56 protein-coding genes (2 of these 56 running past the window's edge) are annotated in these 56,203 nt (G+C 61.0%); 30 read left to right on the top strand and 26 right to left on the bottom strand.

Annotated elements, in window-relative coordinates:
* On the top strand, window positions 1-937 hold the 3' portion of the coding sequence (gene murB / locus AB8B33_RS14610) for a UDP-N-acetylmuramate dehydrogenase (protein WP_439015933.1). The gene continues 38 nt to the left of window position 1, outside the view; only the last 937 of its 975 coding nucleotides appear in the window; its start codon lies off the left edge, out of view; its stop codon occupies window positions 935-937.
* A gap of 3 nt (window positions 938-940) precedes the next feature.
* On the opposite strand, the gene AB8B33_RS14605 is transcribed toward murB, so the two are convergent.
* Window positions 941-1,870, bottom strand: coding sequence for a UDP-glucose 4-epimerase family protein (locus AB8B33_RS14605; RefSeq protein WP_439015932.1), 930 nt, complete (start codon window positions 1,868-1,870; stop codon window positions 941-943).
* A 114-nt stretch (window positions 1,871-1,984) separates the two neighbouring features.
* A complete protein-coding gene (locus AB8B33_RS14600) occupies window positions 1,985-3,295 on the bottom strand; it encodes an MFS transporter (protein WP_310389342.1) in 1,311 nt (436 codons plus the stop codon).
* 276 nt (window positions 3,296-3,571) lie between these two features.
* Here AB8B33_RS14600 and aqpZ point away from each other — a divergent pair, with 276 nt between their 5' ends.
* The 10 genes from aqpZ (at window position 3,572) to ligA (ending at window position 16,338) form a co-directional block, all read left to right on the top strand.
* Window positions 3,572-4,258 carry an aquaporin Z gene (aqpZ, locus tag AB8B33_RS14595; RefSeq protein ID WP_439015931.1) on the top strand — a complete coding sequence of 229 codons (687 nt, stop codon included), beginning with the start codon at window positions 3,572-3,574 and terminating at the stop codon, window positions 4,256-4,258.
* A 276-nt stretch (window positions 4,259-4,534) separates the two neighbouring features.
* Window positions 4,535-5,461, top strand: a complete 927-nt coding sequence (locus AB8B33_RS14590; RefSeq protein ID WP_439017255.1) for a D-alanine--D-alanine ligase — start codon at window positions 4,535-4,537, stop codon at window positions 5,459-5,461.
* The gene (locus tag AB8B33_RS14585) at window positions 5,449-6,381 is read left to right on the top strand and encodes a cell division protein FtsQ/DivIB (RefSeq protein WP_113324937.1); all 933 of its coding nucleotides are present in this window, start codon (window positions 5,449-5,451) and stop codon (window positions 6,379-6,381) included. Before AB8B33_RS14590 ends, AB8B33_RS14585 begins: the two co-directional genes overlap by 13 nt.
* Window positions 6,378-7,709 carry a cell division protein FtsA gene (ftsA, locus tag AB8B33_RS14580; RefSeq protein WP_113324938.1) on the top strand — a complete coding sequence of 444 codons (1,332 nt, stop codon included), beginning with the start codon at window positions 6,378-6,380 and terminating at the stop codon, window positions 7,707-7,709. The genes AB8B33_RS14585 and ftsA overlap by 4 nt, the downstream gene beginning before the upstream one ends.
* Before the next feature lie 56 nt (window positions 7,710-7,765).
* Window positions 7,766-9,478, top strand: coding sequence for a cell division protein FtsZ (gene ftsZ, locus AB8B33_RS14575; protein ID WP_113324939.1), 1,713 nt, complete (start codon window positions 7,766-7,768; stop codon window positions 9,476-9,478).
* Between the two features lie 260 nt (window positions 9,479-9,738).
* Entirely contained in the window at window positions 9,739-10,695 is a 957-nt protein-coding gene (gene lpxC, locus AB8B33_RS14570; protein ID WP_439015930.1) for a UDP-3-O-acyl-N-acetylglucosamine deacetylase, read from the top strand.
* A gap of 273 nt (window positions 10,696-10,968) precedes the next feature.
* On the top strand, window positions 10,969-11,838 hold the full coding sequence (locus AB8B33_RS14565; protein WP_310389354.1) for an outer membrane protein assembly factor BamD: 870 nt from the start codon (window positions 10,969-10,971) through the stop codon (window positions 11,836-11,838).
* 5 nt (window positions 11,839-11,843) lie between these two features.
* Window positions 11,844-13,517, top strand: coding sequence for a DNA repair protein RecN (gene recN / locus AB8B33_RS14560; protein ID WP_439015929.1), 1,674 nt, complete (start codon window positions 11,844-11,846; stop codon window positions 13,515-13,517).
* Between the two features lie 71 nt (window positions 13,518-13,588).
* On the top strand, window positions 13,589-14,107 hold the full coding sequence (locus tag AB8B33_RS14555; RefSeq protein WP_113324942.1) for a DUF6886 family protein: 519 nt from the start codon (window positions 13,589-13,591) through the stop codon (window positions 14,105-14,107).
* Window positions 14,108-14,181: 74 nt separating this feature from the next.
* A complete protein-coding gene (gene ligA, locus AB8B33_RS14550) occupies window positions 14,182-16,338 on the top strand; it encodes an NAD-dependent DNA ligase LigA (protein ID WP_439015928.1) in 2,157 nt (718 codons plus the stop codon).
* Window positions 16,339-16,371: 33 nt separating this feature from the next.
* Here ligA and AB8B33_RS14545 read toward each other — a convergent pair whose 3' ends face one another.
* A complete protein-coding gene (locus tag AB8B33_RS14545) occupies window positions 16,372-16,902 on the bottom strand; it encodes a GNAT family N-acetyltransferase (protein WP_113324944.1) in 531 nt (176 codons plus the stop codon).
* Window positions 16,903-17,174: 272 nt separating this feature from the next.
* Here AB8B33_RS14545 and AB8B33_RS14540 point away from each other — a divergent pair, with 272 nt between their 5' ends.
* Together AB8B33_RS14540 and AB8B33_RS14535 are read left to right on the top strand one after the other, a co-directional pair.
* On the top strand, window positions 17,175-17,765 hold the full coding sequence (locus tag AB8B33_RS14540; protein WP_439015927.1) for a 3'-5' exonuclease: 591 nt from the start codon (window positions 17,175-17,177) through the stop codon (window positions 17,763-17,765).
* Between the two features lie 66 nt (window positions 17,766-17,831).
* Window positions 17,832-18,323: a CreA family protein gene (locus tag AB8B33_RS14535; protein WP_310389362.1), complete on the top strand. Its 492-nt coding sequence runs from the start codon at window positions 17,832-17,834 to the stop codon at window positions 18,321-18,323.
* Between the two features lie 48 nt (window positions 18,324-18,371).
* Here the strand turns inward: AB8B33_RS14535 and AB8B33_RS14530 are convergent, their stop codons facing one another.
* Window positions 18,372-18,842, bottom strand: coding sequence for a chemotaxis protein CheW (locus AB8B33_RS14530; RefSeq protein WP_037099584.1), 471 nt, complete (start codon window positions 18,840-18,842; stop codon window positions 18,372-18,374).
* A 2-nt stretch (window positions 18,843-18,844) separates the two neighbouring features.
* Window positions 18,845-20,809, bottom strand: a complete 1,965-nt coding sequence (locus AB8B33_RS14525) for a methyl-accepting chemotaxis protein (RefSeq protein WP_310389364.1) — start codon at window positions 20,807-20,809, stop codon at window positions 18,845-18,847.
* 376 nt (window positions 20,810-21,185) lie between these two features.
* Between AB8B33_RS14525 and AB8B33_RS14520 the strand changes: the two genes are divergently transcribed.
* Together AB8B33_RS14520 and AB8B33_RS14515 are read left to right on the top strand one after the other, a co-directional pair.
* A complete protein-coding gene (locus AB8B33_RS14520; RefSeq protein ID WP_439015926.1) occupies window positions 21,186-21,788 on the top strand; it encodes an SCO family protein in 603 nt (200 codons plus the stop codon).
* 59 nt (window positions 21,789-21,847) lie between these two features.
* Window positions 21,848-22,726 (top strand): 50S ribosomal protein L11 methyltransferase, encoded by an 879-nt coding sequence (locus AB8B33_RS14515; protein WP_439015925.1) that lies wholly within the window; start codon window positions 21,848-21,850, stop codon window positions 22,724-22,726.
* Window positions 22,727-22,895: 169 nt separating this feature from the next.
* Here AB8B33_RS14515 and AB8B33_RS14510 read toward each other — a convergent pair whose 3' ends face one another.
* On the bottom strand, window positions 22,896-23,069 hold the full coding sequence (locus AB8B33_RS14510) for a hypothetical protein (protein WP_007814367.1): 174 nt from the start codon (window positions 23,067-23,069) through the stop codon (window positions 22,896-22,898).
* A 278-nt stretch (window positions 23,070-23,347) separates the two neighbouring features.
* Between AB8B33_RS14510 and AB8B33_RS14505 the strand changes: the two genes are divergently transcribed.
* On the top strand, window positions 23,348-25,183 hold the full coding sequence (locus tag AB8B33_RS14505; protein ID WP_439015924.1) for an aminopeptidase P family protein: 1,836 nt from the start codon (window positions 23,348-23,350) through the stop codon (window positions 25,181-25,183).
* A gap of 23 nt (window positions 25,184-25,206) precedes the next feature.
* Here the strand turns inward: AB8B33_RS14505 and AB8B33_RS14500 are convergent, their stop codons facing one another.
* Entirely contained in the window at window positions 25,207-25,515 is a 309-nt protein-coding gene (locus AB8B33_RS14500; RefSeq protein ID WP_439015923.1) for an AzlD family protein, read from the bottom strand.
* Between the two features lies 1 nt (window position 25,516).
* On the bottom strand, window positions 25,517-26,248 hold the full coding sequence (locus AB8B33_RS14495; protein ID WP_113324951.1) for an AzlC family ABC transporter permease: 732 nt from the start codon (window positions 26,246-26,248) through the stop codon (window positions 25,517-25,519).
* Between the two features lie 134 nt (window positions 26,249-26,382).
* On the opposite strand from AB8B33_RS14495, the gene AB8B33_RS14490 reads away from it, so the two are divergent.
* Window positions 26,383-26,634: a DUF2164 domain-containing protein gene (locus tag AB8B33_RS14490; protein ID WP_439015921.1), complete on the top strand. Its 252-nt coding sequence runs from the start codon at window positions 26,383-26,385 to the stop codon at window positions 26,632-26,634.
* Here the strand turns inward: AB8B33_RS14490 and pncA are convergent, their stop codons facing one another.
* The 5 genes from pncA to AB8B33_RS14465 all read right to left on the bottom strand — a co-directional run bounded on the left by pncA (window position 26,635) and on the right by AB8B33_RS14465 (window position 31,603).
* Complete coding sequence (gene pncA / locus AB8B33_RS14485; protein ID WP_439015920.1) at window positions 26,635-27,261, bottom strand: bifunctional nicotinamidase/pyrazinamidase; 627 nt, start codon at window positions 27,259-27,261, stop codon at window positions 26,635-26,637.
* A gap of 207 nt (window positions 27,262-27,468) precedes the next feature.
* Window positions 27,469-27,978 carry a GNAT family N-acetyltransferase gene (locus tag AB8B33_RS14480; protein WP_439015919.1) on the bottom strand — a complete coding sequence of 170 codons (510 nt, stop codon included), beginning with the start codon at window positions 27,976-27,978 and terminating at the stop codon, window positions 27,469-27,471.
* Window positions 27,975-28,316 (bottom strand): hypothetical protein, encoded by a 342-nt coding sequence (locus tag AB8B33_RS14475; RefSeq protein ID WP_439015918.1) that lies wholly within the window; start codon window positions 28,314-28,316, stop codon window positions 27,975-27,977. The genes AB8B33_RS14480 and AB8B33_RS14475 overlap by 4 nt, the downstream gene beginning before the upstream one ends.
* 120 nt (window positions 28,317-28,436) lie before the next feature.
* Window positions 28,437-28,949: a hypothetical protein gene (locus AB8B33_RS14470; protein WP_439015917.1), complete on the bottom strand. Its 513-nt coding sequence runs from the start codon at window positions 28,947-28,949 to the stop codon at window positions 28,437-28,439.
* 161 nt (window positions 28,950-29,110) lie between these two features.
* Window positions 29,111-31,603, bottom strand: a complete 2,493-nt coding sequence (locus AB8B33_RS14465) for an ATP-dependent helicase (protein ID WP_439015916.1) — start codon at window positions 31,601-31,603, stop codon at window positions 29,111-29,113.
* A 172-nt stretch (window positions 31,604-31,775) separates the two neighbouring features.
* Between AB8B33_RS14465 and AB8B33_RS14460 the strand changes: the two genes are divergently transcribed.
* Entirely contained in the window at window positions 31,776-32,045 is a 270-nt protein-coding gene (locus AB8B33_RS14460) for a hypothetical protein (protein WP_439015915.1), read from the top strand.
* Window positions 32,046-32,054: 9 nt separating this feature from the next.
* Here the strand turns inward: AB8B33_RS14460 and AB8B33_RS14455 are convergent, their stop codons facing one another.
* The 7 genes from AB8B33_RS14455 to AB8B33_RS14425 form a co-directional block, all read right to left on the bottom strand.
* Window positions 32,055-32,732 (bottom strand): YoaK family protein, encoded by a 678-nt coding sequence (locus tag AB8B33_RS14455; protein ID WP_439015914.1) that lies wholly within the window; start codon window positions 32,730-32,732, stop codon window positions 32,055-32,057.
* Window positions 32,733-32,759: 27 nt separating this feature from the next.
* The gene (locus AB8B33_RS14450) at window positions 32,760-33,641 is read right to left on the bottom strand and encodes a glyoxalase (protein WP_439015913.1); all 882 of its coding nucleotides are present in this window, start codon (window positions 33,639-33,641) and stop codon (window positions 32,760-32,762) included.
* Window positions 33,642-33,681: 40 nt separating this feature from the next.
* Window positions 33,682-34,503, bottom strand: a complete 822-nt coding sequence (locus AB8B33_RS14445; protein ID WP_439015912.1) for an alpha/beta fold hydrolase — start codon at window positions 34,501-34,503, stop codon at window positions 33,682-33,684.
* Between the two features lie 129 nt (window positions 34,504-34,632).
* Window positions 34,633-35,061 (bottom strand): DoxX family protein, encoded by a 429-nt coding sequence (locus AB8B33_RS14440; protein ID WP_439015911.1) that lies wholly within the window; start codon window positions 35,059-35,061, stop codon window positions 34,633-34,635.
* Window positions 35,062-35,072: 11 nt separating this feature from the next.
* Window positions 35,073-36,959, bottom strand: a complete 1,887-nt coding sequence (locus AB8B33_RS14435; RefSeq protein WP_439015910.1) for an amidohydrolase — start codon at window positions 36,957-36,959, stop codon at window positions 35,073-35,075.
* Between the two features lie 28 nt (window positions 36,960-36,987).
* Window positions 36,988-37,257: a XapX domain-containing protein gene (locus AB8B33_RS14430; RefSeq protein WP_007814401.1), complete on the bottom strand. Its 270-nt coding sequence runs from the start codon at window positions 37,255-37,257 to the stop codon at window positions 36,988-36,990.
* Window positions 37,258-37,326: 69 nt separating this feature from the next.
* Window positions 37,327-38,016 (bottom strand): hydrolase, encoded by a 690-nt coding sequence (locus AB8B33_RS14425; protein WP_113325517.1) that lies wholly within the window; start codon window positions 38,014-38,016, stop codon window positions 37,327-37,329.
* Between the two features lie 332 nt (window positions 38,017-38,348).
* On the opposite strand from AB8B33_RS14425, the gene AB8B33_RS14420 reads away from it, so the two are divergent.
* The 5 genes from AB8B33_RS14420 (at window position 38,349) to AB8B33_RS14400 (ending at window position 45,638) form a co-directional block, all read left to right on the top strand.
* Complete coding sequence (locus AB8B33_RS14420; protein WP_439015909.1) at window positions 38,349-38,831, top strand: VOC family protein; 483 nt, start codon at window positions 38,349-38,351, stop codon at window positions 38,829-38,831.
* A 188-nt stretch (window positions 38,832-39,019) separates the two neighbouring features.
* Window positions 39,020-39,808, top strand: coding sequence for a helix-turn-helix domain-containing protein (locus AB8B33_RS14415; protein ID WP_113325520.1), 789 nt, complete (start codon window positions 39,020-39,022; stop codon window positions 39,806-39,808).
* A gap of 193 nt (window positions 39,809-40,001) precedes the next feature.
* Window positions 40,002-41,204 carry an efflux RND transporter periplasmic adaptor subunit gene (locus AB8B33_RS14410; protein ID WP_439015908.1) on the top strand — a complete coding sequence of 401 codons (1,203 nt, stop codon included), beginning with the start codon at window positions 40,002-40,004 and terminating at the stop codon, window positions 41,202-41,204.
* Entirely contained in the window at window positions 41,201-44,356 is a 3,156-nt protein-coding gene (locus AB8B33_RS14405) for an efflux RND transporter permease subunit (RefSeq protein WP_439015906.1), read from the top strand. The genes AB8B33_RS14410 and AB8B33_RS14405 overlap by 4 nt, the downstream gene beginning before the upstream one ends.
* Window positions 44,357-44,639: 283 nt before the next feature.
* Complete coding sequence (locus AB8B33_RS14400) at window positions 44,640-45,638, top strand: flagellin N-terminal helical domain-containing protein (protein ID WP_113325513.1); 999 nt, start codon at window positions 44,640-44,642, stop codon at window positions 45,636-45,638.
* 65 nt (window positions 45,639-45,703) lie between these two features.
* On the opposite strand, the gene AB8B33_RS14395 is transcribed toward AB8B33_RS14400, so the two are convergent.
* A complete protein-coding gene (locus AB8B33_RS14395; protein ID WP_439015905.1) occupies window positions 45,704-46,297 on the bottom strand; it encodes an NADPH-dependent FMN reductase in 594 nt (197 codons plus the stop codon).
* A gap of 77 nt (window positions 46,298-46,374) precedes the next feature.
* Here AB8B33_RS14395 and AB8B33_RS14390 point away from each other — a divergent pair, with 77 nt between their 5' ends.
* Both AB8B33_RS14390 and AB8B33_RS14385 read left to right on the top strand, forming a co-directional pair.
* A complete protein-coding gene (locus AB8B33_RS14390) occupies window positions 46,375-46,785 on the top strand; it encodes a winged helix-turn-helix transcriptional regulator (protein ID WP_310389410.1) in 411 nt (136 codons plus the stop codon).
* A 164-nt stretch (window positions 46,786-46,949) separates the two neighbouring features.
* The gene (locus AB8B33_RS14385; protein WP_113325510.1) at window positions 46,950-47,615 is read left to right on the top strand and encodes an OmpA family protein; all 666 of its coding nucleotides are present in this window, start codon (window positions 46,950-46,952) and stop codon (window positions 47,613-47,615) included.
* 68 nt (window positions 47,616-47,683) lie between these two features.
* On the opposite strand, the gene AB8B33_RS14380 is transcribed toward AB8B33_RS14385, so the two are convergent.
* A complete protein-coding gene (locus AB8B33_RS14380; RefSeq protein WP_113325509.1) occupies window positions 47,684-48,091 on the bottom strand; it encodes a DUF2000 family protein in 408 nt (135 codons plus the stop codon).
* A gap of 33 nt (window positions 48,092-48,124) precedes the next feature.
* Between AB8B33_RS14380 and AB8B33_RS14375 the strand changes: the two genes are divergently transcribed.
* Window positions 48,125-49,039 (top strand): AraC family transcriptional regulator, encoded by a 915-nt coding sequence (locus tag AB8B33_RS14375; RefSeq protein WP_439015903.1) that lies wholly within the window; start codon window positions 48,125-48,127, stop codon window positions 49,037-49,039.
* On the opposite strand, the gene AB8B33_RS14370 is transcribed toward AB8B33_RS14375, so the two are convergent.
* Entirely contained in the window at window positions 49,034-49,741 is a 708-nt protein-coding gene (locus AB8B33_RS14370) for a helix-turn-helix transcriptional regulator (protein WP_439017254.1), read from the bottom strand. The two genes, AB8B33_RS14375 and AB8B33_RS14370, sit on opposite strands and share 6 nt — an antisense overlap.
* A gap of 87 nt (window positions 49,742-49,828) precedes the next feature.
* Here AB8B33_RS14370 and AB8B33_RS14365 point away from each other — a divergent pair, with 87 nt between their 5' ends.
* Together AB8B33_RS14365 and AB8B33_RS14360 are read left to right on the top strand one after the other, a co-directional pair.
* A complete protein-coding gene (locus AB8B33_RS14365; protein ID WP_310389447.1) occupies window positions 49,829-50,227 on the top strand; it encodes a VOC family protein in 399 nt (132 codons plus the stop codon).
* A gap of 453 nt (window positions 50,228-50,680) precedes the next feature.
* Complete coding sequence (locus tag AB8B33_RS14360; protein ID WP_439015902.1) at window positions 50,681-51,634, top strand: NmrA/HSCARG family protein; 954 nt, start codon at window positions 50,681-50,683, stop codon at window positions 51,632-51,634.
* Window position 51,635: 1 nt separating this feature from the next.
* On the opposite strand, the gene AB8B33_RS14355 is transcribed toward AB8B33_RS14360, so the two are convergent.
* The 3 genes from AB8B33_RS14355 to AB8B33_RS14345 all read right to left on the bottom strand — a co-directional run bounded on the left by AB8B33_RS14355 (window position 51,636) and on the right by AB8B33_RS14345 (window position 54,823).
* On the bottom strand, window positions 51,636-52,556 hold the full coding sequence (locus tag AB8B33_RS14355) for a LysR family transcriptional regulator (RefSeq protein WP_439015901.1): 921 nt from the start codon (window positions 52,554-52,556) through the stop codon (window positions 51,636-51,638).
* A 117-nt stretch (window positions 52,557-52,673) separates the two neighbouring features.
* Window positions 52,674-53,768: an AbrB family transcriptional regulator gene (locus tag AB8B33_RS14350; RefSeq protein WP_439017253.1), complete on the bottom strand. Its 1,095-nt coding sequence runs from the start codon at window positions 53,766-53,768 to the stop codon at window positions 52,674-52,676.
* Between the two features lie 152 nt (window positions 53,769-53,920).
* A complete protein-coding gene (locus AB8B33_RS14345) occupies window positions 53,921-54,823 on the bottom strand; it encodes a LysR family transcriptional regulator (RefSeq protein WP_439015900.1) in 903 nt (300 codons plus the stop codon).
* A 91-nt stretch (window positions 54,824-54,914) separates the two neighbouring features.
* Between AB8B33_RS14345 and AB8B33_RS14340 the strand changes: the two genes are divergently transcribed.
* Together AB8B33_RS14340 and AB8B33_RS14335 are read left to right on the top strand one after the other, a co-directional pair.
* Window positions 54,915-55,967 (top strand): aldo/keto reductase, encoded by a 1,053-nt coding sequence (locus AB8B33_RS14340; RefSeq protein ID WP_439015899.1) that lies wholly within the window; start codon window positions 54,915-54,917, stop codon window positions 55,965-55,967.
* 100 nt (window positions 55,968-56,067) lie between these two features.
* Window positions 56,068-56,203 carry the beginning of an FAD-binding oxidoreductase gene (locus tag AB8B33_RS14335; RefSeq protein WP_439015898.1) on the top strand. The gene runs 1,277 nt beyond the window's last position, so the window shows 136 of its 1,413 coding nt (coding positions 1-136); it begins with the start codon at window positions 56,068-56,070; its stop codon lies off the right edge, out of view.

Genomic DNA, 56,203 nt, shown 5'->3' with positions numbered 1-56,203 from the left:
CGGAGAGGGCGTAAAGGACATTCGCGGCCGACTGACGCCGGATGCCCCCATGGATCGCGTCACCTGGTTCCACGCCGGCGGTCTGGCCGAGCTGATGTTCCAGCCGCATGACGAGGACGACCTTATCGCCTTCCTGAAGATCCTGCCGGATGAAGTGCCGCTGACGGTGGTCGGCGTCGGCTCGAACATCCTGGTGCGCGATGGCGGAATTCCGGGCGTCGTTTTGCGCCTGTCGGCCAAGGGCTTCGGCTTTGTCGAACTCGCTGGCGAAAACCGCATTCACGCTGGCGCCATCTGCCCGGACAAGCATGTGGCCGCGATGGCGATGGATAATGGCATCGGTGGTTTCGCCTTCTATTACGGCATTCCGGGTGGCATCGGTGGTGCTGCCCGCATGAATGCCGGCGCCAATGGCTCCGAGACGAAGGATCGCGTCGTCGAGGTGCGGGCAATCGACCGCAAGGGCAACAAGCATGTGCTGTCGAATGCCGAGATGGGCTATTCCTATCGCCACTCTGACGCCGCCGAAGATCTGATCTTCACCTCGGTGCTGTTCGAGGGCTATCCCGACGACCGCGCCAAGATCCGTGCCGAAATGGATGCCGTGCGCAACCACCGCGAGACGGTCCAGCCGATTCGCGAAAAGACTGGTGGTTCGACCTTCAAGAATCCCGAGGGCCATTCGGCCTGGAAGCTGATCGACGAGGCGGACTGCCGCGGTCTCGTCATCGGCAGCGCGCAGATGTCATCGCTCCACTGCAACTTCATGATCAACATGGGGCAGGCGACGGGCTACGATCTCGAATATCTGGGCGAAGAAGTGCGCCGCAAGGTTTTCGAGACGGCCGGCATCAAGCTCGAATGGGAAATCAAGCGGCTCGGCCTCTTCATGCCCGGCCGCGAGGTTCGCCCCTTCCAGGGCGTCACGACAGAGTAAGCGCTATTTTACCGCAAGCTTCAAACCTTCGCGCGGCGTGACGACGGGCGACCAGCCCAGCATGTCGCGCGCATGGGATATATCGACCTGCAGCGAGCCGCAGAGGCGCTGATAGACGGCTTCCTTTCCTGTGATCCTGGCTGCCATGTGCATCAGGGACGGCGGGAAAGGGAGGAGCATCGGTTTGACGCAGAGGCCCGCAGCGATGCCCTCGATCAATCCCGGCGTCGACAGGTCCTCACCATCTCCTGCAAGGAATGTTTCGCCAGATGCCGCCGGATGCTGCATGCAGGTGATGATCAGGTCGACGAGGTTCTGTACCGCGACCAGCGTGCGGCGGTTTTTCAGTGACGCGAAGGGCAGGGGCAGCTTCTTGCGGACAAGGCCGACCAGCAGGGCGAAGTTGCCGCGCGCGCCGGGGCCATAAACCAGCGGCGGTCGGACGATGACGACGTCCATGCCGGTGCGGGCGGCGATCTCCCGAAGGCCGATTTCGCTTTCCATTTTCGAAAGGCCGTAGGGATCGATCGGCTTCGGCTGATCGTCGTGCCGGAACGGCCGATCGTTTTCTTCGCCGTTGACCTTGATGGTGCTGATGAAGACGAAACGCTTCACGCCGGCGCGCGCCGCCTGTTCGGCAAGGTTGAGCGTCGAGGCTGTGTTGACCCGGCGGAAATCCGCCAGCGGATCGGCCGAGCGATCGTTCATGATGTGAACGCGGGCGGCGAGATGGACGATGACATCGACGCCTTCGAGTGCTGTCGTCCAATCAGTCTTCTCGGTGATCTCGATTGGGAAATGCCTGATATCCGGCGGGAAGGCTGATGTCGGGGATCGTGTCGTGACCGCTACGTCGCAAATCTGCTCCCTGTACAGCCGTTCGACAAGAGGAGCGCCGACGAAGCCGGCTGCACCGGTGACGAGGCATCGCATGATCTTCTCCCTGTTCCGACCGTAGAGGTCTTCGCTAGCCGGAACTGCCGATCGCATCAATAAAAAAAGCCGCGACGGTGAGCGTCGCGGCTTCTTGTTCAGGAAGTATGAGGTTCAGACTTCTTCGCGGCCCGACAGCCGGATGCAGATCAGCGAAATCGCAGCCGAGGCGGCGAGGTAATAGCCGACATAGTTGAGGCTGTAGTTGGTTGCGAGCCAGGTGGCGATATAGGGGGCGAGCGAAGCCCCGAAGATGCCGCCGAGGTTGAAGGTCATTGAGGCGCCGGTGTAGCGCACCATGGTCGGGAAGGGAGCTGCCAGGGCAGCGCCGATCGGACCGTAGGTGAAGCCCATCAGGCCGAGGCCGATGATCGAGCAAAGGAAGGCGCCGGTCAGGCCCGCCGTCAGCAGGCTCGCGTAGAAGAAGCCGAAGATCGCAATGGCGATCGTCGTCAGGGTCAGGATCAGGCGACGCGAGTAGCGGTCCGACAGCCAGCCGGAGAGTGGGATCGTCAGGCCGAAGAAGACGACGCCGACGAGCTGGACGACCAGGAACTGCTCACGCGAATAGCCAAGTCCGCCCTTTTCCAGAGGTGTGGTGCCCCAGGACAGCGTGAAGACCGTCATCAGGTAGAAGAGCACGAAGGTGGCAACGGCGATGAAGGTGCCGAGAATCAGGCTACGCAGATGGCCGCGGAAGACGGTCGCGACCGGAACGGCGACGCGCTCGTGCTTCTCGACGGCCTTCTGGAATTCCGGCGTTTCGGCGATCTTCAGGCGGACGTAGAGACCGACGGCGACCAGCGCGAGGCTGGCGATGAAGGGAATGCGCCAGCCATAGGCAAGGAAGTCCTCGTTGCTCATGGTTTCCGCGAGAATCAGGAAGAAGCCGGACGAAAGGATGAAGCCGATCGGCGCGCCGAGCTGCGGGAACATGGCGTACCAGCTGCGCTTGCCGGGAGGTGCGTTTTCGGTGGCGAGCAGCACGGCACCACCCCATTCGCCGCCGAGGCCAAGGCCCTGGCCGAAGCGGCACAGCGCAAGCAGCAGCGGCGCGGCGATGCCGATCGAGTCGTAGCCGGGCAGAATGCCGATCACCACGGTCGACAGGCCCATGGTCATCAGGGCTGCCACCAGCGTCGCCTTGCGGCCGACCTTGTCGCCGAAATGGCCGAAGACCACGGCGCCGAAGGGGCGGGCGAAGAAGGCGATCGAGAAAGTCACCAGCGACTGCAGCAGTGCAGAGGTCGGATCGCTCGACGGGAAGAAGAGGTGCGGGAAGACGAGGACGGCTGCCGTCGCGTAAACGTAGAAGTCGAAGAATTCGATCGTGGTGCCGATGAGGCTGGCGATCAGGACGCGTGCGGGGGAATTGACTTGCGTGCTGCTCGAAGGGCTCGGCGATACGGAGATCGCTTCTGTCATGTTCATTCCAATCAGTATTTTTATCGATTTGCTTGGGAGGTGTCGCTCTTAACGCAATTTTAAGGCTGAGAAAATGCCCGGGCACGCAAGAATATGACGCAAGCGACATTATGCGCTGGTGTGACTGGGCTGCGCCGATGTCGGGTATTCGTCTCCCAGCCTCAGCGGTTCTCAACCTTGCGCCAAGCTTGCCGGGAGGTGGCCCCGAACTTGACCGGAATCAAATTGCAATTGATTGATAAAGTGTTCTCTGGTTGAGGGAATGGAGGGGCATACATGCAAAAAAGTCTTGCTGCCGAGTTTCTCGGCACGTTCTGGTTGGTCTTCGGCGGATGCGGTAGTGCCGTGCTCGCGGCCGCCTATCCCGAACTTGGAATCGGTTTTGCCGGCGTGGCGCTGGCGTTTGGTTTGACCGTTGTCACTATGGCCTATGCCGTGGGCGGTATTTCCGGCGGTCATTTCAATCCCGCCGTTTCTCTTGGTCTTGTTGTTGCGGGACGGTTTCCTGCGGCGCGTCTCATTCCCTATATCGTCGCACAGGTGATCGGCGCCATTGTTGCTGCTGCAGCGCTCTATCTCATCGCCAGCGGCAAGGCGGGTTTCGAGCTGGGCGGGTTTGCCGCCAACGGATATGGCGAACATTCTCCCGGTGGTTATTCGCTGCTTTCGGCGCTGCTGATCGAAATTCTGCTGACCATGTTTTTCCTGATCATCATCCTCGGATCGACAAGCAGCAGGGTGCCTGCCGGCTTTGCACCGCTTGCGATCGGCCTGGGACTGACGCTGATTCACCTTGTCGCGATCCCCGTAACGAACACCTCCGTCAATCCGGCGCGTTCGACGGGGCAGGCGCTTTTCGTCGGCGGCTGGGCGCTGCAGCAACTCTGGCTGTTCTGGATCGCGCCGCTTGCCGGAGGTGCGATTGGCGGCCTCGTCTGGAGGTTCTTCGGCGATAAGGACTGACTGCAGAACATCTGTGCATGCCATTGAACCCGCGTGGTTTTTCCGCGCGGGTTTTTCGTTCTTCATCGTGCTTGCGGCTTATTCGCTGTGATATTCGAGCGATCATAGTCGCAGAAAAATGAAGTATGCGGCAAGGCGGAGTTAACGAAAGTAAACGATTCGTTAACCATAATGATGCTCTAATGCACCCAAGTCAGACAAAGGACACGAACCGCGCAGACCAGCTCCGCGCAAGCCTCGGTTCGGCAAAGTGGAAGTTATTTTTTGGGGGTGTTGATGAGTCGCGAGCACGTAGCTGTCCTGATGGGCGGATTTTCTTCGGAGAGGCCTGTCAGCCTTTCTTCGGGGAAGGCGTGTGGCGATGCTCTCGAAAGCGAAGGCTTCAAGGTGACGCGCATCGATGTCGAGCGCGACATTTCCGAAAAGCTCTCCGCCCTGAAGCCCGATGTTGTCTTCAATGCCTTGCATGGGCCTTTCGGCGAGGACGGCACCATCCAGGGCATTCTCGAATATCTGCAGATCCCCTATACGCATTCGGGCGTGCTTGCGTCTGCGCTTGCCATGGATAAGGCCCGGGCGAAGCGTGTGGCTGCCGCCGCCGGTGTTCCGGTTGCCGAATCGCAGGTGCTGAATCGCTTCTCGTTTCCGTCGGAGCATCCGATGAAAGCGCCCTATGTGGTCAAGCCGGTGCGCGAAGGCTCCAGCTTCGGCGTCGTCATCGTCGGTGAGGATCAGGCGCACCCGCCGCAGGTCATCGGCTCGGCCGAGTGGCGTTATGGCGAGGAAGTCATTGTCGAGCGCTACATCCATGGTCGCGAGCTGACCTGCGGTGTGATGGGTGATCAACCCATGGATGTCATTGAGGTGGTGCCGCAGGGCCACAATTTCTATGATTACGACTCCAAGTACGCGTCGGGTGGCTCAAAACATGTCTTGCCGGCTAAAATTTCACCGAAAATTTACCAAAAAATACAAACATTGGCATTAAGGGCGCATCAAGCAATCGGTTGCCGCGGCGTCAGTCGGTCCGACTTTCGTTACGACGATCGTTTTTCCGAAGACGGCGAGATCATCTGGCTGGAGGTCAATACCCAGCCAGGCATGACTCCAACCTCCCTTGTGCCCGAAATGGCCGGCCATGCCGGATATTCCTTTGGTGCATTTCTCCGGTGGATGGTGGAGGACGCGTCTTGTTTGCGTTGACGGTCAAAAGGATAGGGCGCCCCAGCCGTTATGCCGAGCTTCCCGTTATGGAAGCCGACGAACGCCGCGTGCTGCCGCGTCCGCTGCGCCGCGTCGTGCGCTTCCTCGTAAGCCTCGGTAGCGGCCGCATCCATATCCCTGTCCACACGGGTACGGTTTCCGCGCTTGGCTTCCTGGCTGCGACCGGCCTCTATGGCATGTCGCTTGGCGGTCATACGGAAGCCGTCGCGCAAGCGACGACCAGCGCTGTCGGCTTTGCCATCGAGGACGTGAAGGTTTCCGGCAACAATCAGACCTCCGAAATCGAGATTCTGCAGCTTCTCGGCCTCGATGGCGCGACATCACTCGTCGCCCTTGATGTCGATGCTGCGCGCCAGAAGATCGCGCGCCTTCCCTGGGTCGAAAATGTCGAAGTCCGCAAGGTCTATCCAAAGACGATCGAGGTGAAGCTCTCTGAGCGCGCCGCCTATGCCATCTGGCAGCACGGCCAGGAGCTTTCGTTGATCGAGAAGAGCGGCAGCGTGATCGCGCCGCTTCGCGATAACAAGTTTTCGGCTCTGCCGCTGGTCGTCGGCCGTGACGCCGAAACGGCTGCGGCTTCCATCGAGGATGCCTTCGCCAAGTGGCCTGATGTGAAGGCTCGCGTGAAGGCTTACGTCTGGGTTTCCGGCCGTCGCTGGGACCTGCACATGGATAATGGCGTCGTCGTTAAGCTGCCGGAAGATGATCTCGACCAGGCGCTGGCGACGCTTTCGAAATTTGACAAGGAACAGCAGCTTCTGGAGCGCGATATCGCTGCAGTCGATCTCAGGCTGCCGGATCGCACGACGATCCAGCTAACGCCCGAGGCGGCAGCACGCCGTCAGGCGGCGGTTACGGCGCGCACCAAGGATTTGAAGAAGGCGGGGCAAAATATATGAGCTTGTTCGGTTCATCCCATTTCGGATTGCCGCGCCTGAAGCCGCTTTCGTCGAAGCGGTCGCATATCGTTTCGGTGCTGGATATCGGCTCGACCAAGGTCGTCTGCATGATCGGTCGGCTGACGCCGCGCGAGGAAAGCCAGATCCTGCCGGGCCGCACGCACAATATCGAGATCATCGGCATCGGCCATCAGCGTTCGCGCGGGATCAAGACCGGCGTCATCGCCGATCTTGACGCGCTGGAAAGCGTCATCCGTCTCGCCGTGGATGCGGCAGAGCGTATGGCGGGCCTGACCGTAGAAAGCCTGATCGTCAACCTGACGGCTGGCCGTCTCGGCAGCGATATTTACACCGCGACCATCGATCTCGGCGGCCAGGAAGTCGAGCTGAACGACCTGAAGAAGGTGCTCTCGGCCGCCTGCCAGCAGTCGCTGCGCCAGGATCGCGCCGTGCTGCATTCGCTGGCAACCGGCTTCTCTCTCGATGGCGAACGCGGCATCCGCGATCCGCTGGCAATGTATGGCGATGCACTCGGCGTCGATATGCATGTGGTGACGGCGGAGCGCTCGGCGCTCAAAAATCTCGAGCTCAGCGTCAACAGAGCGCATCTTTCGGTGGAAGGAATCGTTGCAACACCGTATGCATCCGGTCTTGCCGCACTCGTCGACGATGAAGTCGAACTTGGCTGTGCGGCCATCGACATGGGCGGCGGCACGACGACGATTTCGGTCTTTGCCGAAGGCAAGCTTGTCCATACCGATGCTGTCGGCCTCGGCGGTCATCATGTGACGACCGACCTCGCACGCGGCCTTTCCACACGGATCGAGGATGCTGAACGTTTGAAGGTGGTCCACGCTTCGGCGCTGACCAATTCTTCCGACGAGCGTGAGCTGATCTCCATTCCGCCGATCGGCGAGGATGATCGTGATCAGCCGAGCCAGGTGCCGCGGGCTCTGGTGTCGCGCATCGTTTCAGCGCGCATCGAAGAGACGATGGAGCTCATCCGCGACCGGATCCAGCGTTCGGGCTTCAGCCCGATCGTCGGAAAGCGTGTCGTGCTGACGGGTGGCGCCAGCCAGCTGACGGGGCTTGCCGAAGTGGCGCGCCGCATCCTGGCCCGCAACGTCCGTATCGGCCGTCCGATGGGTGTCTCGGGTCTGCCGACGGCAGCCAAGGGTCCGGCTTTTTCGACGGCCGTCGGTCTGATGATCTATCCGCAGGTCGCGGACATGGAGACACATGCGTCGCAGAGCAGTCTGCTCTTGTCGCTTGGGGGTAATAACAGCCGCATCGCCCGCATGGGCCAGTGGCTGAAGGAAAGCTTTTGAAATTGAGTGAATTGGCCGGCGTGGCGATGCGGCCAGAGAGAGAAGGAACTGGTACCATGACTATCAAGCTGCAAAAGCCTGACATCACCGAGCTGAAGCCGCGCATCACCGTGTTCGGCGTCGGCGGCGGCGGCGGCAATGCCGTCAACAACATGATTTCTGCAGGCCTCCAGGGCGTCGACTTCGTCGTTGCCAACACGGATGCCCAGGCACTGACGATGACGAAGGCCGAACGGATCATCCAGCTCGGCGCCAGCGTCACGGAAGGTCTCGGCGCCGGCTCGCAGCCGGAAGTCGGGCGTGCAGCCGCCGAAGAGTGCATCGACGAGATCGTCGATCACCTGAACGGCACGCATATGTGCTTCGTCACCGCCGGCATGGGCGGCGGCACCGGTACGGGCGCTGCCCCGGTCGTCGCACAGGCGGCCCGCAACAAGGGCATCCTGACCGTCGGCGTCGTCACCAAGCCGTTCCACTTCGAAGGCGGACGCCGCATGCGTCTGGCCGAATCCGGTATTCAGGAACTGCAGAAGTCTGTCGATACGCTTATCGTCATTCCGAACCAGAACCTCTTCCGGATCGCCAACGACAAGACGACCTTCGCCGACGCCTTTGCCATGGCCGACCAGGTTCTCTACTCGGGCGTTGCCTGCATCACCGACCTGATGGTGAAGGAAGGTCTCATCAACCTCGACTTCGCCGACGTCCGCTCGGTCATGCGTGAAATGGGCCGCGCAATGATGGGTACGGGTGAAGCTTCCGGTTCGGGCCGCGCCATGCAGGCCGCCGAAGCGGCGATTGCCAACCCGCTGCTCGACGAAACCTCGATGAAGGGCGCACAGGGCCTGCTGATCTCTATCACTGGCGGTCGCGACCTCACGCTCTTCGAAGTCGACGAAGCTGCAACCCGCATCCGCGAAGAAGTCGATCCGGACGCCAACATCATCCTCGGCGCAACCTTCGACGAATCGCTCGAAGGCATCATCCGCGTCTCGGTCGTCGCCACCGGTATCGACCGCGCGATGAACCAGGCTGCCGACCGTTCGTTCCAGCCGGTCGCAAAGCCGGTTATCCGTCCCTCCGCGGCCGTTGCTCCGGCACCGGCCGCAGTTCAGCCTGCTCCGGTAATGCAGGCACCGAAGGCCGACCAGATTGCACAGACCATCCGTATGGCTGAAGCCGAGATGGAACGTGAACTGGAAATCCCGGCTCCGCGTGCCGCTGCTCCGATCCAGCAGCAGCCGGTGATGCAGGAGACCTTCCGTCCGCAGAGCAAGATTTTTGCTTCTGCGCCTGAAGCAGCCCCGGTCATGCGCCAGGCTCCTGTGCAGTCGGCTCCCGTCATGCAGCAGCCGGCTCCGCAGCCGGTCATGCAGCAGCAGCCGGTCCGTCATGAGCCGGTGATCCGCCAGGCTCCTGAGCAGGTCCGCATGCCGAAGGTCGAGGACTTCCCGCCGGTGGTCCAGGCCGAGATCGACCATCGCTCGCAGCCTGCTGCTTCGCACGTCCAGGAAGAGCGCGGCCCGATGGGTCTGCTCAAGCGAATCACCAATTCGCTCGGCCGCCGCGAAGAGGAAGTCGCTCCGGAAATGACCTCCGCACCGGCTGCATCCTCGCAGCAGCGCCGTCCGCTGTCGCCGGAAGCAAGCCTCTACGCACCGCGTCGCGGCAATCTCGACGACCAGGGCCGTGCCGTGCCGCAGGCCCGCATGATGCAGGAAGACGACCAGCTGGAAATCCCGGCCTTCCTGCGTCGCCAGTCGAACTGAGAAGAGCACTTCTCCACAGAAAACGCCCGGGGCAGAAATCCCGGGCGTTTGCGTTTCTACATGCTTGAATTCTAAATGTTTTTCGCGTGGTAGATTTCGTAACAAAGCGAAAGAAACAGTGATTTGGATTGCAGCGCGCGTCCACGTAAGTATGAAGCAAGCGAACTGCCCTTAGAGTCCGCTTCGAACGGTTCGGGCAGTGTAGAAGAACGATCCGGTCGGTTGGCAACAACGGGTACGGAAGAATAAAGGCAGATTTTATGGGACTTGGCTTGCTGGGCTTTCAGACGACGGTATCACGTCCGGTGACTCTTTCGGGCATCGGCGTTCATTCTGGTGCCGACGTTTCGATCACCTTCAATCCGGCCGAAGCCGGCACCGGCGTTATTTTCCAGCGCATCCATGACAATGGTGACGTCACCGAACTGAAGGCTGTTTCCTCGCAGGTCGGCAATACCGATCTCTGCACCGTTCTCGGCTTCTCGCCTGCCCATTCCGTCGCGACGATCGAGCACGTGATGGCAGCCGTTTACGCTCTCGGCCTCGACAATGTCGTGATCGAAGTCAGCGGCGCCGAAATGCCGATCATGGATGGCAGTTCGGTCCCCTTCGTCGAAGCCATCGAACAGGTCGGCCTCGTTTCCCTCGGCGTCAAACGTCGCTACATCCGCATCACCAAGCCGGTTCGTATCGAGCATGGCGGTTCCTGGAGCGAGTTCCGCCCCTATGACGGCACGCGCTTCGAAGTCGAGATCGATTTCGAATGCTCGCTGATCGGCCGCCAGAAGTGGGAAGGCGATCTCACCGCCGCCGTCTTCAAGACCGAGCTGTCGCGTGCGCGCACCTTCGGCTTCATGCGTGATGTCGAGCGTCTCTGGGCTTCGGGCCATGCTCTCGGCTCCTCGCTTGAAAACTCGGTCGTCATCTCCGACGACAACACCGTCATCAATGTCGAAGGCCTGCGCTATGCCAAGGACGAGTTCGTGCGTCACAAGACGCTCGATGCCGTCGGCGATCTGGCGCTCGCCGGCGCACAGTTCATCGGCTGCTACCGTTCCTATCGCGGCGGCCACAAGATGAACGCCAACGCTCTCAAGGCACTGCTCAGCGATGCCTCGGCCTATGAAGTGGTCGAGACTTCGACGCCGCGCCAGCGCGTTGCCGTTCGCGAATTCATTGCAGTCAGCGCTCCGGAATTCGCCCCCTGGTCGGCATGACCTCCAGTATACCAATTAAGGCCAGGGCCGCCTCCTAACGGGGGCGGTTTTTTTGTGGGAAGGGGCGCACAAGCGCGTCGATAGATGTTTTGCGGCATATATTTAGCCGCTGCCGCTTCGAATGCCGGTGAAAAGCCCGACATTCTCGGCGGTGCTGCCACAAAAATGCGTTAATGCGTGATCATTGCGTTGCTCTTGACAGGTATTTGTGGCTAGAAACGCCAGCTAGGCGTGGCTGCTGTGGAGTGGACGGCAGCGGTGGGATTCTTTCGAATGGCTTATGCAAGGTCTGACATGATGATGAAGACAGCGCGCGCTTTGCTCGCATCCGTGATGGTGCTGAGCGCAGGTGCCTTGATTTCCGGCTGCCAGTCGGACCCTGATATCGACATCACCAAGCTCGGCCTCGAAACCGATCCGCCAGATGTGCTTTACACCCAGGGCCTCGCCAACATGAAGGCAGGCAACATGGCCGAGGCGGGGCGCAAGTTCGACGCGATCGATGCGCAGAACCCCTTCTCGGAATGGGCGCGCAAGGCGCTCGTCATGAGCACCTTCGTCAAATACCGCCAGGGCCGCTTCGACGACGCGCTTGCATCGGGCAACCGTTACATGGCGCAATATCCGAAGTCCAAGGATGCCGCTTACGTGCAGTATCTCGTGGGCCTGACCTATTCCAAGCAGATCGTCGACGTGACGCAGGACCAGCGCGCCTCGCAGAAGACGATCGAGGCGATGCAGGCCGTCGTCGACAACTATCCTGACTCCGAATATGTGGATGACGCGCAGGCCAAGATGCGCTTTGCGCGCGACCAGCTGGCCGGTAAGGAAATGCAGGTCGGCCGCTATTACATGGAGCGCAAGGAATATCTTGCCGCGATCTCGCGCTTCCGCATCGTCGTCGAGAAATACCCGAACACGAATCAGGTGGAGGAGGCGCTCGCCCGTCTCGTCGAAGCCTATTATGCGTTGGGCGTCGTCGAGGAGGCGCAGACTGCCGCTGCCGTTCTCGGTCACAATTATCCCGACAGCCAGTGGTATGCTGATTCTTACAAGCTGCTGCAGTCGGGCGGCGCGGAACCGCGTGAAAACAAGGGTTCGTGGATCGCTGCAGCGGGCAAGAAACTCCTTCTCGGTTCCTGAGGCCAATGCTGATCCAGCTTTCGATCCGCGATATCGTTCTGATCGAGCGGCTGGATCTTGCCTTCGAGACCGGCCTCTCCGTGCTGACGGGTGAGACCGGTGCGGGCAAATCCATCCTGCTCGACAGCCTGTCGCTGGCTCTTGGCGGGCGCGGCGATGGCGGTCTTGTGCGCCATGGCGAGGACAAGGGCCAGGTGACCGCCGTCTTCGATGTCGGCTTGGATCATGGTGCCCGCAGGCTCTTGCGCGAAAACGGCATCGATGACGAAGGTGACTTGATCTTTCGTCGCCAGCAATCCTCCGACGGGCGCACCAAGGCCTATGTCAACGACCAGCCTGTCAGCGTTCAACTGATGCGCCAGGCTGGCCAGATGCTGGTCGAGATCCATGGCCAGCACGACGACCGCGCGCTTGTCGATACCAACGCCCACAGAACGCTGCTTGACGCCTTTGCGGGCATCAGCGAGGACGTGCAGGGCGTGGCCACGCTTTACCGCCAGTGGCGCGATAGCGAGCGCACGCTGAAGAAACACCGCGAGAAGGTCGAGGTAGCTGCCCGTGAGGCGGATTATCTGCGCTCCTCCGTCGAAGAGCTCGAAAAGCTCTCGCCACGCGATGGCGAAGAGGATGAACTTGCCGACCGTCGCCAGAAGATGATGAAGGCGGAGCGTATTGCCGGCGATATCGCCGAGGCCTCCGAATTCCTCAACGGCAATGCCTCTCCCGTGCCGCATATCGCCTCGCTGGTGCGCCGTCTCGAGCGCAAGAGCCATGAGGCGCCCGGCCTGCTGGAAGACACCGTAGCCCTACTTGACGCCGCGCTGGACCAGCTTTCCAACGCGCAGATGGAAGTCGAGGCGGCACTGCGCAAGACGGAATATGATCCGAAGGAACTGGAGCGCGTCGAAGAGCGGTTGTTTGCGTTGCGCGCTGCCTCCCGCAAATATTCTGTTCCCGTCACCGAGCTTCCGGCGCTCGCCGTGCGCATGATCAACGATCTTGCCGATCTCGATGCCGGCGAGGAGCGTCTCTCCAAGCTCGAGGCGGAAGTTGGGGTCGCCAAGGCGAATTACGATGCGGCCGCCCGCTCGCTTTCGGAGAAGCGTCACCATGCCGGCGATGCGCTGGCGCAGGCCGTCATGGCTGAGCTGCCGGCGCTGAAGCTCGAGCGCGCCCGCTTCATGGTGGAGATTACCACCGATGCGGAAGAGGCGACGGCCGAGGGCATCGATGTCGTGGAATTCCACGTCCAGACCAATCCGGGCACGCGTCCCGGCTCGATCATGAAGGTCGCCTCGGGCGGCGAACTCTCGCGCTTTCTGCTGGCGCTCAAGGTGGCGCTTGCCGACCGCGGCTCGGCGCCGACGCTCGTCTTTGACGAAATCGACACAGGCGTCGGCGGGGCAGTGGCGGATGCGATCGGCCAGCGGCTGAAGCGGCTTTCCGAGCGCGTGCAGGTTCTCTCCGTCACCCATGCGCCGCAGGTGGCAGCCCGTGCCGCCACACATCTCCTGATCTCCAAGGGACCGTCCGGCGAAGGCTCCGACAAGATCGCCACACGCGTTGCCACCATGGCCCAGAAGGACCGCACGGAAGAGATTGCCCGCATGCTTGCCGGCGCGTCCGTGACGGAAGAGGCGAGGGCGGCTGCGGCACGGTTGCTGGCGGGTAACGGCTAGCATAAGCCGCCAGTGACAAATCTCGGCGGCCAGGCTATGGGACGTCACCCACCGGTGAGGTTCAGCCATTCATGCGGCTTTTCCATTTCAGTGATGATCCCACTATTGCGGTCTTTGAGCCGCGCCCCGTGCGCGCTCCCTCGGAGCGTCTGGCGGGAATGGAATGGCTGAACGGCCCGCTCGTCTGGGCGATCGATGACATCCACGACTTCATGTATCTCTTCCCGCGCGATTGCCCGCGTATTCTGATCTGGGCGACGCCCGAGACATCAGACGAAGATCGCCGCTTGCTCGGCGACTGGCGGGGTGCCGCCTATATCGAGCGTGGCTGGCTGGCGCGGCTGCAGGCCGAAAGCATCCACCGCTACGAGATGCCGGCCGATGGTTTCGAGGACCTGCAGGACGCGGGAATGTGGGTGTCGCGCAGGACGGTTCTGCCGCTCGCACTCACCGCAATGTCCGGCCTCGATCGCGAATTTGCGCCGCGCGGCATCGAGCTGCGGGTCGTTGACAGCCTCGTGCCGCTGAAGGCCCTGCGGGACAGCACGCTACACGTCAGCGCCATCAGACTGCGCAACGCGCAGCCATAATTCAAAACATTGGTGCTATTTCAATCGCGGAATTTTGCTCTAAAACCATTGCAGATTCTCTGGAGTGAAGCTGCATGTCGACCGAATCCGTCGCTGTTGAGGACCTGACCCTTGAAGACGCTGCCATCGAACTCGAACGGCTGGCCAAGGAGGTTGCGCGTAACGATGCGCTCTATCATGGCAAGGACCAGCCGGAGATTTCCGATGCGGATTATGACGCGCTAAAGCGCCGCAACGATGCGATCGAGGCACGCTTCCCCGAGCTCATCCGCGAAGACAGCCCGTCGCGCCGGGTCGGTGCAGCCCCTTCAGTGACTTTTGCGCCGGTCGTTCATTCCCGGCCGATGCTGTCGCTCGACAACACCTTCTCGCAGGAGGACGTGCGCGATTTTGTCGCCAGCGTCTATCGCTTCCTCGGCCGCCTGCCTGACAATTCCATCGCCTTTACGGCCGAACCGAAGATCGACGGGCTTTCCATGTCGATCCGTTACGAGAACGGCAAGCTTATAACGGCTGCCACGCGCGGCGACGGCACGACGGGCGAAAACGTCACGGCCAATATCCGCACTATCAAGGAAATCCCGAACGAGCTGCCGAAGGGCGTTCCATCCGTCGTGGAAGTGCGCGGCGAGGTTTATATGGCCAAGAGCGATTTCATGGCGCTCAACGCCCAGATGGAGGCCGAAGGCAAGCAGACCTATGTCAATCCGCGCAACACGGCGGCAGGATCGCTGCGTCAGCTCGATGCGAAGGTGACGGCGAGCCGCAAGTTGAAGTTCTTTGCCTATGCATGGGGCGAGATGTCGGACATGCCTGCCAATACGCAGATGGGCATGGTCGAAAAGTTCAGGGAGTGGGGCTTCCCGGTCAATCCGCTGATGAAGCGGCTGAACTCGGTTGACGATATCCTTGCCCACTACAGCGAGATCGGCCTCGAGCGGCCGGACCTCGATTACGATATCGATGGCGTCGTCTACAAGGTCGACAGCCTCGAGCTGCAGCAGCGTCTCGGCTTCCGCTCGCGCAGCCCGCGCTGGGCGACGGCGCACAAGTTCCCTGCCGAGCAGGCTTTCACCGTCGTCGAGAATATCGACATCCAGGTCGGTCGCACCGGCGCGCTGACGCCGGTGGCGCGGCTGACGCCGATCACCGTCGGCGGCGTCGTTGTCACCAATGCGACCCTGCACAATGAGGACTATATCAAGGGCATCGGCAATAATGGCGAGCGCATCCGTGAGGAGGAGCATGATATCCGCATCGGCGACACCGTCATCGTGCAGCGTGCCGGTGACGTGATCCCGCAGGTGCTCGATGTCGTTATGGAAAAGCGTCCTGCTGAGGCGCAGCCCTATCAGTTTCCGAAAGTGTGCCCGGTCTGCGGTTCGCATGCGGTGCGTGAGCGGCATGAGAAGACCGGCAAGCTCGATTCCGTCACGCGCTGCACCGGCGGCTTCATCTGCCGCTCGCAGGCGACGGAAGAGCTGAAGCATTTCGTTTCGCGCAATGCCTTCGATATTGAAGGACTTGGCTCCAAGCAGATCGACTTCTTCTTCGAGAGCGAGGATCCTGCGCTGCAGATCCGCACGGCGCCCGATATCTTCACGCTGGAGAAGCGTCAGCAACAGTCGATCACCAAGCTGGAGAATATCGACGGTTTCGGCAAGGTCAGCGTCGGCAAGCTTTATGCTGCAATCAATGAGCGGCGCAGTATCGCCCTTCACCGCTTCATCTACGCGCTCGGTATCCGCCACGTGGGCGAGACGACGGCGAAGCTCCTGTCGCGCTCCTATAATACCTACGAGGCCTTTGCGGCGGCAATGAAGGAGGCGGCAACGCTTTCGGGTGATGCCTGGAACGACCTCAACGCCATCGAAGGCATTGGTGAGGTCGTGGCGCGTGCCATCGTGGAATTCTACAAGGAGCCGCGCAATATCGAGGTGATCGGCCGCCTGCTCGACGAGGTAACGCCGCAGGAGGCCGAACAGCCGGTGACAGCGGGCAGCCCGGTCGCCGGCAAGACCGTGGTCTTCACCGGTTCGCTGGAGAAATTCACGCGCGAAGAGGCGAAGGCGAGGGCTGAAGGCCTCGGGGCAAAGGTGGCAGGTTCCGTCTCCAAGAAGACCGATATCGTCGTTGCCGGCCCCGGCGCCGGCTCGAAGCTCGACAAGGCTCGCGAACTCGGCGTTCAGACCATGGACGAAGACGAGTGGCTGGCCCTGATTGGGGGGTAACGGAGAGCCGCCAACAACGCCAGCCTCTTTGTTTCAGGCCCTCAGCCGCGCCATCGTATAGGCATCGACATATTGCCCGTCGCGATAGCCGAATGATCGGAGGAGCCCTTCCTTTTCGAAGCCGAATTTTTCGTAGAGGCGGATAGCTGCCGCGTTATCGGTATAGACAGTCAGTTCCATCCGCTTGATATCCTGCCAATTGTCGGCGGTATCGACAAACGCGGCCATCAGGGTGGTTCCGACGCCGCGACCGGTGAAATCGTCGTGCACACCCATGCCGAGGCTCGCGGCGTGCTGGCGCCGTCCTTCGAAGCGGTTCATGCCGCCATTGGCGACGATCCGGCCGTCGAGTTCGACAACGAGGTTGAGGGCGTTGGGTGAGGGGGATTCCATACGCTTGCGCACCGCATCGATGCTTTGAAAAGGCGGGCGCAGCGTGCCGGCGCGATAGCCCGGCAGGTTCATCAGTTCGGTAACGGCTTCGACATCGCTCATGCGCAAAGCGCGAACATTGAGGCCTTTCAACGAAGGCTTTTCGGGTGGGGTATCCTGATTGGCTGACATCATGCTCTCCTTGGGTTTCTACAAGAGGAGAGCGGAGTTTCGGAAAACCCTGCTCGCCTCGGCAGGGTTTTCGGGGATGATCGGCTGCTAGTGGCGCACCATCTCTCCCGCGTACCCTGCATGGGTCGTGGTGATAAGATGAAGGGTGTGGGCCACTGAGTTGATCATGGACGGAAGTTTCGCCATTTGCGTGCAGATGTCAACAGGTGAGAATTTGCCTTCGGATACGGCTAAGATTATTCCGGAAGAGCAGACGATTCGGATAATTGCCCGTGAAGACTATCGCCATCGATTTCGAGACAGCCAACGAACAGCGCGGCAGCGCCTGCTCCGTCGGCCTTGCTTGGATCGAGGACGGGCAGGTGACGCGGGTCGAGGAGCGGCTGATCCGGCCACGCGACATGCGCTTCTCCGGCATGAATATCGCGATCCACGGCATTCGCCCTGAGCATGTCGAGGATGCGCCGGAATTTCCTGAAGTCATGGACGAGTTCCTTGAGGATTTCCGGGGCGCGACGATGATCGCTCACAATGCCGCCTTCGATTTCAGCGTCTGGCGGGCGAGCCTCGATCTTTACCGGCAGTCCTATCCGGAGCTCAGCTATCTCTGCAGCCTGAAGATGGCGCAGTGCATCTGGCCGCATTTCCTGTCGCACCGGCTGAACCTGATTGCCGAACATCTCGGCCTGCGTTTCGTCCACCACAATGCGGCTGAGGATGCTGCCGTCTGCGCGGCAGCGGCAATCGAGATGGCGAAGGCTGTCAAGGCTGCGACGGTTGCCGCCATTCCGGCGCTGATCGGCATGACACCAGGTAAGCTGATGGCCGCCGGCTACGCGCCCTGCACCTGCCGCAAGGGCTGAGCCTCGCTTTCTTGCAAAGGGTTTGGCCATTCTTATCTTAGCTTCCGGATCAACACGGGAGTTGCCATGTCCGCTTTCCGCAATCTTTTCCTCTCTGCAGCATTCCTCGCCGTTTCCGCAGGCGCGACATCTGCGGAAGTCGTCGGCAAGGTCGGGGTCGACTGGATCGGCAACGACATCATTATCGAGGCGGTCTCCGACCCTGAGGTGAAGGGCGTGACCTGCCATGTCACCTATTTCGACCGCAGCCTCATCGACCGTTTCAAGAACGGCAACTGGTTCGAAGATCCCTCGAACAACTCCATCGCCTGCCGCCAGACGGGGCCGATCGAGATCGGCAATATCGATCTTTCCAAGGATGGCAGCGAGGTGTTCCGGCAGGGCATGTCGCTGATCTGGAAGACGCTGGCGGTCAACCGTATCTACGACAAGGCCAACAATACGCTGATCTATCTCGCCCATTCGCGGGAGCTTACGGATGGCTCGGCGAAGATGTCGATCTCGACCATTCCGCTCTACGGGCAGGATGTGGTGTGGAAGAACGGGAAACCGCAATGAAAAAGGCCCGGACAAGCCGGGCCTTTGAATTCCGAATATGAAGAGCGATCAGGCGGCTTCGCGGGACAGTTCGTCGGCGATGACGGTGTCGAGGTTGAGGAAGCAGACCATGGTCTTTTCGAGCGCGACGATACCGCGGCAGAAGGCGCGCTGGGCTTCCGGGATGATTTCCGGCGGCGGCTGAAGGTCTTCGCTCTTGATGGTCATCATGTCGGAGACCTGTTCGACCAGCAGGCCGACGAGTTTGCCGGCGATGTCGGTGACGATGATGGCGGAACGCTCCGACGGTTCCGTCATCTTCATGCCGAGGCGGCAGGCCATGTCGATAACCGGGATCACGGCACCGCGCAGGTTGATGAGGCCGAGGACGTAGGGCGGGGTGTGCGGCATGGGGGTGACCGGCGCCCAGCCACGGATTTCGCGGATCGCCATGATATCGATGCAGAACTCCTGGTCGCCCAGGTGGAACGAGACGATTTCGAGGTAGGCGCCCGACTGCTTGATGGCATTGTTGTTCATGGTCAGAATTCTTCCCAGTTGTCTCCGGCCGGAGAGGCGAGTGTCCTGGCGGCGCCGCCGCCTGTGAATGCGCCCGCGACCTTGCCCATGAGGCGCCGTGCGGGTGAAGGTTTCGGATGCGAGGCTGCGGGGGCTTCTCGCGGCGTTTGACGGGCGCTCATGCCCTCGCCGATATTGAACTGCCGAACCAGCTGCGTCAGGTTTTCCGCATCGGTTGCGAGAGTGTGGCTGGCGGCGTTCGTTTCTTCCACCATGGCCGCATTCTTCTGCGTCACCTGATCCATCTGGCTGATGGCTGTATTGATCTCGTTCAGTCCGACTGATTGTTCGCGCGCAGAGGTTACGATTGATTTAACATGACCGTCGATACGCAGAACATCTTCGCCGATCTGGCGCAAAGCCTCGCCGGCAGCCGTCACTAATTCGCCGCCGATCTTAACTTCGGCGCCGGATTTTCCGATCAAGGTCTTGATATCCTTGGCTGCTCCTGCTGCGCGGCCGGCAAGTTCGCGAACTTCCTGTGCAACGACCGCAAAGCCCTTGCCGGCTTCGCCGGCACGCGCGGCCTCGACGCCGGCGTTGAGTGCCAGCAGATTCGTCTGGAAGGCAATCTCGTCAATGACGTTGATGATCGTGCCGATCTCGCGGGAGGCGCCTTCGATTCGCTCCATCGCGGCCATCGCATCGCCGACGATGGCGTCGGATTTCTCGGTATTCTGGCGAGTATGAGCGACCATGTTGCCGACTTCCTCGGCGCGGCTGGTGGCGTTACGGACGGTAGCGGTGATCTCGTCCAGCGCCGCTGAGGTCTCTTCCAGCGAGGCGGCCTGTTGCTCTGTGCGCTTGGCAAGGTCGTCGGCGGCGGCGCGCATCTGGTGGCTGTTGGCCTGGATGGACGTGCTGTTCAGGGCTATATCGCCCATCGCCTGACGCAGGCGTAGGGCCGTCTGGTTGAAATCCTGACGCAGCCTTTCCAGCTCGTCGCGGAAGGGCTGGTCGATGCTCGCTGTCAGGTCGCCGTTGGCAAGGCGGGTGAGGCCCTGAGCGAGCGCCGTGACGGTGGTGTTCAGCGCTTCCGTATCGGCAAGCTTGGCAGATTCGCGCTCGCGGCGTTCGGCATCGCTGCGCTGGCGGTCGGTCTCGGTGCGGGCTTCCAGATCGATCTTTTCGATGGCTGCAAGGCGGAAGCTTTCGGCGGCACGGGCCATTTCGCCGATCTCGTCGCCGCGTTCCTTGCCGGCGACGTTGCTTGCCAGGTCGCCGTTCAAGATGCGCAGCATGCTTTCGCGCACGGTGACGATGCCGCGGCGGATGGAGCCACCATGGATATATTGCAGCGCAGCCATTGTGAGGATGGCGATGACGCCAAGCGCGATCTGGATGACAAGCGAGCTGCGGGAGGTCTCGTTGGCGCTTTCGATGCGCTTGCGGGCAACGACGGTGCCGTCACTGGCGAACTTGTCGAGGGTGGCGGCGAGCTTTTCGCCTTCAGAGTCGATGCGATCGTCGATCTTGTCGAATTCGGCATCGGACGCGCCTTGTTCGACGAGCGCCTTGAGATCCACCTGAATGGCCTGGCGAAGTGCGCCGACATCGGAATCGTAGCTCTTCAGCAGGTCGCCGGCCTTTAGCTCCTCGGCGATCATGCCTATTTCCTTCGAGCCGCTGGAGAGGGTTGCCAGCGAATCGGCAACGATCTTCAGGCGGTCGGGCTGGATGATCTTCTCTTCCCGGTCGACGATCGAGTCCATGGCGGCGAGAACCAGCGTCAGATTGGCGACGCGCATGTCGTTGATGATGTCGATGCTCTGCTGGATCTCGTCGGCGCGGCGCAGGCCGGTATCGACCTGCGTGTTCTCGTACCAGCCGATGCCGAGCATCGAGCCGAAGCCGATGAGAGCAGCCCCGCCGAGCGTCCAGAGCCGCTGGCCGACCGAAAGGTTTCTGCGAACCGTCGAATTTGTCATAAAGCCACCCTCCGCCCCAGGCGGTTTTTAGTTCCCTCGATTTTATGCTGATCCGGTTCATGCTCCGGCCGACATCATGTCGGAACAGCGCCGAAGCACTGTGTGCATTACTAAATATAGATATCCGCAATTAAGCCTTTCCTAACGATGTATTTCTTCGGGTTGCTTCGAGGCCTCCGCGGCAAGCCGTTAGAAAGGTGCGATAATTCGTCTTTGTACGACTATTTCGCAGGACGTTTGCCCGCATCTGGCATTCATCAAGGTGGGGCAATTAATCACGGGTGAGAAAACGCATTCTTGAATTGCGCGCTTGCGATCGCGACTATAATCACACGGGCGAGACGGATGGGGGCATCCGCGCATCGAGGAAAGTACCATGAAGAATTTCCGTATCGCCGTCTGGATCGCAGTGCTGCTGCTTGCCGGCGTGCTCGGCTGGTTCACGCTAGACCAGAGCCGGACGAGGGAAGTGGTGGCCGAGGGGCCATTCGGCGTTCCGTTCACGCTGGTATCGCAGAGTGGCCAGCCGATCACGGAGCAGGCCCTGCGCGGTAGGCCGACGGCCCTGTTCTTCGGCTTTACGCATTGCCCCGAAGTCTGCCCGACGACGCTCTTCGAGCTCAACGGCTGGATGGAGAAGGTCGATCCGGAGGGTAACAAGCTGCAGGCCTATTTCGTGACCGTCGATCCCGAGCGCGATACGCCCGAGATCATGAACGAGTACGTCTCCAACGTTTCCAAGCGCATTACGGGCATTTCTGGCCCGCCGGACAAGATCGCCGACGTCATCAAGGGCTTCCGCGTCTATGCCAAGAAGGTGCCTGTGGACGAGAACAATCCTGACGGAGATTACACGATGGACCATACGGCCTCGGTCTTCCTGCTCGATTCGGAAGGGCGTTTTTCGGGAACGATCTCCTATGGCGAAAACCCCGATACGGCGATAAAGAAGCTTGAGAATCTCGTCGCCAAGGGATGACCGGCAGCTGAAAGCATCGCAACCGGTGGCGGGCGACGCAACCGGAAAGATTGCCTATCGTGAGTGAAATCCGCCTTTACGTGTCGACGACTGAAAAGCAGGCCGAGGAAATCCTCGACCTTCTGAGCGAGGTCTTCGGCGAAGAAGATTTTGCCATCGGCACGACCGAGATCGACGAGAAGAAAGATATCTGGGAAGCCTCCGTCTACATGATGGCGGAGGACGAGGCCGATGTACGCTCCCGCGTCGAAGAGGCGTTGGCGCAGGCATTTCCCGATGCGGCGCTGTCGCGTGAGGTCATTCCTGACGTGGACTGGGTGACGAAATCGCTTGAAGGGCTGAAGCCCGTCCGGGCAGGGCGCTTCCTCGTGCATGGCTCGCATGACCGCGACAAGGTGCGCATGGGGGACATTGCCATCGAGATCGATGCCGGCCAGGCTTTCGGCACCGGCCATCACGGCACGACGGCCGGCTGCCTGGAGGTGATCGACCGGGTGGTTCGGGCACGCAAGGTGCGCAATGCGCTGGACCTTGGTACCGGCAGCGGCGTGCTGGCGATTGCGGTGCGCAAGCTGCGCAACATTCCGGTGCTCGCAACCGATATCGACCCGATCGCCGTTCGTGTCGCGGCTGAAAATGTCCGTCGCAACGGCATTGCCAGCGGCATCAGAACGGTGACTGCACCGGGCTTCCACTCGACTGCCTTTTCCGAGAACGGACCTTTCGACCTCATCATCGCCAATATTCTGGCGCGGCCGCTGATCAGAATGGCGCCGCAGCTCGTCACCAATCTGGCGCCGGGTGGATCGGTGATCCTGTCCGGCATCCTTGCCAGCCAGCGCTGGAAGGTGATTGCCGCCTATAATGGCGCGAAGCTTCGCCACGTGCGCACGATCTGGCGCAATGGCTGGGTGACGATCCATCTCGATCGTCCGTAATCTCGGGGAATTCCGAACAAGAAAAAGGCGGTGCCAGAGGCACCGCCTTGGACCGGCATTTAAATCCGGTCTTGCCCGCGAGCTCGAAGGAGGAGGATGCTCAAGCGGGCACTACTGCATTCCGATAGGCCTGTCCGGTGGAGGGAGGAGGATCGGAAGGGCTTTAAGCTCAGAATGCGTAGCTCGGTGCGCCCTTGTGGCGCGTGGAACGCTGGCCTGCTGCGAGCACCTTGAGGCTATCCTCATTCTGCGGGCGGCGGGCGCCAATGACGTGACGCACAGTCTGGCGTTCGCCAGCCTGTACCGGGCTGCTGTAAGCGAAGCGCGAGAGAGAGGCGGTCATTTCAAAAAATCCTTTGTTGATGGTTCGTCGTGAACCGTTCGATGCGCTCTATATAGCTATTCCGTCATGCGGTGGCAGAGGGTTTGTTTCATTGCAGCCATGCGCGTAATGCATGAAGCGTGCCAGTTTCCCACATCGAGACACATTTCTGCCAAATTATTGGGCTGCCGCTACCTTCCAGGCGCTTCGCGTCGCTTTTTCTCCCCAATGACTGAAAATTCGCTAACATGGCCGCTATCCCATTAACCGGATTCGTTTCATTCATTCGGGTTTCCAGCATGTTCCAGTCTTTCGAAGTCACCTCCACGCCGCAGTTCGGCAGGGAACGGGTTTCCGCACTGCGCGCCAGTTTCGATGCGCTCGGCATCGATGCTTTCCTCGTGCCGCGCGCCGATGAATATAACGGCGAGTACGTGCCTGCCTGTGCGGAGCGGCTCTCCTGGCTGACGGGCTTCACCGGCTCTGCGGGCATTGCGCTGATCACCCGGACGGAAGCGATCGTCTATGTCGACGGGCGCTACGTGACGCAGCTTGCCGAGCAGGTGGACGGTTCCGTCTTTACCGGCGGCGATCTGGTCAACGAGCCGCCGCATGTCTGGCTGCCTGCGCATGGCAAGAAAGGGCTGAAGCTCGGCATCGATCCGTGGCTGCATTCGGGTGCCGACGTGCGCAAGCTCGAAAAGGCGCTGTCGGAGATCGGTGGCGTACTGGTTTTCCTGCCGCACAATCCGCTCGACAAGCTCTGGGCAGACCGGCCGGCGGAACCGCTTGGGTCGGTCACCATCCAGAACGTGGCGCAGGCCGGTATTCTCGCTAAGGACAAGATCGCCACCATTGCCACCGATCTCGCCAAGAAGAACCTGAGGGCGGTACTGATCGCCGATCCGTCTTCCATTGCTTGGATCTTCAACATCCGCGGCGCCGACGTGCCGCACACGCCGCATCCGCTGGCGCGCGCCATCATCCATGCCGACGGCAAGGCGGAGATCTTCCTCGACAAGCGCAAGACCGGCATCGAGCCGGAAGCCTATCTCGCGCAGATCGCCACCCAGCTTGCGCCCTCGCTCCTGGATGAAAAGCTTGCTGCGGTTGCCAAGGATGGCGGCCGCATTCTCATCGATCCCGATATCGCCTCCTATGCGCTCGCCGAGATCATCCGCAAGGCTGGCGGCGAGGTGGTTGAGGGCGTCGATCCGGCAAAGCTGCCGCGAGCTGTGAAGAACAGCGTCGAGATCAATGGCTCGGCCGCCGCCCATCTGCAGGATGGTGCAGCCATGGCGGAATTCCTCTACTGGCTGTCGCAGAGCAAGCCAGGCACGATCACCGAAATTGGCGCCGCCGAACGGCTGGAAGCGGCTCGCGCAAAGCTGGGTCAGAGCATGCAGAACCCGCTGAAGGATATTTCCTTCGACACGATCTCGGGTGCCGGCGAACATGCGGCCATCATGCACTACCGGGTGACGACGGCGACCGACCGGCATATCCAGCCGGGCGAACTCTTCCTGATCGATTCCGGCGCGCAATATATCAACGGCACGACCGATATCACCCGCACTGTCGGCATCGGTGCTGTCGGCGAAGAGCACAAGCGCTTCTTCACACTGGTGCTGAAGGGCATGATCCAGATCAGCACGGCGCGTTTCCCGAAGGGCACGCGCGGCTGCGATCTCGATCCGCTGGCGCGTATCGCGCTATGGCGGGCAGGGGCCGATTTTGCGCATGGCACGGGCCATGGTGTGGGCTCCTATCTCTCGGTTCACGAGGGGCCGCAGCGCATTTCGCGGCTTTCGACGCAGGAACTGCTGCCGGGCATGATCCTGTCCAACGAGCCGGGTTACTATCGGCCTGGCCATTTCGGCATCCGCATCGAGAACCTGATCTATGTGCGGGAAGCCGAAGCGATCGACGGCGGCGACCTGCCGATGCTCGGCTTCGAGACGCTGACCTTCTGCCCGATCGATCGCAACATCGTCATCCCCGAATTGCTGACGCATGACGAGCTGCACTGGTTCAACGAATACCACCGCCAGACGCGCGAGGCGCTGATGCCGCTGATCCACGACCATGACGTCAAGGCATGGCTGGAGAATGCGACGTTGCCGTTGGAATACTGAGCGGCCGGATATCCGGCCCTCGGTTAGAAACCGATCGTGTGCCGCCAGATCATCACGATGATCCAGGCGGCCACGAGCATCCAGGTGTGCGAGAAGCGCAGACCGATGATGAGGGCGATTACGAGCGCCAGTTTCGAACCCCAACCACCGATGAAGAAGGCGGGGGCGACTAGCGTCGTCAGGACCGCGGCCGGCACGGCATTCAATGCCGCTTCCATGCGCGGCGGAATACGCTTCATCTTGGTGATCATGATGTAGCCGCCGATGCGGGTCGCGAAGGTCGCGGCTGCTGCGGCGAGGATCACGAGAGCCATGTGGAGATCGAATTCCATCTCAGACCTCGTGGTTTTCGGTGTTGAGGGCGTCGGCTTCGAGATCCGGCTCCTCCGCGGGAAGGGGCAAGAGGGCGGCAAGCAGGATGCCGGCTGCAGCACCGAGGCTCACATGCCAGGGGGAACCCACGAAATGATAGGCGATGACCGAGGCGACGGCGCTCGTCAGCGCCACAGCCAGGAAGTTGTCACGCTTGCGGAAGCCGAGCACGATAGCGAGGAAATAGGCCGGCAGCAGGATATCGAGGCCGATCGTCTTCGGATCGCCAATGAGGGATCCGAGCATGCCGCCGATCAGGCTGATCATGACCCAGGGAATGTAAATGATGATGCCGAAGCCGAGATACCAGGTGAAGGTAACGGGCTGACCTGCCTCACCGCGTCTGACGGTCTCGGCAAATTGCGGATCGACCAGCAGGAAGAAGGTGAAGAACTTCTGGATCGCCGTGAAATGCCTGATGTAGCGGGCAATCGCTGCCGAATAGAGCACGTGGCGGAAGTTGACCGCGAGGATCGACAGCACGATCACCCAAGCCTGCACATTGTGGCCGAAAAGCTCGATGCCGACCAGCTGACTGGCGCCGGCATAGACGGTGGCGCTCATGAAGGTGAGTTCGGAGAGCGACATGCCCTGCTCGGCGGCAAGCGCGCCGAACAGTGCTCCGAAGGGGGCAGAAGCGAGCGCCACGGCAAAGCCGCCCCGCAAACCTTCGACAAAGTCGGCGCGATTCATGGGATTAGGTCCTGTTGGAATTGAAATTTCCCTCTATGGTGTCTCACCTGCTGCGGCAATTGAATTTCCTTGATTCACCAATCGATTTTGCTGAAGCGTTACCGGTTTACGTCACCGGCAAGGCGAGGGAGACAATGAAAAAGATCGAATTTACAAAAGAGGAAAAAGCGGAAATCGTTTCGCGCATCCGGCAATATTTCGACCGCGAACTCGATCCGATCGGCGCGCTGCCGGCGGAATTCCTGCTCGACTTCTTCTCCGAGCATATCGGACCCTATTTCTATAACCGCGGCTTGAGGGATGCCCACGCCGCCTTCCTGAAGAAGATGGAGGATTTCGGAGAGGAGATCTATCTCTTGGAGCGCGAGGGCGAGAAAAACGGCTAATTAGGCAGCCAGAATATCGGCGCTGTTGGCGATCTCAATGCCGTTCTGGCGCATCTCGTCGATGGCTGCGGCGACACCTTCGGGCGTTATGCCCCGGCTCGCGTCCTCGATGAAGCGGACCTTGACGCCAGGGATCAGCTCCAGCGCATCGAGCGCAGAGAATTTTACGCAATAATCCGTCGCAAGCCCGCAGACGTCGAGTTCGGTGACGCCCTGATCCACCAGGAAATCGGCAAGGCCGGTCACGGCATACTGATCGTTGTCGCGGAAGGCGGAGTAGCTGTCGACGTTCTTGTTTTCGCCCTTCTGCTGGATGAGATCGATTTGGGCAGCGTGGAGCTCGGGGTGCAGCTCGGCGTCGCGCGTATATTGCACGCAGTGATCCGGCCACAACATCTGCGGCTTGCCGGAGAGTTCGCCCATTTCGAAGGGGTTCTTGTCGGGATGGGAGGAGGCGAAGCTTCCGTGGTCCGCCGGGTGCCAGTCCTGTGAGGCGACTATGAGATCGTATTTGCCGCTGTCGATGAGGCTGTTGGCGACGGGAACGACTTCATGGCCATCCAGAACCGGCAGGTTGCCTCCGGGACAGAAGCCATTCTGAATATCGACCAGCAGCAACGCCTTCATCAAGCTATCCCTTACGCATTCCGCGTCGCAAAATGCCGACCAGTGCCAGCACAATCAACTAGTGGATTTCCGGGGGGCAGGGCGCAAGTGCTATTTCTCGTATCGAGAGTGGCAAATGGCTGCATCAACGTATTTTTCTGTTGCCGTTCGCGTTATACGCGAAAGCGGCAAGTATTTCGCGTTTTATATTAGGACTTATGCATGCAGCTATGGAGCCGGATGCCTGAAGACCAGATCATCGGCATCACCCTCCTGGCGCGCCGCCTTTATATCCGGCACGGCGCCCAGCCGCTCGGCGAGCCGGATCGACCTCACATTGGGAGGAGCAATATAGCTCACCAGGGTCTTCAGGCCACGCACCGTAAAGGCCCAGTGGCGCAAGGCAACGGCTGCCTCATAGGCGTAACCCTTGCCCTCGGCTTGCGAATAGACCAGCCAGCCTAGTTCCTTCTCGGGAAAAAGCGGACCGTGATTGATGCCGACCTGGCCGAGGCATTGTCCCGTGGCGCGATCCTCCATCATCAGGGCGCCGTGGCCCATCAGCTCCCATAAGGCGACGTCATGGCAGAACATGCCCCAGGCAGCCTTAGTCGAATGCGGACCGCCCATATAGAGCGCGCGATCGGAGATCATCAGCGCATGATAATCCGGCCAGTCTTCCATCACGGGAGGTCGAAGGATCAGGCGCTCGGTTTGAAGTGTTGGTATAACCGTCATCGGATGTCTCTTGTGTCGCTGGATCTGGCGTCGTTGGATCTGGTTCGAAGATATGCGGCTATCGCATCGGCGGTTCGAACCGACGCCTTGTGAATTGCACCGTTAACAGGTCCCAGCCCCATGTTTATGACGGTGATTTCGTCCAGATAAGCCGCGACGGCCTCCTGTGAGGCGCTCTGAAGAATGATGCCAGCGGCGTGGAGGAGATAGGAATCATATTCATCGGCTGCAGCAGTACGCCAGGCCGGATCGTCCGTTTGCCTGATACCAACAGGATCCCAATGATCCCACCCGATCTGGCGCAAGACGTTCATTTCGATTGTTGAATGATCAGTCATGCCGGCAACCTCTCCGATAAATCAAGCCAGCACAAGCGGCTAGCGAAGGGAGGTTGTCTCTGCGATTGAGGAAAGCGCATTGCCTGTTCAGCGAGGCTCCCCCGGCGGAGCCTCATTGCATCAGGCCGTCTGGTCGCTGTCGCCGGTGGCGACGGGCGAGGTGCCATAGGTCGTCTGGTATGCGCGAAGTGCGGTCTGCATGTCGGTGAGGACCTTGGCCATCAGGCCGCTGTCATCATCGTCACCGCCGGCCGCGGCAATTTTCTGCGGATCGGCGGCAAGAATTTCCGACGTTGTGAGCTTGCCATCGCCATTCGTATCAAGGGCAGAGAGTGCGCCCTTGGAGCCGTCACCCTTGGCATCGGTGCCAGACTGGCTGTCACTGTCATCGGTCTTCTGAAGCGAGAGCATGAGCGCCAGAATATCGGCTGCGATCTTCTGGACGACATCGGAGCCGGAGGAATCGTCATCGCCGGCGGACGTGGTACTGGCGGTCGAGGCGCTGGCTGTTGAGGATTGGGAAGCGGCGGCGAGCTCGTCTGCCGAGACGACGCCGTCACCGTTCTTGTCGAGTGGGTTGAGGGGGGCTTGATACTGGGTCAGCGTGCTGCCCAGGGCTGAAACACTGGTCACTTGAACCTCCTTTGAAGGTCTTGTGAAGCCTGCCTTTCATGGGCGGGCAATGACCGGGCTAGGCTGATTTGCGAGTCAGGTCAAAGCGGCGTTTTGTCATCTGGAGAAGCGCGTGCGGCTGGGCCTGTGATTCCTGGCGAAGCGCCAAGGCAGTGGAGCGGTCAGACCCGCTCCACAAACCCGTCGAGCACACGCTTCTGGCCGGCGCGGTCGAAGTCGATCGTCAGCTTGTTGCCTTCGATGCCTGATATGGAGCCGTTGCCGAACTTGATGTGGAAGACGCGGTCGCCGAGTGCGAAGCGCGAGGGTTCCGTAGAGGTGGATTTCGCCACCAGTTCGCCTTCGATGGTGCGGCCGCGCGGGCCGCTTTCACCGTAGCCGATGCGCTCCACGGCATGGCCGGAGCGGCTGCCCCAGTTGTCGCGGGTGGCGTCGGTCTTGTTTTGCTGGGCGCGTTTCCAGCCGGGCGTGGAATAGGAATTGGAGAAGGGATCGGCCTTGTCGAAGCGCGACTGGCCATAACCGCCGCCGCGGCCGTAGCCACCGTAATTCTGCTCCATCTCGGCGACTTCCACATGGGTCTCCGGCAGTTCGTCGAGGAAGCGCGAGGGAATGGTCGATTGCCAGAGACCGTGGATGCGGCGGTTGGAGACGAACCAGATGTGGCAGCGGTGTTTGGCGCGGGTGATGCCGACATAGGCAAGGCGACGTTCTTCTTCGAGGCCGGCGCGGCCGGATTCATCGAGGGAGCGCTGATGCGGGAAGAGGCCTTCCTCCCAGCCGGGCAGGAAGACGGTGTCGAACTCCAGGCCCTTGGCCGAATGCAGCGTCATGATGGAGACGGCATCGAGATTTTCGTTCGTCTCGGCATCCATGACAAGCGAGACGTGCTCCAGGAACCCCCGCAAGGATTCGAAGCTATCCATGGAGCGGATGAGTTCCTTGAGGTTTTCGAGGCGACCCGGCGCTTCCGCGCTCTTGTCGTTCTTCCACATATCGGTATAGCCGGACTCTTCGAGGATCTGCTCGGCAAGCTCGGTATGTGGTGTGTTTTCAAGCAGTTCCTGCCAGCGGCGGAAAGATTGAATCACATCGAAGAGGGCCTTGCGGGCCTTGGGCTTAAGTTCGTCCGTCTCGATCATATCGGCGGCGGCCGCGAGCATCGGGATGTCGCGGGCGCGGGCATAATCGTGGAGTGCGCGCACCGTCGTATCACCGAGGCCGCGCTTCGGCGTGTTGATGATGCGCTCGAAGGCGAGATCGTCGGCCGGCTGGGCGACGAGACGGAAATAGGCCATGGCATCGCGGATTTCGAGGCGCTCGTAGAAGCGCGGGCCGCCGATGACGCGGTAGTTCAGGCCGAGTGTCACGAACCGATCTTCGAATTCGCGCATCTGGAAGGAGGCGCGCACGAGGATCGCCATGTCGTTCAGCAGATGCTTCTTTCCGTCGGCATCGCCGCGCTGCAGGCGCTCGATCTCCTCGCCGATGGCACGCGCCTCTTCCTCCGAATCCCAGGAAGCGTGGACCTGCACCTTGACGTCGTCAGGATCGGAGCGATCGGTGAAAAGCGTCTTGCCGAGGCGGCCTTCATTGTGGGTGATGAGATGGGCGGCAGCACCGAGGATATGGGCCGTCGAGCGGTAATTGCGCTCAAGCTTGATGACCTTGGCGCCTGGAAAATCCTTTTCGAAGCGCAGGATATTGTCTACTTCCGCACCACGCCAGCCATAGATCGACTGGTCGTCGTCGCCGACGCAGCAGACATTCTGCGGCTCGCCCTTGGGGCGCTGGGCGAGAAGCCGCAGCCACATATATTGGGCGGTGTTGGTGTCCTGATACTCGTCTACGAGGATGAAGCGGAACTTCTGGTGATATTCCTTGAGCAGGTCCGGCTGTTTGCGGAATATCGCGATCGGATGCATCAGGAGATCGCCGAAGTCGCAGGCGTTCAGCGTCGAGAGGCGGTTCTGATAGGCGAAGTAGAGATCGCGGCCGCGGCCATTGGCGAAGGCGCGAGCGTCTCCCTCCGGAATATCGGCGGGGCCGAGACCTTTGTTCTTCCAGGTATCGATCATGCCGGCGAATTGCTTGGCCGGCCAGCGCTTGTCATCAAGGCCTTCGGCCTGGATGATCTGCTTGATGAGGCGGATCACATCGTCGGTATCGAGGATGGTGAAATCGGAACGCAGGCCGACGAGTTCGGCGTGGCGGCGCAGGAGCTTGACGCCGATCGAGTGGAAAGTGCCGAGCCAGGGCATGCCTTCGACGGCGCCGCCGACGAGAAGCGCGATACGCTCCTTCATCTCGCGGGCGGCCTTGTTGGTGAAGGTCACGGCGAGGATCTGCGAGGGGAAGGCGCGGCCGGTCTGAAGGATATGGGCAATGCGGGTGGTGAGTACGCGCGTCTTGCCCGTGCCTGCGCCCGCGAGCACGAGGACGGGGCCTTCGAGTGTCTCGACGGCTTCGCGCTGTTCCGGGTTGAGACCGCTGAGATAATCGGGGCGACCGCCATCGCGGGCCGCCATGGCGCGGGCAGCAATGCCGCCGCCGGCAGCGGGCGCCCTTGCGGGAGCAGCGGGCTGTTGCGGCTTGCGCGGCGCATCGCCCGGTTCTTCGTCGAAGAAGGGCATATCGTCGAAACTATTGCTCATGGCGCGTAATGTAGTGATTCGGGAAGGAAAGACCAGAAAAGATGTTCTGCTTTCATTCCCAGCGGCTGCGCTATCCTCAGCCGGTTTATTTGCCTGGTCGGGAAGCCTGCCCAGGAGTTGTGGTCCTCCTGGAGCTCAACTATGGTCTCGCGCCAACCATTGGGAGAGCCATATGCACGTCATCGCCATTCTTGCCAATCTGATCCTGCTGATCATCGTTGCTGCGCTGATCGCGGGGAATGGTTTGCCGGACAGTGGCGAGGGCCTCGGATTCTTTGTCGCTGCCATTGTGGCTCCCGTGTTGAGCACGATTGCCTTGCTGCGCCGCAATGGGTCGATTTCCGAACTCGTTTCGCTTGAGATCCGGGCGCGCAAGGCCACGCTGAGGCAACGTATTGCCGAGGCAGAGGCAAAGGCGGCCGGCAACGGCATCGGCCGCTAAGGGCTGCTCTCAAGCGGCCTGCGGGCCGGCAAAAGCCAAGCAGACCGAAACCAGCGCAAAGAGCGGCGGCAGGGCCAAGCACCAGACGCCAATGGTCGCAAAGAGCAAGGCGGCAAGGCCGCAGCCGAGGGCGAAGGCGAAAACGGCGACCGTCAAGCGCGACAGGCGCCCTTTCACGGTCTTTGTCTGATCGCCGAGGCTGCCATGGGCGAGGTCGCCGAGATCGATCATGATCTGCGTCGTCGTGCCGGTCATCAGCGTGCTCGGCGGTGAGGCGCCGAGATGGATGCGGTGAGCGGCGTTCTGGATCGCCATGGCGATGACGAGCAGCATGCCGGTCGCGACCAGCGGCAGGCCATCCGGATTGGTAAAGGGCGCAAGCCAGATGGCGCAGGCGCCGCCGGCAATCAGGAAGAGAAGCTTGATCACGAGCAGGATGCGCAAGCCCTTCTCATCGCCTGGCGGCACATTGTGGGTGAGGTAGCGCAGCAGAAGGATCGTCAGGCAGAACACCGGCAGCGCCAGCAACTTGGCGATGATGCCAGACGTGCCGTGAGTGAGCGCTGCGCCAAGCGTCACGAAGTTGCCGGTGACATGGGCGGGGAAGAGGCCGCCAAGCGCCAGGAAGCCGGCTGTATCAACATAGCCGCCGGTCAGGCTCAGGAGCACGGGCAGGGCTGGGCGCATTGTTTTTTCCTCTATGAATTCGTTTGCCTAGTGTGCCGCGACGGCGTGGATTTCGGCAATATAGCCGCCCGGGAATTCCACCATGGCGGCGCGGCGATCGCCGGACTGGTAGGGTTCGACGAGAATTTCAGCGCCGCTCTCCTTGGCTTTTTGAAGCGTCGCGTCAAGATCGGCGGTCTCGTAGCCAGTCATTTCGCGACCATAGGGGAAAGGCAGCTGGCCATCGGTGACGAGCACGGTCATGCGGCCGAAGACGGATTCGATGCGCAGGCGGTGAAAGGCCTTGTCCGGCAGGCCAATCTCGGTGCCGGGCGCCTTCTCATCGTCGGAGACGACCTTGCCATGCGAGAAGGCGAGAAAGGCATGGGTGAAGGCGGCCACGCGGTCGACGGACACGTAGACGCGGTTTTCCGGGATGGTCGTGAAGGCCGGATAGTTTGGCGTGGTCGTGTGCCAATAGAGCTGCATGTTGACACCGCCCGGCCACTGGATGACGGCATCGCGGCCGATCGGATCCGGGAAGGCGGAGACAATGACGTCGGCGCCGGCAGCCTTTGCCGCGGCTATGGCCTTGTCGAGATCGGTGACGAGATAGCCTGATCGTTCGGCGCCGAAGGGGTAGGGGATCGGCGTCTCGAAGCCGAAGAGCGAGATAGTACCGACGGGCGTCTGCAGAAGCTGCGACGTCGTGCTGCTCGGCGTCGGCGTAACGGTTGCCGTTACCTGCTTGGTGCTGGTGCCGCCGAAAGTGGCGAGGAAGCTTTTGGCGAAGGCGTCCACGTCGCCAGGAGCGACATAGACATGGGTCGTATCATATTGCGCGCCGACGCCGAATTGCGGCGAGGCGGCATAGGCCGGGGCACCGGCTAGGCCGAGAAGGGCAACAAGGGCTAACGATAGACGAAGCATTGCGTGATCTCCTTCGGCCTGGCCGGCCGCTACTCCCGGTTTACGCCTTGATGAAGGCGAGAACGTCGGCGTTGAACTTGTCGGCTTCGGTCTGGGCGAGGCCATGCGGGGCGCCCGGATAGACCTTCAGCGTGCCGTTCTTCAGAAGCTTGATGCCCTTTTCGGCGGCAGCCTGGATCGGCACGATCTGGTCGGCATCGCCATGGATGAGGAGCGCCGGAACGTCGATCTTCTTCAGGTCGTCGCTGTAATCGACCTCGGAGAATTCGCGGATGCAATCGTAGTGGCCTTTGATGCCTCCGGCCATGCCCATCAGCCAGAAGGTTTCGCGCAGGCCTTCATTGACCGTGGCGCCATCGCGGTTGAAGCCGTAGAAGGGCATGGTGAGGTCGCGGTAGAACTGCGAGCGGTCGCCGGCCGTGCCCTTGCGGATGCCGTCGAAGACTTCGATCGGCAAGCCTTCGGGATTGGCAGGCGTCTTCAGCATCAGCGGCGGAACGGCGCCGACGAGCACGACCTTGGCGACGCGGCTGGTGCCATGGCGGCCGATATAATGGGCGACTTCGCCGCCGCCGGTGGAATGGCCGATCATGATGAGGTTCTTCAGATCGAGCTTCTCGATGAGCTCGGCGAGGTCATCGGCATACTGGTCCATATTGTTGCCGTTCCACGGCTGCGAGGACTTGCCGTGGCCGCGGCGGTCGTGGGCGATGACGCGGTAGCCCTGCTGGGCGAAATAGAGCATCTGCACTTCCCATGCGTCGCCCGAGAGCGGCCAACCGTGGGAGAAGAGGATCGGCTGGCCGTTGCCCCAATCCTGATAGTAAATCGTCGTTCCGTCTTTGGTTGTGATCGTCGGCATTGAACTTGTCCTATGCTGAGGTTGGCAGGATCTACGCCCTGGGGGCGGATGGTTTGCACCGCGGTGCTGACAGGGTCAGGAAGCATTTTTGCAATGGTCAGCGGAAGTGATGCTTAGGTGCAGGTTGCCCTATGCTTTTTCCCTGAGATCGAGCCAGGCGACGAGCAGAAAACCGCCGACGAGGCCCAGATGTTCGAAGAAGGAATTGGCGGCCATGAAGCGTTCCATTCCATCAGGCAATTCCCAGAAACGCAGGGCGAGGAAGGTGGCCATCAGTGTGAAGCCACCGAGGGCGAGTGCGCCCAGCCAACGGAAAAAGCCGGTAAGAATCATGAGTGAGGCGACAAGCTCCAGGATGATGACGAATACCGCAAAGAGCGGGGCAGGCGAGAGACCGAAATGCGTCATCTCACCGATCGCGGCCGGAAAGTCCGTGAGCTTGTTGAGGCCGCCCTGCAGATAGGCGGCGCAGAGGCCGAGGTAGGCGATGAAGCGCATGAAGGCGGCGCCGAAAAGAGGGCGGGCGAGGGACGCAAATTGGATTTCAAGGGCATGCATGGCATCGATCCTCAGACGGCCCAGCAGGCGCAGCCGAGCGCACCCCAGAAGCTCTTGAGATCGGAGACCGGTGCCTTCGAACCCCAGGCATTGGCGTGGGCATGGCCGTGGACATTGCAATCATTGGCGCAGCCGCAGGCGGAAATCAGGTGGCGGCGCAACGAGTTCTTGCCGGCGCCCTCAGGCTCACCCCAGGCGGCATATCCACCGAAGGCGCGTACCGGCGACCAGTCCGGCATGGCGGGCGGAACCGGGTTATCATCGAGCTCGGCGAAGTGGCCCGCGCCATAGACGATCTTGCCGCCGACCATGGTCAGCTCCGACGTAAGGAAGGATATTTCCTCTTCGGCGCAGGCAAAGAAATCCTTGTCCGGCACGATGAGATCGGCGAACTGGCCTTTCTCGATGCGGCCCTTCTTGCCTTCCTCGTTGGAGAACCAGGTGACGTTTTCGGTCCACATGCGCAGCGCCGTTTCGCGGTCCAGGCAGTTCCGGCGCGGATAGATCGCCATGCCGCCGACGGTGCGGCCCGTGATCATCCAGGAGAGCGACACCCAGGGATTATAGGAGGCAACGCGGGTGGCATCGGTGCCGGCGGAAACCTTGACGCCTTTTTCCAGCATGCGGGCGACGGGTGGGGTGGCCTCGGCAGCCCCCACGCCGTAGCGCTCGACGAAATATTCGCCCTGATAGGCCATGCGGTGCTGCACGGCGATGCCGCCGCCGAGTGCGGCGATACGGTCGATCGACTGTTCGGAAATCGTCTCTGCATGGTCGAAGAACCAGTTAAGGCCTTCGAGCGGGATATCCTGATTGACTTTCTCGAAGACGTCGAGCGCGCGGCTGATCGTCTCGTCATAGGTGGCGTGCAGGCGCCAGGGCCAGCGGTTTTCGGCGAGTACGCGCACGACCTCTTCCAGCTCGCCTTCCATTTCCGGCGGCATATCGGGGCGCGGCTGGCGGAAATCCTCGAAATCGGCAGCGGAAAAGACCAGCATTTCGCCGGCGCCGTTGTGGCGGAAGTAATCTGTGCCCTGCTTGTATTTCACCGAAGCCGTCCAGTTCAGGAAGTCTTCCTTCTCCTGCTTGGGCTTCTGGGTGAAGAGATTATAGGCGAGGCGGACGGTCATCTGGCCGTCATCGGCAAGCTTCTGGATGACGGCATAGTCATCTGGATAGTTCTGGAAGCCGCCGCCGGCATCGATGACGCCTGTTACGCCGAGGCGGTTCAGCTCGCGCATGAAGTGGCGGGTGGAATTGACCTGATAGTCGAAGGGCAGTTTCGGACCCTTGGCGAGCGTCGAATAGAGAATACCGGCATTCGGTTTGGCAAGCAGCAGGCCGGTCGGGTTGCCTTGGGCATCGCGGGTGATCTCGCCACCGGGCGGGTTTGGCGTGTCCTTGGTATAGCCGACGGCGCGAAGGGCTGCGCCATTCAGCAGGGCACGATCATAGAGATGCAGGATGAAGACCGGGGTGTCGGGCGCAACCGCGTTGATCTCGTCGATGGTCGGCAGGCGCTTCTCGGTGAACTGATGCTCGGTGAAACCGCCGACGATTCGCACCCATTGCGGTGCAGGTGTGATCGCCACCTGGCGCTTCAGCATGTTCATCGCGTCTGCGAGCGAGCGCACGCCATCCCAGCGCAGCTCCATGTTGAAGTTCAGACCGCCCCTGACGACGTGCGTGTGGTTATCGATGAGGCCGGGAAGGACACGTTTGCCCTTGAGATCGACCACCTTGGTGTCCGGCCCCTTGAGCGCCATGATCTCGGCATCGTGGCCGACGGCGAGGAACCTGCCGTCCTTGACGGCAACGGCGCTGGCGGTCGGATTGGAGCGGTCGAGCGTGGTGATCAGCCCGTGATGCAGGATGAGGTCGGCGGTTGCGTTTTCCATAATCTTCGTCCTCGAGCGAGAGCAGGTATCAGACCTTGTCGGAAGGCTTGATGTCGGCGGGATTTGTGCCCTTGGGCAAATGGCCGAACATGTGTGGCTTGATCTGATGCAGCCACGAGACTGCGGCCGGCTCTTTGTTGATAATCGTCTTGGCGAAGGGAATGATCTGTTCGCCGACAAGGATGCCCAGCAGACCGACAAGCGCGATCACAGGAGGAGCCGGCGAACGAACGTTCAGGAGGCTGTAGACGATGCCAACGAGAAGGCCGGCGCCGAGGGAGAGGAGATAGATTTTCATTTGAGGCCTCGATTTATTTCGGCATGCAGCAACGGGGAAGCGGCGATGAAGCCGCTCCCTCGAGAGAACTCACTTGGCCGGGTTCGGGCCAATGCGCTTGCCATGCGTGACGCGCTCGGGTGCCTTGTGGACATGGGTATAGGCGTAATCGACGCCCATGCCGTAAGCGCCGGAATGTTCCTTCACGATGGTGGTGACGGCCTCATAGGTTTCGCGGCGGGCCCAGTCGCGCTGCCATTCCAGCAGCACCTGCTGCCAGGTGACGGGAACGCAGCCAGCCTGGACCATGCGGTCCATGGCGTATTTGTGGGCATCGGCGGATGTGCCGCCCGAGGCATCGGCGACCATGTAGATCTCGTAATCGGTGTCGTGCATGCAGGAGAGTGCAAAGGTGGTGTTGCAGACTTCGGTCCAGAGGCCTGACACGACGACCTTCTTGCGGCCGTTGGCGGCGTTCTTCGCTAGCGCGTCGCGAACGTTCTGATCGTCCCAGGAGTTCATCGAGGAGCGTTCGAGAATTGTGTTTTCGGGGAAGACAGCGAGCAGTTCCGGATAGGTGTGGCCCGAGAAGGCTTCGGTCTCGACCGTGGTGATGGTGGTCGGCACCTTGAAGGTTTTGGCAGCCTTGGCGAGGCCGACGACGTTGTTCTTCAGCGTCTGGCGGTCGATGGACTGGACACCGAAGGCCATCTGCGGCTGCTGGTCGATGAAGATCAGCTGGCTGTTCTGCGGCGTGAGGACTTCAAGATATCTGGACATTGGTCGTTCTCCCTGGTCATGAGGCCTTAAAGGCAAGAAACGTGTTGCCGACATGCGTCCATGGAGGGCGTCGGTCGGCATCGCTTCCCCGCAAGAGCGAGGCCGCGTATTGCCGCGAACCTACTTGGCAAAAACCAATTCCGATTGTTTGTTCTCACCCTCTTTTGTCGAAAATTGCCCTGACCTGCAGGGCCGTGTTGAGGCTTCGGAAAACCGAAAAACGGGAGGCCGAAAAAGAAGGCCGATAAAATTCTCGTACTCGCTGTCGGGACGGGCACGGCTCACACGTCTTAGCCATGAACGGAGACCAACAGACCAAAGGAGGACGTTTCATGGTCAAGGTCATTTCACATCTCTGGTTTGCAGAAAGCGCTCGCGAGGCGGTCGAATTCTATGTCTCGCTGGTGCCCAATTCCGCTATCGGCGAGATCACCACCGTGCCGGCGGAGACACCGAGCGGCCCTCCGGGCAGCGTCGAGATCGTCCAGTTTACGCTCGGCGGCCAGAATTTCGTCGCCATGCGGGCCGGACCATTCGAACCGTTCAACCATGCCTACTCCGTGCAGGTCATCTGCGAAGATCAGGCGGAGGTCGACCGCATTTGGGATGGCTTCCTTGCCAACGGGGGCACGGCAGAACAATGCGGCTGGCTCAGGGATCGCTGGGGTCTTTCCTGGCAGATCGTGCCCAAGGCGCTGACCGAGATGATGAGCGGTACGCGCAAGGGTAATGCCAAGAAGATGACCGAGGCGATGCTGCAGATGGTCAAGCTCGATATCGCCACGCTTGAGAAGGCGTTTCAGGAAGCCGCCTGATCTTTCGGGAAACGGTATGACGGACGGCAGTCTCGGGAAGGAGGCTGCCGTTTCGATTCCGTCAGTGGTTTTTGAGGGGAAATCATGTAATTGTGATGGCGGGAGGCAATTCGAAAACGGGGGTGATTGAATTGGCGTCTCGGCCAAAGATTTCATTGCTTCAAGCCGGTGCGGTCTCGATCGTGCGCATGCGCAGCAATAGCGTCGACCATGACGAAAGCGGGCCGATTCCCCAGGCGGAGGCTTTCAGCGTCATCGCCCAGTTGAAACCTTTCGACAATCATCGCCTCTGGCGCAGCGGCAAGCTCGTCCATGACGGCGGCCATCCGGCAGGCGCGCTGGCGATCACCGATCTTGGGGAAGAATGGCGCTGCCATCATCGCTCCTCCTTCGATAATATGCGCTTCAATATATCCCGGCAGGGGCTTTCCGATTTCAGCTACGAGGCAGGACGCTCGGGGTTTGACGGGCTCGATTGCGGGCAGGGGCAGCTCGATCCTGTTGTGCAGGGGCTTGCCATGGCGCTGCTGCCGGCACTCAGCCAGCCGGCATATGCGAGCGCGCTCTTCATCGATCACATTCTCCTGGCGCTGCAGGCGCACCTGGTGACGCGTTACGGCAAGGTCAATCTGCCTGCAGAGCGTAGCGGCGGACTTTCAGGGCGCCAGCTCAACATGGCGACGGCGTTCCTCGCATCGCTGACGGCGCGGGAGGCGACGATATCGGATGTCGCGGCGCAATGCGGGCTTTCGACCAGCTATTTCATCCGCGCCTTCAAGAAATCGACGGGCCGCACGCCGCATCGCTGGCTGATGGAATATCGGGCGGAGAAGGCGCGGCAGATGCTGCTGGGCACGGCTTCCATCGCCGAGATCGCCGTCGCCTGCGGCTTTGCCGACCAGAGCCATCTCACGCGTATCTTCACCGCACTCAACGGAGTTTCGCCCGGAACATGGCGGCGGGAGCGGCGTATTTAGCTTCGCTCAAGTAAAAGTGAGTGGACGGGTTATTTTCAAAGTTTGCTGACATTACAAATCCGTAATGACGGGTGGTTACGCTTGCTGCTGGCCGGGGGAAGGTGCGATATTGTCGCACCAGGCGGGACTTGTCGTCCCGTACGCCTCTTTCGACCGACCCTGGACGTAACCTCGAGTCCCTCCGGAGACGTGAATGCCCTTTTGGAAGCAGTTTGCACTTTGCATCGTCGTCATTTTGGCCGGCTTTGCCGCGTGGGTTTACTTTGTGCCCGGCGCCGGCGAGACGATGCGCAATGCTGGTGTTCCCGACAACATCGTTTCCAGGATCGCGCCGAAGGGCGAGGAGGCAGCCGAAGCCGGCGCGCAGCAGGCTCAAGGTGGTCAGGGTCAGGGGCAGAACCGCCGCAACGGCGGTGGTGGCGGCGGACGCAATACTGCCGTGCTCGTTGTCACCCAGGCCGTGGTACAGGGCGTCGTCAATGATCGGCTAAATGCGATCGGCACAGGTGATGCGATCCGCTCCGTTGCGGTTACGCCGCAGGCGACGGGTACGATCCGCGAAATCCTCATCAAATCAGGCGATATGGTCAAGCAGGGCCAGGTTCTCGCCAAGCTCGACAGCGAAGAGCAGGTGATTGCCCAGGGGCAGGCACAGGTGGCGCTGAACAGTGCGCTTGAGAAGTCCAACCTCTACCACAGCATCAAGTCCAGCGTTTCGCGCATGGACGTCTTCGATTCCGAGATCGCCGAGCAGAATGCGCGGCTGCAGCTGCAGGCTGCCGAGCTCAATCTTACGCGCCGCAACATCGTGGCGCCGATCGACGGTATCGTCGGCATCGTGCCCGTCAATATCGGCGACAATGTCACGACCTCGACGCCGATCGTGACGCTGGACGACCGCACTGAAATCCTCGTCGACTACTGGGTGCCGGAGCGTTTCGCCAATACCGTTTCCGTCGGCCAGACGGTCGAGGCAACGTCTGTGGCGCGGCCGGGCAAGGTCTTCTCTGGCGTGCTGGAAGCGGTCGACAACCGCATCGATTCGGCAAGCCGCACGCTGCGTCTGCGGGGGCGGATCGACAACGGCTCGGACGAACTGCGCGCCGGTATGTCCTTCGCCGTCAGCATGAAGTTTGCCGGTGATAAATATCCGGCCGTCAACCCGCTCTCTGTGCAGTGGGATGCTCAGGGCTCCTTCGTCTGGCAGGTGACCGACGACAAGTCGCACAAGGTGCGGGTCACGGTCGTGCAGCGCAATCCAGATTATGTGCTTGTTAAGGGCGAGCTGAAGGACGGCGATCTGATCGTCACACAGGGCCTGCAGCGCGCGCGCGAGAACGGCGCGGTGCGGGTGGCAACCGATGTCGCCTCGAACGACAAGGTCGCCGCCCAATGAGCGTGACCGAGATCCACCACGGCAAACCGGAATCCAACAAGGCGACCTTCACCGCGCTTTTCGTGCGGCGGCCGATCCTGGCGCTGGTCTTCAATACGCTGATGGTGGTGGCGGGCCTTGCGGCCTATGTCGGCGTCGAAGTGCGCGAGCTGCCCGATGTCGACCGGCCGGTCGTGACCGTGCGCACCACCTTCGACGGCGCTTCGCCGCAGACGATCGACCAGGAACTGACCAAGGTCATCGAAGGTGCGGTCGCGCGCGTCAGCGGCCTCAAATCCATCTCCTCCAGTTCCCAGTTCGGCCAGAGCCGCGTGACGCTGGAATTTTCCGACTCCATCGATCTCGCCGTTGCCGCCAACGACGTGCGCGACGCGATCGGCCGTATTGCCCAGAACCTGCCCGACGAGGCGGATGCGCCGCAGATCGTCAAGGCGGATTCGGATTCTTCGGCGATCATGCGCCTTGCGGTGACGTCGGATACGCTCAACATGGACGACCTGACGTTACTTGTCGAAAACGAGGTGGTCGACCGGCTGGCCTCCGTCGATGGCGTTGCCGATGTCGAAGAATACGGCGATCAGGAAAAGGTCTTCCGCGTCGACGTCGATCAGGGCGCGCTTGCAAGCCGCGGGCTGACCATCGGCGATCTCACCAAGGCGCTCGACAATGCCGCGCTCGACGTGCCGGCCGGTTCGCTGAAGAGCCCGATGCAGGATATCGTGGTGCGCGCCACCGCCAGCCTGCAGACACCCGAGGACTTCCAGAACGTCATCCTGCAACACAATGTGCGCCTGGGTGACGTTGCGACCGTGACACTCGGGCCGCGCGACGGCGAGACAGCACTGCGTTCCAACGGCAAGCCGGGCATCGGTCTCGGCATCATCCGCCAGGCGCAGTCGAATACGCTGAATATTTCCACCGGCATTCACGCTGCTGTCGACCAACTTTCGAAGACGCTGCCGAAGGGCACGACGATCGCGATCACCAGCGACGACGCCGTCTTCATCGATGGCGCGATCCACGAAGTGGTGCTGGCGCTGCTGCTCTCGGCCGTCATCGTCACCGTCGTCATCTATCTCTTCCTGCGCGACTGGCGCGCGACGCTCATCCCCTCCGTTTCGATGCCGGTGGCGCTGATCGGCACGCTGGCAGCGATCTATATGGTCGGTTTCTCGATCAACATCCTGACGCTGCTGGCGATCGTTCTGGCGACCGGTCTCGTGGTCGACGACGCCATCGTCGTGCTCGAAAACATCGTGCGCCGCCGCTCCGAGGGCATGGGGCCGCGCGCGGCCGCCGTGCTCGGCACGCGCGAGGTGTTCTTCGCCGTCATCGCGACGACGGCTACACTTGCCGCCGTCTTCATTCCGCTATCCTTCCTGCCGGGGCAGGTGGGCGGCCTGTTCCGTGAGTTCGGTTTCGTGCTGGCCTTCTCGGTCGGCCTATCGTCGATCGTGGCGCTGACGCTGTGTCCGATGCTCGCCTCGCGCATGCTGACCAAGCCGATGATCGAGGACCACGGGTTGCTCGGCCGTTTCGGCGAGGCTTTCGCCCGCGTCTATAAATGGGCGCTGCATGCCTGCCTGAATGCGCCTGTCGTCGTCATCGTCTTCTCGCTCATCTTCGGCGCTGCAGCCGTTGTCGCTTTCGGCACGGTCAAAAGCGAGCTGACGCCGGAAGAAGACCGCGCCATGGTGCAGATGCGGCTGACGACGCCGCAGGGCTCCAGCCTCGAATATACGCGCGACAAGATGCAGCTCGTGGAGGAATACCTCCAGCCGCTCGTCGATAGCGGTGACATCAGGAACGTCTTCTCGATTTCCGGCCAGGGCGGCTCTTCCAACAGCGGCTTCATGGTGCTGACGCTGGCGCCCTGGGGCGAGCGCCACCGCACGCAGGCCGATATCGTCCGCGATATCAACCAGGCGGCCTTCAAGGTGCCGGCGCTGCGCGGCAACGCGATCTCGTCGAACAGCCTGCGTATCCGCGGCGCCGGCAGCGGGTTGCAGATGGCGCTGATTGGCAATGATCACGAGGCGCTGACGGCGGCTGCCGCCAAGCTGGTGCAGCAGCTCGATGCGAGCGGCCAGTACGACACGCCACGCCTGACCAACGAACCGTCGCAGGCACAGGTCTCCGTCGCCATCGACCGCGAGCGGGCCTCCGATCTTGGTATCGACATCACCGGGCTTTCGACCGCCATCCAGTCACTGCTCGAGGGACGTTCAGTGGTCGACGTCTTCGTCGGCGGCGAATCCTATCCGGTGCTCCTGACATCGACGATGCGGCCGATCGACGATCCGACCGATCTCGAAAACGTCTTCCTGAAGACCGGCGACGGCAAGATCGTGCCGATGTCGGTCATCGCCACGCTGAAGGAAGGCTCGGTCGCCCCGCAGCTCAGCCGTGAACAGCAGCTCGCCTCCGTGGCGATCACCGCCGGCCTGAAGGACGGCATGTCGCTCGGCGACGCTGTGAAGAACGTCACGCAAATGGCAGCACCGCTCCTGCCGCCCGGCGCGCGCCTGCTGCCGCTCGCTGAAGCCGCGACACTGGAAGAGAATTCCAGCGGCATGGCGCTGACCTTCGGCTTTGCGATCGTCATCATTTTCCTGGTGCTCGCGGCCCAGTTCGAAAGCGTGCTGTCGTCGCTGATCATCATGTCGACGGTGCCGCTCGGTCTCGCCTGCGCCGTCTTCGCGCTTGTTGTCACCGGCTCCAGCCTCAATATCTACAGCCAGATCGGCCTCGTGCTGCTTGTCGGCGTGATGGCGAAGAACGGCATCCTGATCGTGGAATTCGCCAATCAGCTGCGCGATCGCGGCGAGGATGTGCGCTCCTCCATCGAGAAGGCCTGTGCGCTTCGCCTGCGCCCGGTCATGATGACGATGATCGCGACCATTCTTGGGGGTGTTCCCTTGGTCTTTGCCCATGGCGCCGGTGCGGAAGCGCGCGTGGCGCTCGGCTGGGTCATCGTCGGCGGCCTTGGCTTTGCAACGCTGGTGACGCTGTTCATCACGCCCGTCGCCTATCTCCTGATTGCCCGCTTCGCCAAGCCGCATGCCCATGAGGAAGCGCGCCTGCACGAGGAGATGACGCATGCGACGCGTCCGAAGCCGAGCCCGGAAGAACAGCTTCAGGCTGCTGAGTAAGAGCGCGAACAAGCCTTTTTTAATACTTTCGGAAACGCCCGCCGGGTCTCTTCGGCGGGCGTTTTTATGGTGTATGAAGTCTTGTGAAATAAGATAAATTACTTCTGAACTTTAGCCGTTTTTTAAGCATAACCGGCAATGATTGCGATCAGTACCGGTCGGCCTTCCCCAGTTTTCCCGAGGGCCATTGCGCTGATTTTCCAGCGACGGCGGACATGAATGTTCGCTTGATTTCGGTACATCCTGTTCTGTTGCGTTCTGTTGTGTTTTTGGAGTTCGTACCGTGAGTATTTATCAGCGCACCTCCGTGGATGCGGCGCTTTATGTGCTGCGTGATATCAATCGAAATATGACGGTGACGCAGAACCATATCACGACGGGTCTGCGTGTTGAAAAATCCAGAGATAATGCCGCCTATTGGTCGGTCGCGACGACTGCGCGCCACGACAACAAGGCACTTTCCGCCGTTCAGGATGCTCTCGGCATGGCGGCTGCCACCATGGGAACGGCATCAGCCGGCGTCGACAGCGTCATCGACGTCGTCACCGAGATCAAGGCAAAGCTTGTCGCCGCAACCGAGCAGGGCGTCGACAAGACCAAGGTCGGCGAAGAACTCGAGCAGCTGAAGGCGCAGCTGCGCAGCGTTTCCGAGGGCGCAGGCTTCAACAACGACAACTGGATCATTCTCGACAATACCACGACGCCGACGCAGCCGCGTCAGATCCCGGCCTCCTTCATCCGTAATTCTGACGGTACGGTATCGGTCGGCATGTTGAGCTACCATATCGATATCCCGCCGAGCGGCGCGACCTCCTCCAAGGATGCACGCTATGTGATCGACGATCGGGCGGGCGGCACCGGCGAATATGGCGTGCTGACCTCCGCCTTCTTCGCAACCGAACTCGGCACCGCGCAGACCTGGGTGCTGACGAAAAGCAAGAACGGCAACACGGCCGGCCAGGTGGAAATCGGCCTGACGGCGAATACCAGCAAGCAGGACCTGAACGAAATGATCAGCGTCGTCGATGCGGCGCTCGGACAGTTGACGACCGTCGGCTCGGCCTTCGGCGCACTGGAAAAGCGCATCAGCTTGCAGGACGAATTCGCCAAGAACCTGTCCGACAACATCACCGAAGGCATTGGTCGCCTTGTCGATGCCAATATGGAGGAGGAATCGAGCAAGCTCAGGGCGCTGCAGACCCAGCAGCAGCTCGGTCTGCAATCACTGAATATTGCAAACGCGTCCTACGATAAGGTTCGTCAGCTCTTCCAGAACTTCTAAGTCCCGAAGCAGCAACATAGCCGCGCGCCAAGCATGCTTGCCGCGCGGTTTTCTTTTCGGAAAGCTCAGGCTTCGGCTGCCTTTGCGGCCATCGTCGCCTTGGCCCACCAGACCAGTTCGTCGAGGGCCATCTTTGCTGTAGGCAGCAGGCTCGTCTCGATTTCCTCGATCGGCTTGTTGCCGAAAGCCGGATGAACAGCCATGAAATCGCCGCCGCCAATATGGACGGCAGCATGTGTGGATACCATCTGCAGTTCCACGCCGATTCCCCTGAGGTGTTCGACCGCACGCGTGGCGCCCGTGCCACCATAGCCGATGGCGGTGAATGGCTTGCGGTTCCATTCCTTATAGGCCTGATCGAGCGCGTTCTTCAGAGTCGCTGTTATCGAATGGTTGTATTCGGCGACCACGAAGATGTAGCCGTCGAAACGGCCGACGGTTTCCTGCCAGCGGACCGCTTCGGGATTCTGGCTCGGCATCCACAGGTTTGACGCCATCTCGTCGAAGAAGGGGAGAGGATGATCGCGAAGGTCGATCAGTTCCACGTCGAAGTCATCACGTGCCTGAGCTTGTTTCAATATCCATTGTGCCGGGGCGTCGGCGAAACGGGTGGGGCGGGTGGAGCCGATAATAACGGCGATACGGGGCTTAGAATTCAAAGTAACCTCCTGTATGCTGGTTTCTTGCGGTAACCAGATTACGAATGGTTTGCGTGACCGCACAAGGAGGCACTTTGTTGAAACCAGATAACCATCAGGAAACCGCCCCCTGCGAGGAAGTCGATGGCTGCCAGCAAGTTCGCGCTTGCGATCACATCAGCCGCATGCTGGCGCGCATCAGCGACAAGTGGAGCCTGCTGGTGGTGCGCGTGCTGGGTCACGGGCCGCTGCGTTTCAACGCCTTGCGCCGCGAAGTCGGCGAGATCAGCCAGAAGGTCCTGGCATCGACATTGCGGGAGCTGGAGGAGAACGGCTTCGTTTCCCGGACCGTGACGCCCACCACGCCGCCGCAGGTCGAATATGCGCTGACGGATCTCGGCCGAGAGTTCCTGGATCCGGTTCGAGGGCTTGCCGAGTGGGTCGTCGCAAACTCCGCGCGCATGGACGAGGCGCGGGCGGCCTATGCCAGACGCCGCGGGCTCGACTGAGGCAAGCGCTGCGGTTTGTCAAGAAAGCTGGTGATATCGGCGCACGGCTGCAACAGGCCGATGTTTTCCATGGGAAATTTAGCTTATCAGATTGGCATCTTCATCTTGTTGCCGCATTCCCTAATATCTGCTCGCACCAGCTTCGAACGGAGAACCTCCTGTCCATGATCAAGAAATTCATCCTTCTGGCCGTTGCGGCGAGTTACCTCTCAGCTTGCACGACGACCGATCCGTATACTGGTGAGCAGAAGGTATCCAATACTGCCGGCGGTGCTGCCCTTGGCGCGCTCGGCGGTGCTCTCGTCGGTGTCGCCGTCGGTGGCGGCGGCCATGGCAAGCGCAATGCGGCGCTGATCGGCGCCGGCATCGGCGCGCTCGCCGGCGGCGCGATTGGCAACTACATGGACCAGCAGGAAGCCGAGTTGCGCGCCCAGCTCGAAGGCACCGGCATCTCCGTTACCCGCCAGGGCGACAACATCATCCTCAACATGCCGTCGAACATCACCTTCGATATCGACCAGGATGCGGTGAAGCCTGGTTTCTATCCGACGCTGAATTCTGTCGCGATCGTGTTGCGCAAGTTCAACCGCACGCTCATCGACATTAACGGCCATACGGATTCCACCGGCAGCCTGCAGCATAACCAGGACCTGTCGCAGCGCCGCGCGCTGTCCGTTGCCGATTATCTCGGCGGCCAGGGCATCGACCAGCGCCGCGTTTCGGCCGTCGGCTACGGTCCGTCGCAGCCGGTCGCTTCCAATGCGACCGAAGCCGGCCGCGCCCAGAACCGCCGTGTCGAAATCCAGATCGCGCCGATCACCCAGGGCTGATCGGTTGCATTCAGACGACAAAAAGGCCAGGTCATTGCCCGGCCTTTTTTCGTTTCCGGCCGTTTGCCTCAATGCTGCATCGTCGCGCCCTTGGTGATCTTGTCGACGATCTTCTTGTCGGCGCGCAGCGCAATGCCAACGACCTTGGCATCATCGGGAGTGTATTCGGCGAAGACGGCGCGATTGGCGGCATCATGGCCGGTTGCAAACATCTCCTCGATGAAGATCGAGGAGGTCACCTCGCGCTCCAGCGCGCGGCGGTGGATCGTCGATATCGTCGCTTCGTCGGCCGACAAGACGATGATCGGCTGGATGGATAGCGGGTTGTAGAGATTGCCGGCACGATCCTTGTAGGGCTCGCCGATGATTTCAGGATATTGCCCGGCGATGCCTGTCGAAAGGAAGGCTGTGACATTCAGCTTCTGCCAGCCGGCAAGATTGTTTCGCAGGACGATCGCAATTTTGGTATCAAACATTCCAGTCTCTTTCATCAGGGTATCGGAAACGCATTGAGCCAGGATCTAACGCCGCAGGTCTTCGAGGGTCTTGAACGTTTGTGCGAGCCGCGGGGGGGCAGCGGCATACTGGCCGCGCCCGCCGGCAGCGGCATCCTGACTGCGCCGGCCTTTCCGGGCATCGAGCGTATCGAAGCGCAATTCTCAGGCAATGTCTTCGAGCCGCACCGGCACGATACCTATGCGCTCGGCGTGACGCTGCATGGCGTGCAGACCTTCACCTATCGCGGCGAGCGGCGCTTCAGCATGCCGGGGCAGGTAATCGTACTGCATCCCGACGAGGAGCATGACGGCGGAGCGGCGACGGAGGCGGGCTTGCATTACCGCATGCTCTACATGGAGCCAGCGCTCCTGATGGAATGCCTGGAGGCGGAAAAGATCGGCCTTCCCTTCGTCGATCAGCCCGTGATTGCCGACGGCGCGCTGGCGCAATTGCTCCTCGCTGCACTCGGCGAACTCGACCGGGAGCTGGACGAACTTTTCGTCGACGATTTCGTGAGCCGCGTGGCGGGCGGGTTGTCGCGTCATTCGCAGGTACGCCGCCGGGCTCTCGGCGCAGTTGCCTGGAGGCAGGTGCGGGCGGCGCGCGATTATCTGGAGGCGCATGCTCTGAGGCCAGTGCGCTCCGGCGAGCTGGAGAACGTTACCGGCCTCGATCGTTTCACTCTGTCACGGCATTTCCGCACGGCTTTTGCCACCAGCCCGCACCGCTACATGCTGATGCGGCGGCTGCAGCAGGCAAAGGCGCTGATGGGCGAGGGCGAAGGTTTCGCCGATGTGGCGGCCGCCACGGGCTTTGCCGATCAGGCGCATTTCATCCGGCACTTCAAGAAGGCCTATGGGGTGACGCCTGGACGATGGGTGGGGCTTCAGCGGACAGCGCAGGTCAGCAATGGCGGCGTATCATAGCGCTTGGCGCGAACGGGAAAGTTCGGCTTCACGCCATTGCAGCCATTGCTGTCTCAATTTGCCTCTAGATAGGCCGATGGTTTCTTCGAGAACCTTGAGATCGAGAATGCGTTCGGTGCGAAAATGGCGAAAGGCCTGTTTCGATTCGCACCACGCAATCAAAAGACAGCGCGCATCCTCATAGCCTAGGAGCACCGGCCACACGATACGGCTGGTTACCGCTCCATTCGCGGCGCGATATTCAAGCTCAATCTTTCGCCCCTCCCTGATCGCCCGCCGGACTGGACGGCTGTCGAGCGTCAGGCTGTCCATGACCTCGCCAGGTTTCAGGCTGACCGAAGGTTCGGCAATGAAGGGAAGAAGGTGGTCCGGTACGGTTGATGCAATCTTTGCGATGACATCTCTGGCCGCAGCGTTGATGGCCGGGTCACCCAGCTTCGCCACCATCTGAACGCCCAGTAGAACAGCCTCGATTTCCTCTGCAGTCAGCATCAGCGGCGGCATATCGTATCGTGGGTCGAGGACGTAGCCAAAACCAGCTTCCCCTTCGATAGGAACGCGCTGGCCAATCAGGTGGGCAATGTCACGATAGACGGTTCGTCGCGCGACCTCGAGTTCGTCCGCAAGCTGCGCCGAGGTGACCGGGCGGTTTGACCTTCGAAGAATCTGAATGATCTGAAAAAGCCGTTCCGCTTTTCGCATGGCTGGTGACTCCTGCTGCCACAACGCTGGCAGGACGACTATGTCACAAGAGCAGGCAAAGAGATCATTACGCTGAAGGAGAAAATGATGAAACTCGCATCCACCCGTCTCATCGCTTCGGATATCGAAAGCATGGTGGCCTTTTATGAGCTCGTGACGGGCTATCGCGCGGACTGGCTTGCTCCCGTCTTTGCCGAGATCGTCACACCCGGTGCCGTCGTGGCAATAGGGAGCGCGGAAACGGTCGCGCTCTTCAAGGAGGGCAGCGCGGAGCCACGCGCCAATAAAACCGCCATTCTTGAATTCATGGTATCGGACGTCGATGCTGAATTCGCTCGGCTCAAGGATCATGTCGAGGTGGTGCATGAACCCAAGGATTTGCCGTGGGGAAATCGCACGGTTCAGTTCTCCGACCCGGAGGGCACCCGCGTGGCGCTTTATACACCCGTTACCGAGGCTGCGAGACAACGCTTCAGCGGTCGTTAACTCGCCTGCGGGCAGTGGCAGCGGCAACCGGCTTTGCCGATCAGGCGCATTCATCCGGCATTTCAAGAAGGTCTATGGGGTCACGCTAGAGCGCTGGGTGGGGCTTCAGCGGTTTTCTGCGGCAACGGTCAGCAATGGTAGTTTGTCACAGTCTTTTTTCGTGGCGCAGACCTGAAAATAAGGGCCGGATCCGTTGGCCTGATATGATCTCGTCTCCTGCGTGGATTTCGAAATCCTGCCTCGTCCAGCGGACGACAGGCGCGGCCGGCCACCGTATTTATCCGTAAAGTGGCATTATCATATGCATTGCGCATGCCTACAGTAAGAAAGCTTGATGACATAACTTGCCTCCCGGATCCGAGCTATCGGCATGAGCCGAAAGCTCTCTCCAGTATGACGCCTGGCTGTGCAATCAGCAGCCGGTGAGACAGGGAAAAGGTTCAAGGCGCAACTATGTCTTCAAATGATAAACCACTTATCGCAATTGTCGGTGCAACCAGCAAACAGGGCCGTAGCGTCGCAGCGACGCTCCTTCGCAGCGAACGTTTCCGCGTACGCGCCTTAACCCGAAAAAAGGATTCACCCGAGGCTTTAAGTCTGGAGAAACTTGGAGCTGAAATTGTAACAGTCCCTCTCCAGCTTGGTTTCCAGAAGGATCTCGTTGCTGCCTTCGAAGGCGCGGACGGGGCATTTCTGATGACGCCGCCCGTCATGCCACCGGAGACAATAGAGGCTCCCATCGGCCGCCAACTGGCGGATGCAGCGGTTGAGGCAGGTGTCGGACATATTGTTTTCAGCACGCTCGAGAATGTCGACGCCATCTCCGGCGGGACGAAGTATGCTCCGCATTTCACCGACAAAGCGCGCGTTGCAGACTATATTCGCGGTCTGCCGATCTCTTATTCCTTCGTCATCCTGGCATTCTTCTACACGAATCTTCTCGAATATTATCCGCCGCGCATGGAAGGTGATACGCTCCTGCTGCCGATTTATCTTCCTGAAGATTTTCGAGCGCCTTTCGTCGATCCGCTCACGGCGACCGGGCCGGCTGTGCTGGAAATTTTCTCAAATCCCGAGTGCTACAACGGGAAAACGCTGCCTATCGTCGGCGATATCATCTCTCCGCGCGAGATGGTCGAAACTTTCCGAGAGGTAACCGGCATCAAGGCAGAATATCGAGATGCTTTCACCAGGGACGGCCTGCTGCAGCATTTTCCGGAGTTTGCCGCCAACGAGTTTCTCGTGCGAGAGCTTCTGGGGATGGTCGAATATGCTGTCGAATATGGTTATTTCGGCAGGGAGCATGATCTGGAATGGAGCCGTCGCCTGGATCCCGACGCGCTCGACTGGGAACAGTATCTTCGGACCACGGGCTGGCGCGGCGACAAGCGATCTTTCGGGGTCTGAGTCACGATGGTCGGATTCCCGGCAGTTTGGAAATTTCGGCGACAAGAAAATCGGTGAGAAGGCGAACGCGGGCAATAGCGGAACGCTCGGGCACGATGAGCAGGCTTAGCGGCACCGGCGACGGACGATAGTCTTCGAGCACGACCTCGAGCCGACCGTTGTCCAGGAGATCGTGGACCAGCCAAAGGTGGGCGGGACCAATGCCGCGTCCTGCGGCCAAGGCTTCGCGCGCCGCAAGCCCGTGATCGACGCGCAGCTTCCCATTGACTGGAACCGTCACATTCACGCCATGGCGGGAGGAGAGAGTGACCTGATCGCTCCCGGCTATATTGGACATGATGACGGTTTCGTATCGCGAGAGATCGTCCAGGTGCTCCGGCCGCCCGTGGGCGGAGAAATACGCTGGAGCGCCTACCATCAGCCGATGGCTTTTTCCGAGCGCATGAAGCTTCATGGAGCTGTCGGTGAGAGGCCCAAGCCGGAGCGCCACATCAACGCCCTCGCGAACCAGGTCGATGCGCTCGTCGGTTAGGTTGAGATCGACGCTGATATCCGGATGCTGGTCCTGAAATTCGAAGATGAGGCGGGTGATGTGCATCACGCCAAGCGCTGCAGTACACGAGAGCCTGACAGCGCCTGCGGCCGCCCGACGGGCATTTCTGGCTTCTTCGGTAGCCTGCTCGACCAGGCGTAATACCTGAAGGCAGTTGGCATAATAGCGGCTGCCTTCGTCGGTAAGGGTGACGCGACGCGTGGTCCGGCTGAGGAGAGGTACGCCGACTGCGTCCTCGAGCTCATTGAGGTGCCGCGTCACGGTTGATTGACCGACACCGAGCTCCTTTGCCACCGTAGACAGGTTGCCCCGCTCGGCAACGCGAACAAAGGTGCGCATCCTGTCGAGAGACAGTCCCGTGTTATCCATTTTTCAGCACAGTGATGGTCATTCAACCAATGTAGGGAATAACCGGGCCTGCGACTAGTCAAGCATGGGCAGAACAGTTCGCTTTCGACGGCTTCACATGCCGGCGATTTCCCGACCTCAAGCGGCATTTTCCGCAAGATCGGAGCGGCGGGCGATGAAGCGGGCGAGCGCCGGGCCGATCAACAGGATCATCATGAAGCGGCCGGTCTGCATGGCCATGACGAAGGGCACGTCGACATCGCTGGACGCGGCAATGATGGCGACGGAATCGGCGCCGCCGGGGCTGGTCGCGAGATAGGCGGTGAGCGGGTCGATACCGGCGAATTTGTGGAGTGCCAGCGCCATGCAGCCGCAGAGCGCCATCAGGATGATGATGGAGGCGGAAACGCGCGGCAGGGCGCGGGCGGCGTGTTCGATGATCGAGCGGGTAAAGCGCAAGCCGATGCTCCAGCCGATCAGTGCGTAGCTGAGCGCCAGGATCCAGGTCGGCAGCTCGATCTTCAACAGGCCGAAGCCCTGCAGCACGGCGCCGCCGATCAGCGGGATGACGATATTGCCGCCCTGGATGCGGAAGCGGAAGACGGCGTAGCAGCAGAGGGCAGCGAAGGCGACAGTCATGGCGAAGGCCGACCAATCGACCGGCGGGAAGAAGATGACCGGCGGCGGCTCTTCGCTATCGGCGGCAACCCAGAGGCGGGAGATGACGGACGCGCCGACGGCGACGAAGACGACGCGCAGATATTGCATGAAGGCGACGAGGCGGGCATCTGCTCCATAGGCTTCCGACATGATGACCATGGCCGAGGCGCCGCCGGGCGTGGAGCCCCAGACGGCGGTCGTGCCCGGCAAGACCTGCCAGCGTGTGAGCAGCCAGCCAAGACCGGCGGCAATGGCGATCACCGAGACGATGAAGACGAAGAAGAGTGGCGCGTCCTTGGCCATGGTGCCGAGGATATCGGGCGTGATGTTGCGCGCCATCAAGAGGCCGACCAGCACCTGGCCGAACTGCAGCGGCCAGTAGGGGATGCGCAGCTGCCCCGTGCTGACGGTGAGCGCCAGCACGATGGCCGCGACCATCGGGCCGATCAGCAGCGAGGCGGGCAGGGCGAAGAGTTCGAGGAAAAGGACTGATATGGCCGACAAAGCGAGCAGCAATGCCCATTTGGGCAGGCTCGCTTTCTGATGGAAGCTGCTTGCGTCCAAAATTTTGATCCCCGAACTTTTCGACCGGAGCGAGCCCGAAGGCGGAGGTGGGAGGAGGCCCCGGCAGTATGAAGAGGCCGGCTGCGAGGGCCGGCGGGCGCAGACCCGATATAGGCGCGCGGTGGCCAATGGGTCAATTGCGGAATCTGACCTTTGTGCTCCTAAAGGCGGATGTGTTTCGCGAGGAAATCAAGCAGGGCGCGAACGCGTGCGGGGAGAGGGCCGCCCTGGCCGATATAGACGGCATAGAACTCCTCGACATCGCCGGGATTGAGTTTTTCCAACACGGGAACGAGCCGACCGGCAGCGATATCGGTACGCACGGTGAATTCTGTCATGCGGGCAAGGCCGGCGCCCGAGAGCGCGAGATATCGCATAGCCTCGCCATCGCCGACCTGAAGGCCGGGGGTGAGGGGAATGGTGATCGTCTCGCCGGCATCGATGACCGGCCAGCCTTCCAGTGCGCGGGCATAGGAAAAGCCGATGCGGCGGTGATTGCGCAGTTCTTCGGCCGAGCGCGGTTTGCTGTGTCGCTCAAGATAATCGGGCGAGGCGACGATGATCTTTCTGGCAGCGCCGAGCTTGCGAGCGATCAGGCTCGATGTCTTCAGCGGGCCGGCCCGGATTGCGACATCGGCACGCTCTTCCAGCAGATCGACCACCTTGTCGGTATGGGTGATATCGAGGGTGACATCCGGATGCTCGGCCATGAAGGCCGGGATCAGCGGCGCCAGAACATGATTGCCGAAGGAGCCGCTGGTGTTGATGCTGATGCGGCCCGCGGCCTGTTCTCCGGCCGAGGCGAAACGCTCAGCCTCCGATATATTGGCGAGGATCGCGACACTGCGCTCGTAGAAGGCACAGCCTTCGGGCGTCAGTTGCAGCTTGCGCGTCGAGCGGTTGACGAGGCGGGCGCCGAGCCTGGTTTCCAGCCGGGCGACCAGCTTGCTGACGGCTGACGGCGTCATGCGCCGCACCTGGGCCGCAGCGGAAAAACCGCCGCGCTCGACGACGCTGACGAAGACTTCCATTTCGCCCGATCGATTGATGTCCTGACGGCTCATGATGAATTCAAATCACAGATGATATGCTCCAAGGCAATCTATATCATCGTTCTGGCCCGGTCTATCTCTTCAGAAAACAGGAGATTGAATCATGGAATACAGAAATCTAGGCGCATCGGGCTTGAGGGTGCCGGTGCTGAGCTTCGGGGCCGGCACCTTCGGCGGCAGCGGGCCGCTCTTTGGCGCTTGGGGCACGACGGATGCGGGAGAGGCGCGACGGATGGTGGATATCTGCCTGGAGGCAGGTGTGACGCTGTTCGATACGGCGGACGTCTATTCGGCCGGTGCTTCCGAGGAGGTGCTGGGGCAGGCGATCTCCGGAAAGCGCGACGCGGTACTGGTCTCGACCAAGACGGCGCTGCCGATGGGCGAGGGGCCGAATGATTGGGGCACCTCGCGGGCGCGGCTGATCCGCGCGACTGAGGATGCGCTGCGCCGGCTCGGCACCGACTATATCGACCTCTTGGAGCTTCATGCCTTCGATGCCTCGACGCCTGTCGAAGAGGTGCTCGCTACGCTCGATGGGCTCATGGCCGCTGGCAAGGTTCGCTACGTCGGTGTTTCCAATTTCTCCGGCTGGCAGCTGATGAAATCGCTTGGGGTGTCGGAAAAATATGGATACCCGCGTTACGTGGCCCATCAGGTCTATTATTCGCTCGCCGGGCGGGATTACGAATGGGATCTGATGCCGCTTGCCGCCGACCAGGACGTGGGGGCATTGGTCTGGAGCCCGCTCGCCTGGGGCCGGCTGACCGGCAAGATCCGCCGCGGCGCGTCGCTGCCCGAGGGAAGCCGTCTGCACCAGACTGCCGAATACGGCCCGCCCGTCGATGACGAGAAGCTTTTTGATATCGTTGATGTGCTGGATGAAATTGCCGCCGAGACCGGCAAGACGGTGCCGCAGATCGCCATCAACTGGCTGATCGGCCGGCCGACGGTTTCAAGCGTCATCATCGGCGCGCGCAACGAGGAGCAGCTCAGGCAAAATCTCGGCGCGGTCGGCTGGAGGCTGACGCCGGAGCAGATCGGGCGGCTGGATGCGGTGAGTGCCGTGACGCCGCCCTATCCCTATTTTCCCTATTATCGGCAGGAGGGCTTTGCGCGGCTCAACCCGCCCGCGGTCCCTGCAACAAAGATGGGATGAAATCTTCCCGAATCTTGGCTGGACAGCTGCTTTGACTTGCCTCATACCCGGCCTGCTACAGATGCTGTAGCAGGCTGTGGAATGCAGGGAGATCAAGGGCATGGCACTGCGCGACGCGAAGGCTGGGGTGCGAAACGAGGCAGGCATAGAGGCCGTCACCGGCATTCTGAAACAGCGCTTCGGAGAGCGCTTCCAGACCGGCCAGGCTTTTCGCGCCCAGCATGCACATACGACCA

Origin of the sequence: Rhizobium sp. 768_B6_N1_8 (assembly GCF_051811225.1) — a bacterium.
Lineage (GTDB): Bacteria > Pseudomonadota > Alphaproteobacteria > Rhizobiales > Rhizobiaceae > Rhizobium.
The sequence above is the reverse complement of the archived record's forward strand: the minus strand, read 5'-3'. Positions and strand labels throughout refer to the sequence as shown.

Coding starts and splice junctions, on each gene's coding strand:
- AB8B33_RS14450 (WP_439015913.1), bottom strand. CDS start 33,641: ATGCTTCGTCTATCGTTAGCCCTTGTTGCCCTTCTCGGCCTAGCCGGT.
- lpxC (WP_439015930.1), top strand. CDS start 9,739: ATGGGACTTGGCTTGCTGGGCTTTCAGACGACGGTATCACGTCCGGTG.
- AB8B33_RS14490 (WP_439015921.1), top strand. CDS start 26,383: ATGAAAAAGATCGAATTTACAAAAGAGGAAAAAGCGGAAATCGTTTCG.
- AB8B33_RS14605 (WP_439015932.1), bottom strand. CDS start 1,870: ATGCGATGCCTCGTCACCGGTGCAGCCGGCTTCGTCGGCGCTCCTCTT.
- AB8B33_RS14385 (WP_113325510.1), top strand. CDS start 46,950: ATGATCAAGAAATTCATCCTTCTGGCCGTTGCGGCGAGTTACCTCTCA.
- AB8B33_RS14500 (WP_439015923.1), bottom strand. CDS start 25,515: ATGGAATTCGATCTCCACATGGCTCTCGTGATCCTCGCCGCAGCAGCC.
- AB8B33_RS14420 (WP_439015909.1), top strand. CDS start 38,349: ATGGTCAAGGTCATTTCACATCTCTGGTTTGCAGAAAGCGCTCGCGAG.
- AB8B33_RS14600 (WP_310389342.1), bottom strand. CDS start 3,295: ATGACAGAAGCGATCTCCGTATCGCCGAGCCCTTCGAGCAGCACGCAA.
- AB8B33_RS14590 (WP_439017255.1), top strand. CDS start 4,535: ATGAGTCGCGAGCACGTAGCTGTCCTGATGGGCGGATTTTCTTCGGAG.
- AB8B33_RS14530 (WP_037099584.1), bottom strand. CDS start 18,842: ATGAACAACAATGCCATCAAGCAGTCGGGCGCCTACCTCGAAATCGTC.
- AB8B33_RS14405 (WP_439015906.1), top strand. CDS start 41,201: ATGAGCGTGACCGAGATCCACCACGGCAAACCGGAATCCAACAAGGCG.
- AB8B33_RS14525 (WP_310389364.1), bottom strand. CDS start 20,809: ATGACAAATTCGACGGTTCGCAGAAACCTTTCGGTCGGCCAGCGGCTC.
- aqpZ (WP_439015931.1), top strand. CDS start 3,572: ATGCAAAAAAGTCTTGCTGCCGAGTTTCTCGGCACGTTCTGGTTGGTC.
- AB8B33_RS14380 (WP_113325509.1), bottom strand. CDS start 48,091: ATGTTTGATACCAAAATTGCGATCGTCCTGCGAAACAATCTTGCCGGC.
- AB8B33_RS14365 (WP_310389447.1), top strand. CDS start 49,829: ATGAAACTCGCATCCACCCGTCTCATCGCTTCGGATATCGAAAGCATG.
- AB8B33_RS14340 (WP_439015899.1), top strand. CDS start 54,915: ATGGAATACAGAAATCTAGGCGCATCGGGCTTGAGGGTGCCGGTGCTG.
- AB8B33_RS14465 (WP_439015916.1), bottom strand. CDS start 31,603: ATGAGCAATAGTTTCGACGATATGCCCTTCTTCGACGAAGAACCGGGC.
- AB8B33_RS14460 (WP_439015915.1), top strand. CDS start 31,776: ATGCACGTCATCGCCATTCTTGCCAATCTGATCCTGCTGATCATCGTT.
- AB8B33_RS14455 (WP_439015914.1), bottom strand. CDS start 32,732: ATGCGCCCAGCCCTGCCCGTGCTCCTGAGCCTGACCGGCGGCTATGTT.
- ftsA (WP_113324938.1), top strand. CDS start 6,378: ATGAGCTTGTTCGGTTCATCCCATTTCGGATTGCCGCGCCTGAAGCCG.
- AB8B33_RS14425 (WP_113325517.1), bottom strand. CDS start 38,016: ATGTCCAGATATCTTGAAGTCCTCACGCCGCAGAACAGCCAGCTGATC.
- pncA (WP_439015920.1), bottom strand. CDS start 27,261: ATGAAGGCGTTGCTGCTGGTCGATATTCAGAATGGCTTCTGTCCCGGA.
- AB8B33_RS14545 (WP_113324944.1), bottom strand. CDS start 16,902: ATGTCAGCCAATCAGGATACCCCACCCGAAAAGCCTTCGTTGAAAGGC.
- AB8B33_RS14505 (WP_439015924.1), top strand. CDS start 23,348: ATGTTCCAGTCTTTCGAAGTCACCTCCACGCCGCAGTTCGGCAGGGAA.
- AB8B33_RS14555 (WP_113324942.1), top strand. CDS start 13,589: ATGCGGCTTTTCCATTTCAGTGATGATCCCACTATTGCGGTCTTTGAG.
- AB8B33_RS14345 (WP_439015900.1), bottom strand. CDS start 54,823: ATGAGCCGTCAGGACATCAATCGATCGGGCGAAATGGAAGTCTTCGTC.
- AB8B33_RS14370 (WP_439017254.1), bottom strand. CDS start 49,741: ATGCGAAAAGCGGAACGGCTTTTTCAGATCATTCAGATTCTTCGAAGG.
- AB8B33_RS14535 (WP_310389362.1), top strand. CDS start 17,832: ATGTCCGCTTTCCGCAATCTTTTCCTCTCTGCAGCATTCCTCGCCGTT.
- AB8B33_RS14445 (WP_439015912.1), bottom strand. CDS start 34,503: ATGCCGACGATCACAACCAAAGACGGAACGACGATTTACTATCAGGAT.
- AB8B33_RS14430 (WP_007814401.1), bottom strand. CDS start 37,257: ATGAAAATCTATCTCCTCTCCCTCGGCGCCGGCCTTCTCGTTGGCATC.
- recN (WP_439015929.1), top strand. CDS start 11,844: ATGCTGATCCAGCTTTCGATCCGCGATATCGTTCTGATCGAGCGGCTG.
- AB8B33_RS14480 (WP_439015919.1), bottom strand. CDS start 27,978: ATGACGGTTATACCAACACTTCAAACCGAGCGCCTGATCCTTCGACCT.
- AB8B33_RS14520 (WP_439015926.1), top strand. CDS start 21,186: ATGAAGAATTTCCGTATCGCCGTCTGGATCGCAGTGCTGCTGCTTGCC.
- AB8B33_RS14495 (WP_113324951.1), bottom strand. CDS start 26,248: ATGAATCGCGCCGACTTTGTCGAAGGTTTGCGGGGCGGCTTTGCCGTG.
- AB8B33_RS14440 (WP_439015911.1), bottom strand. CDS start 35,061: ATGCATGCCCTTGAAATCCAATTTGCGTCCCTCGCCCGCCCTCTTTTC.
- AB8B33_RS14510 (WP_007814367.1), bottom strand. CDS start 23,069: ATGACCGCCTCTCTCTCGCGCTTCGCTTACAGCAGCCCGGTACAGGCT.
- AB8B33_RS14435 (WP_439015910.1), bottom strand. CDS start 36,959: ATGGAAAACGCAACCGCCGACCTCATCCTGCATCACGGGCTGATCACC.
- AB8B33_RS14415 (WP_113325520.1), top strand. CDS start 39,020: ATGCGCAGCAATAGCGTCGACCATGACGAAAGCGGGCCGATTCCCCAG.
- AB8B33_RS14475 (WP_439015918.1), bottom strand. CDS start 28,316: ATGACTGATCATTCAACAATCGAAATGAACGTCTTGCGCCAGATCGGG.
- AB8B33_RS14410 (WP_439015908.1), top strand. CDS start 40,002: ATGCCCTTTTGGAAGCAGTTTGCACTTTGCATCGTCGTCATTTTGGCC.
- ligA (WP_439015928.1), top strand. CDS start 14,182: ATGTCGACCGAATCCGTCGCTGTTGAGGACCTGACCCTTGAAGACGCT.
- AB8B33_RS14565 (WP_310389354.1), top strand. CDS start 10,969: ATGGCTTATGCAAGGTCTGACATGATGATGAAGACAGCGCGCGCTTTG.
- ftsZ (WP_113324939.1), top strand. CDS start 7,766: ATGACTATCAAGCTGCAAAAGCCTGACATCACCGAGCTGAAGCCGCGC.
- AB8B33_RS14360 (WP_439015902.1), top strand. CDS start 50,681: ATGTCTTCAAATGATAAACCACTTATCGCAATTGTCGGTGCAACCAGC.
- AB8B33_RS14355 (WP_439015901.1), bottom strand. CDS start 52,556: ATGGATAACACGGGACTGTCTCTCGACAGGATGCGCACCTTTGTTCGC.